At 52.6% G+C, this 56,677-nt stretch carries 46 protein-coding genes and 11 pseudogenes; 29 read left to right on the top strand and 28 right to left on the bottom strand.

The window, feature by feature from the left end; translation table 11 throughout:
* Positions 1-23 precede the first annotated feature (23 nt).
* The 7 genes and pseudogenes from O3W44_RS25140 to O3W44_RS25130 form a co-directional block, all read left to right on the top strand.
* A pseudogene (locus tag O3W44_RS25140) lies at positions 24-340 on the top strand (type IV secretion system DNA-binding domain-containing protein); the annotation flags it as partial.
* 1,377 nt (positions 341-1,717) lie between these two features.
* Positions 1,718-2,139, top strand: a pseudogene (locus O3W44_RS25135) (relaxase domain-containing protein); the annotation flags it as partial.
* A 33-nt stretch (positions 2,140-2,172) separates the two neighbouring features.
* Positions 2,173-2,832: a hypothetical protein gene (locus O3W44_RS21685; RefSeq protein ID WP_269294792.1), complete on the top strand. Its 660-nt coding sequence runs from the start codon at positions 2,173-2,175 to the stop codon at positions 2,830-2,832.
* Positions 2,833-3,490: 658 nt separating this feature from the next.
* Positions 3,491-3,613, top strand: coding sequence for a hypothetical protein (locus O3W44_RS21680; RefSeq protein WP_269294791.1), 123 nt, complete (start codon positions 3,491-3,493; stop codon positions 3,611-3,613).
* Between the two features lie 314 nt (positions 3,614-3,927).
* Entirely contained in the window at positions 3,928-4,158 is a 231-nt protein-coding gene (locus O3W44_RS21675) for a hypothetical protein (RefSeq protein WP_269294790.1), read from the top strand.
* A gap of 736 nt (positions 4,159-4,894) precedes the next feature.
* The gene (locus O3W44_RS21670) at positions 4,895-5,164 is read left to right on the top strand and encodes a hypothetical protein (protein ID WP_269294789.1); all 270 of its coding nucleotides are present in this window, start codon (positions 4,895-4,897) and stop codon (positions 5,162-5,164) included.
* Positions 5,165-7,363: 2,199 nt separating this feature from the next.
* Positions 7,364-7,671, top strand: a pseudogene (locus O3W44_RS25130) (DUF6404 family protein).
* A gap of 230 nt (positions 7,672-7,901) precedes the next feature.
* Here the strand turns inward: O3W44_RS25130 and O3W44_RS21660 are convergent.
* The 3 genes from O3W44_RS21660 to O3W44_RS21650 form a co-directional block, all read right to left on the bottom strand.
* Complete coding sequence (locus tag O3W44_RS21660) at positions 7,902-8,681, bottom strand: site-specific integrase (RefSeq protein WP_269294631.1); 780 nt, start codon at positions 8,679-8,681, stop codon at positions 7,902-7,904.
* Between the two features lie 20 nt (positions 8,682-8,701).
* Positions 8,702-9,481, bottom strand: a complete 780-nt coding sequence (locus tag O3W44_RS21655) for a hypothetical protein (protein WP_269294787.1) — start codon at positions 9,479-9,481, stop codon at positions 8,702-8,704.
* An 85-nt stretch (positions 9,482-9,566) separates the two neighbouring features.
* Positions 9,567-9,857 (bottom strand): hypothetical protein, encoded by a 291-nt coding sequence (locus O3W44_RS21650; RefSeq protein WP_269294629.1) that lies wholly within the window; start codon positions 9,855-9,857, stop codon positions 9,567-9,569.
* Positions 9,858-10,345: 488 nt separating this feature from the next.
* On the opposite strand from O3W44_RS21650, the gene O3W44_RS21645 reads away from it, so the two are divergent.
* Together O3W44_RS21645 and O3W44_RS21640 are read left to right on the top strand one after the other, a co-directional pair.
* Positions 10,346-11,326 carry a hypothetical protein gene (locus O3W44_RS21645; protein ID WP_269294786.1) on the top strand — a complete coding sequence of 327 codons (981 nt, stop codon included), beginning with the start codon at positions 10,346-10,348 and terminating at the stop codon, positions 11,324-11,326.
* Positions 11,327-11,600: 274 nt separating this feature from the next.
* Positions 11,601-12,464: a hypothetical protein gene (locus tag O3W44_RS21640; protein WP_269294785.1), complete on the top strand. Its 864-nt coding sequence runs from the start codon at positions 11,601-11,603 to the stop codon at positions 12,462-12,464.
* A 31-nt stretch (positions 12,465-12,495) separates the two neighbouring features.
* On the opposite strand, the gene O3W44_RS21635 is transcribed toward O3W44_RS21640, so the two are convergent.
* The 6 genes and pseudogenes from O3W44_RS21635 to O3W44_RS21610 all read right to left on the bottom strand — a co-directional run bounded on the left by O3W44_RS21635 (position 12,496) and on the right by O3W44_RS21610 (position 17,399).
* Complete coding sequence (locus tag O3W44_RS21635; RefSeq protein WP_269294784.1) at positions 12,496-12,879, bottom strand: hypothetical protein; 384 nt, start codon at positions 12,877-12,879, stop codon at positions 12,496-12,498.
* Between the two features lie 103 nt (positions 12,880-12,982).
* Positions 12,983-13,666 (bottom strand): AAA family ATPase, encoded by a 684-nt coding sequence (locus tag O3W44_RS21630; RefSeq protein ID WP_269294783.1) that lies wholly within the window; start codon positions 13,664-13,666, stop codon positions 12,983-12,985.
* Positions 13,667-13,680: 14 nt separating this feature from the next.
* On the bottom strand, positions 13,681-14,259 hold the full coding sequence (locus O3W44_RS21625; protein ID WP_269294782.1) for a hypothetical protein: 579 nt from the start codon (positions 14,257-14,259) through the stop codon (positions 13,681-13,683).
* Positions 14,225-14,782 carry a hypothetical protein gene (locus O3W44_RS21620; protein WP_269294781.1) on the bottom strand — a complete coding sequence of 186 codons (558 nt, stop codon included), beginning with the start codon at positions 14,780-14,782 and terminating at the stop codon, positions 14,225-14,227. Before O3W44_RS21620 ends, O3W44_RS21625 begins: the two co-directional genes overlap by 35 nt.
* A 649-nt stretch (positions 14,783-15,431) precedes the next feature.
* The gene (locus O3W44_RS21615; protein ID WP_269294780.1) at positions 15,432-16,181 is read right to left on the bottom strand and encodes a hypothetical protein; all 750 of its coding nucleotides are present in this window, start codon (positions 16,179-16,181) and stop codon (positions 15,432-15,434) included.
* Between the two features lie 329 nt (positions 16,182-16,510).
* A pseudogene (locus tag O3W44_RS21610) lies at positions 16,511-17,399 on the bottom strand (DMT family transporter).
* A 103-nt stretch (positions 17,400-17,502) separates the two neighbouring features.
* On the opposite strand from O3W44_RS21610, the gene O3W44_RS21605 reads away from it, so the two are divergent.
* The gene (locus tag O3W44_RS21605) at positions 17,503-18,837 is read left to right on the top strand and encodes an aminotransferase-like domain-containing protein (protein ID WP_269294779.1); all 1,335 of its coding nucleotides are present in this window, start codon (positions 17,503-17,505) and stop codon (positions 18,835-18,837) included.
* Between the two features lie 120 nt (positions 18,838-18,957).
* Here the strand turns inward: O3W44_RS21605 and O3W44_RS21600 are convergent, their stop codons facing one another.
* On the bottom strand, positions 18,958-19,773 hold the full coding sequence (locus tag O3W44_RS21600; protein WP_269294621.1) for a LysR family transcriptional regulator: 816 nt from the start codon (positions 19,771-19,773) through the stop codon (positions 18,958-18,960).
* A 5-nt stretch (positions 19,774-19,778) separates the two neighbouring features.
* Between O3W44_RS21600 and O3W44_RS21595 the strand changes: the two are divergent.
* Positions 19,779-20,138 (top strand): annotated as a pseudogene (locus O3W44_RS21595) (transposase); the annotation flags it as partial.
* 997 nt (positions 20,139-21,135) lie between these two features.
* On the top strand, positions 21,136-21,372 hold the full coding sequence (locus tag O3W44_RS21590; RefSeq protein WP_269294620.1) for a hypothetical protein: 237 nt from the start codon (positions 21,136-21,138) through the stop codon (positions 21,370-21,372).
* 678 nt (positions 21,373-22,050) lie between these two features.
* Here O3W44_RS21590 and O3W44_RS25125 read toward each other — a convergent pair.
* The 7 genes and pseudogenes from O3W44_RS25125 to O3W44_RS21550 form a co-directional block, all read right to left on the bottom strand.
* A pseudogene (locus tag O3W44_RS25125) lies at positions 22,051-24,405 on the bottom strand (putative bifunctional diguanylate cyclase/phosphodiesterase).
* A gap of 367 nt (positions 24,406-24,772) precedes the next feature.
* Positions 24,773-25,273, bottom strand: coding sequence for a hypothetical protein (locus O3W44_RS21575; RefSeq protein WP_269294778.1), 501 nt, complete (start codon positions 25,271-25,273; stop codon positions 24,773-24,775).
* A 78-nt stretch (positions 25,274-25,351) separates the two neighbouring features.
* Positions 25,352-25,561 (bottom strand): hypothetical protein, encoded by a 210-nt coding sequence (locus O3W44_RS21570; RefSeq protein WP_269294777.1) that lies wholly within the window; start codon positions 25,559-25,561, stop codon positions 25,352-25,354.
* Positions 25,562-25,602: 41 nt separating this feature from the next.
* On the bottom strand, positions 25,603-25,989 hold the full coding sequence (locus tag O3W44_RS21565; protein ID WP_269294776.1) for a hypothetical protein: 387 nt from the start codon (positions 25,987-25,989) through the stop codon (positions 25,603-25,605).
* Positions 25,990-26,582: 593 nt separating this feature from the next.
* Positions 26,583-28,178, bottom strand: coding sequence for a sensor domain-containing diguanylate cyclase (locus O3W44_RS21560; protein WP_331283452.1), 1,596 nt, complete (start codon positions 28,176-28,178; stop codon positions 26,583-26,585).
* A gap of 159 nt (positions 28,179-28,337) precedes the next feature.
* Complete coding sequence (locus O3W44_RS21555) at positions 28,338-29,882, bottom strand: methyl-accepting chemotaxis protein (protein WP_269294775.1); 1,545 nt, start codon at positions 29,880-29,882, stop codon at positions 28,338-28,340.
* Between the two features lie 756 nt (positions 29,883-30,638).
* Positions 30,639-31,340 (bottom strand): GNAT family N-acetyltransferase, encoded by a 702-nt coding sequence (locus O3W44_RS21550; protein ID WP_269294774.1) that lies wholly within the window; start codon positions 31,338-31,340, stop codon positions 30,639-30,641.
* 191 nt (positions 31,341-31,531) lie between these two features.
* Here O3W44_RS21550 and O3W44_RS21540 point away from each other — a divergent pair.
* Positions 31,532-32,850: pseudogene (locus O3W44_RS21540) on the top strand (aminotransferase-like domain-containing protein).
* A gap of 102 nt (positions 32,851-32,952) precedes the next feature.
* Here O3W44_RS21540 and O3W44_RS21535 read toward each other — a convergent pair.
* Positions 32,953-33,548: pseudogene (locus tag O3W44_RS21535) on the bottom strand (glutathione S-transferase family protein).
* A gap of 265 nt (positions 33,549-33,813) precedes the next feature.
* Between O3W44_RS21535 and O3W44_RS21530 the strand changes: the two are divergent.
* Together O3W44_RS21530 and arsH are read left to right on the top strand one after the other, a co-directional pair.
* Positions 33,814-34,149 carry an ArsR/SmtB family transcription factor gene (locus O3W44_RS21530; RefSeq protein ID WP_215844726.1) on the top strand — a complete coding sequence of 112 codons (336 nt, stop codon included), beginning with the start codon at positions 33,814-33,816 and terminating at the stop codon, positions 34,147-34,149.
* The gene (gene arsH / locus O3W44_RS21525) at positions 34,146-34,868 is read left to right on the top strand and encodes an arsenical resistance protein ArsH (protein ID WP_419762365.1); all 723 of its coding nucleotides are present in this window, start codon (positions 34,146-34,148) and stop codon (positions 34,866-34,868) included. The genes O3W44_RS21530 and arsH overlap by 4 nt, the downstream gene beginning before the upstream one ends.
* Positions 34,869-34,926: 58 nt before the next feature.
* Here the strand turns inward: arsH and arsC are convergent, their stop codons facing one another.
* The 3 genes from arsC to O3W44_RS21510 form a co-directional block, all read right to left on the bottom strand.
* Positions 34,927-35,355, bottom strand: a complete 429-nt coding sequence (arsC, locus tag O3W44_RS21520; RefSeq protein WP_069730056.1) for a glutaredoxin-dependent arsenate reductase — start codon at positions 35,353-35,355, stop codon at positions 34,927-34,929.
* Positions 35,356-35,404: 49 nt separating this feature from the next.
* On the bottom strand, positions 35,405-36,688 hold the full coding sequence (locus O3W44_RS21515; RefSeq protein ID WP_269294773.1) for an arsenic transporter: 1,284 nt from the start codon (positions 36,686-36,688) through the stop codon (positions 35,405-35,407).
* Between the two features lie 97 nt (positions 36,689-36,785).
* Positions 36,786-37,139 carry a metalloregulator ArsR/SmtB family transcription factor gene (locus O3W44_RS21510; RefSeq protein ID WP_269294772.1) on the bottom strand — a complete coding sequence of 118 codons (354 nt, stop codon included), beginning with the start codon at positions 37,137-37,139 and terminating at the stop codon, positions 36,786-36,788.
* Positions 37,140-37,220: 81 nt separating this feature from the next.
* Here O3W44_RS21510 and O3W44_RS21505 point away from each other — a divergent pair.
* The 3 genes and pseudogenes from O3W44_RS21505 to O3W44_RS21490 form a co-directional block, all read left to right on the top strand.
* Positions 37,221-37,654, top strand: a pseudogene (locus tag O3W44_RS21505) (heavy metal translocating P-type ATPase); the annotation flags it as partial.
* A 600-nt stretch (positions 37,655-38,254) separates the two neighbouring features.
* Positions 38,255-38,893 carry a LysE family translocator gene (locus O3W44_RS21495; RefSeq protein ID WP_269294770.1) on the top strand — a complete coding sequence of 213 codons (639 nt, stop codon included), beginning with the start codon at positions 38,255-38,257 and terminating at the stop codon, positions 38,891-38,893.
* Positions 38,894-39,586: 693 nt separating this feature from the next.
* Entirely contained in the window at positions 39,587-39,988 is a 402-nt protein-coding gene (locus O3W44_RS21490; RefSeq protein WP_269294769.1) for a VOC family protein, read from the top strand.
* 732 nt (positions 39,989-40,720) lie between these two features.
* On the opposite strand, the gene O3W44_RS21485 is transcribed toward O3W44_RS21490, so the two are convergent.
* From O3W44_RS21485 to O3W44_RS21475, 3 genes and pseudogenes are all read right to left on the bottom strand, one after another.
* Entirely contained in the window at positions 40,721-41,314 is a 594-nt protein-coding gene (locus tag O3W44_RS21485) for a MerR family transcriptional regulator (RefSeq protein ID WP_269294768.1), read from the bottom strand.
* 766 nt (positions 41,315-42,080) lie between these two features.
* Complete coding sequence (locus O3W44_RS21480; RefSeq protein WP_269294767.1) at positions 42,081-42,710, bottom strand: hypothetical protein; 630 nt, start codon at positions 42,708-42,710, stop codon at positions 42,081-42,083.
* A 635-nt stretch (positions 42,711-43,345) separates the two neighbouring features.
* Positions 43,346-43,856: pseudogene (locus tag O3W44_RS21475) on the bottom strand (GNAT family N-acetyltransferase).
* A 63-nt stretch (positions 43,857-43,919) separates the two neighbouring features.
* Here O3W44_RS21475 and O3W44_RS21470 point away from each other — a divergent pair.
* From O3W44_RS21470 to O3W44_RS21450, 7 genes are all read left to right on the top strand, one after another.
* Positions 43,920-44,498, top strand: a complete 579-nt coding sequence (locus tag O3W44_RS21470; RefSeq protein WP_269294766.1) for a helix-turn-helix domain-containing protein — start codon at positions 43,920-43,922, stop codon at positions 44,496-44,498.
* A gap of 286 nt (positions 44,499-44,784) precedes the next feature.
* Positions 44,785-44,997: a YciI family protein gene (locus O3W44_RS25120; RefSeq protein ID WP_442954683.1), complete on the top strand. Its 213-nt coding sequence runs from the start codon at positions 44,785-44,787 to the stop codon at positions 44,995-44,997.
* Between the two features lie 1,125 nt (positions 44,998-46,122).
* Complete coding sequence (locus O3W44_RS21465; protein ID WP_269294765.1) at positions 46,123-46,308, top strand: general stress protein; 186 nt, start codon at positions 46,123-46,125, stop codon at positions 46,306-46,308.
* A 413-nt stretch (positions 46,309-46,721) separates the two neighbouring features.
* Entirely contained in the window at positions 46,722-46,925 is a 204-nt protein-coding gene (locus O3W44_RS21460) for a hypothetical protein (RefSeq protein ID WP_269294764.1), read from the top strand.
* 17 nt (positions 46,926-46,942) lie between these two features.
* On the top strand, positions 46,943-47,185 hold the full coding sequence (locus tag O3W44_RS21455; protein ID WP_269294763.1) for a DUF2846 domain-containing protein: 243 nt from the start codon (positions 46,943-46,945) through the stop codon (positions 47,183-47,185).
* Between the two features lie 620 nt (positions 47,186-47,805).
* A complete protein-coding gene (locus O3W44_RS25115) occupies positions 47,806-48,522 on the top strand; it encodes an acyltransferase family protein (RefSeq protein WP_442954682.1) in 717 nt (238 codons plus the stop codon).
* 53 nt (positions 48,523-48,575) lie between these two features.
* Complete coding sequence (locus O3W44_RS21450) at positions 48,576-48,944, top strand: hypothetical protein (RefSeq protein WP_269294762.1); 369 nt, start codon at positions 48,576-48,578, stop codon at positions 48,942-48,944.
* 305 nt (positions 48,945-49,249) lie between these two features.
* On the opposite strand, the gene O3W44_RS21445 is transcribed toward O3W44_RS21450, so the two are convergent.
* Together O3W44_RS21445 and O3W44_RS21440 are read right to left on the bottom strand one after the other, a co-directional pair.
* Positions 49,250-49,525, bottom strand: a complete 276-nt coding sequence (locus tag O3W44_RS21445) for a putative quinol monooxygenase (protein WP_269294761.1) — start codon at positions 49,523-49,525, stop codon at positions 49,250-49,252.
* Between the two features lie 415 nt (positions 49,526-49,940).
* On the bottom strand, positions 49,941-50,891 hold the full coding sequence (locus O3W44_RS21440; RefSeq protein WP_269294760.1) for a GlxA family transcriptional regulator: 951 nt from the start codon (positions 50,889-50,891) through the stop codon (positions 49,941-49,943).
* A gap of 309 nt (positions 50,892-51,200) precedes the next feature.
* On the opposite strand from O3W44_RS21440, the gene O3W44_RS21435 reads away from it, so the two are divergent.
* The 4 genes and pseudogenes from O3W44_RS21435 (at position 51,201) to rclA (ending at position 55,445) form a co-directional block, all read left to right on the top strand.
* On the top strand, positions 51,201-52,010 hold the full coding sequence (locus O3W44_RS21435) for an SDR family NAD(P)-dependent oxidoreductase (RefSeq protein ID WP_269294759.1): 810 nt from the start codon (positions 51,201-51,203) through the stop codon (positions 52,008-52,010).
* A 20-nt stretch (positions 52,011-52,030) separates the two neighbouring features.
* Positions 52,031-52,573: a carboxymuconolactone decarboxylase family protein gene (locus tag O3W44_RS21430; RefSeq protein WP_269294758.1), complete on the top strand. Its 543-nt coding sequence runs from the start codon at positions 52,031-52,033 to the stop codon at positions 52,571-52,573.
* 134 nt (positions 52,574-52,707) lie between these two features.
* The gene (locus O3W44_RS21425; RefSeq protein ID WP_269294757.1) at positions 52,708-53,730 is read left to right on the top strand and encodes an alpha/beta hydrolase; all 1,023 of its coding nucleotides are present in this window, start codon (positions 52,708-52,710) and stop codon (positions 53,728-53,730) included.
* 390 nt (positions 53,731-54,120) lie between these two features.
* A pseudogene (rclA, locus tag O3W44_RS21420) lies at positions 54,121-55,445 on the top strand (reactive chlorine resistance oxidoreductase RclA).
* A 247-nt stretch (positions 55,446-55,692) separates the two neighbouring features.
* Here the strand turns inward: rclA and O3W44_RS21415 are convergent.
* Positions 55,693-56,109 (bottom strand): type II toxin-antitoxin system YafO family toxin, encoded by a 417-nt coding sequence (locus tag O3W44_RS21415; protein ID WP_269294756.1) that lies wholly within the window; start codon positions 56,107-56,109, stop codon positions 55,693-55,695.
* Positions 56,100-56,627 (bottom strand): hypothetical protein, encoded by a 528-nt coding sequence (locus O3W44_RS21410; RefSeq protein ID WP_269294755.1) that lies wholly within the window; start codon positions 56,625-56,627, stop codon positions 56,100-56,102. Before O3W44_RS21410 ends, O3W44_RS21415 begins: the two co-directional genes overlap by 10 nt.
* Positions 56,628-56,677: the final 50 nt, after the last annotated feature.

The following is a 56,677-nucleotide window of genomic DNA, read 5'->3' as shown; positions in this document are numbered from 1 at the left end:
GGCCTCCACGGCACCGTCGGGTCGTGGGCAAGAGTACCGCGCTGAACGACCTGTTACGCCAGCTGCGCGAGCGCGGCGATCGCGTCATCGTGTATGACAAGGCAATAATTTATCCCGGGACTTTTTACCGTCAGGATAAAGACCTCATCCTCAACCCCTTCGACGCGCGCTGACCCCGTGGGACCTGTGGGAAGAGTGCAAAACGGTAGGAGACTTTGAAAACTTTGCGACCTCGCTGCTTCCTGACAGCAGCGGCAACAGCGATCCGTTCTGGGTGTTGTCGGCGGGATCGCTGTTTGTAGTCACTGCGCGTGCCGCAAAAAACGACCCGCAGCGCATTGCGGAGCTAAGGAACAGTGCTGATGTCCATCAGCCCGGCGGACCTGCGCGCGTTTCTGGAGGGCATCGACGCGGCGAACCTGGTGGACGGCAGTATCGAGAAAACGGCGATGACCACCCGCAATCTCATTCATTCCTGACCACCTACGTCTGCTCGCTGCGCCACCCGCAGGGGCTCGATCAGGACGGCCGCCGTCCGTTCAATCCGCGACTGGCTGCACAATCGAAGACGCGAGCGGCGACAACCCGTGGATTTTCATCTCCAGCGACGGCCAGAACCACACAACGCGCTGAAGCCGCTGCTGAGCGCGTGGTCGGCGATACGTCCAGTATCCTGGCTCAGGGCCGACCGCAAACCGCCGCATCTGGATTTTTCTGGACGAGCTTGCCGTCCCTGCACAAGCTGCCCATTCTGCCGGAGTTCTGCGCCGAGGGCCGTAAGTTTGCGGCTGCACCGTCGCCGGCCCGCAGAACTCCCACAGCTGGAAGAAACCCACGGCACCAACGCGGCCAAATCCATCTGGGACTCCGCTGAACACCCGCGTCTTTACCGCGCGCCCAGCGGATCGATAGCGGACTGGGTGCAGAAGGAAATCGGCGAACAGCGACACAAGAAAATTTAAAGACCAGTACAGCTACGGCATCGACATCATCCGTGACGGCGGACAGTTCTCCAAAGACGAGGGTCAACGAGTTCCTGGGTCAGCTATTCCGACGTCCAGAGCCTCAACGACCTGGAGTGCTGCCATCACCCTGCCCGGCGAGTGGCTGGCGGTGCGCATGAAGCTGCCCCGAAGCCCTACCGCGAAATCGCCGGCGAGCGCATCCCGCACGACGGGGAAGACGTTTTTGACCCGGACATCGAGGCGACGCTTGCGGGCGAAACCGCCGACAACCAGGCCGGCCAGATTGTCGGGCGGCTGCCTGGTGACGCGACTGAAGCGGCAGCTCATGCAGAGGAACAGAACGCCGGTAATGTCGTGCCTGCTGCAGGTTCGCAGATGCGGCGCCCGCTGAAAACGCTACGGCACTTGCGGAAACGGCATCCTCCTCATCGGCGCATGGCAGCGGCTGCTGAAGCTGGCGGGCGCGTAACGGCGTTACCGCCGCCCGCAGCTCCGAAAGCCCGCCAGCAGCAGCCGCGCTGGCGCTCTCCTGCTCCAGCCCGCAGCAGAGAAAATCCTCCTGCGGCCGGTGGACGTTGTTAAACACCGCGACTTCGACCCTGACGATCGTTTTTGAGGTGACCGATGCTTTCGCAGTTTCCGCAGTTAAAACGCCGGGCAAGGCCGGCGCCTATTATGAACAATCGTAAGATAACTATTACTTTCTCGGCGAGCAGTCCACGGAGTGGTACGGGCACCGGCGCGGGACAAACGGCCTTGAGGGCCCGGTTAACGCGATACCTTCGTGGCGGTGCTGGAAGGCCAGCTGTCGGACGGCGTCATTACGCGCCGTATGGAGGCGGTCAACAAACACCGTCCGGGTTGGTGACCTGACTTTCTCCGCGCCTAAGAGTGCCTCGGTGCTCGCCCTCGTGACCGGGACACCCTTCCTGGTGGACGCACACAAGGAGGCGGTGTGCCGCACGCTGGACGAGGTGGAGAAACCGCCACCACGCGCACGATGACCGACGGCATCACCGAGATGGAGAAGACCGGCAACCTTGTGATCGCAACCTTTCATGCACGACACCAGCCGCAACCTGGACCCGGCGCGATGCACACGCATGCGGTTGTGGCCAACGCCACGCTCTCGCAAAACGGCTGGAAAACCTCTCCACTGATATTAACGCGCTAACAGGGTTTCACTGACGCCGCCTGGAACGAGCAGGTGAGCATCGGGGCGCTCTATCGCGGTCATTTCCGTTCCATCATCGAGCCCGCGGGCTACCAGACCGAGGACTCAGCCCAGCGGGAGTGGGGGATTACCGGCGTGTTCCTGCAGCTTCCTTTCTCTTGTCGGCAGGACATTCTCGATCCGTCGGCGACAACGCCACGGCAAAGCAGAAAAGCATGGCCGCGCTCGATCTCCCGGCAGGCCAAGCACTTTGAAGACTCGGAGACCCTGCACGAGCACTGGCAGACGGTCCCGAAAGATACCGGCTCTGACGCAGACGTTCGGGGAAGAACTGAGCAGAGCGCCGCCAGCAGCGTGAAACTAAAGCGCCGGCGAAGAGAAAAGGTGGCCACGCCATCTGTGCTGGACGGCGCGGTGCGGGAAGCCATTGATCGGCTGTCCTCGAAAAGCGTGCGTGTGACCTACGACGACGTGATGACCAGCGTGCTCAATCACGTGCCTGCCAGTGAAGGGAGTTACGGGCAGGCGCGCAAGGCCATTGATAACGCCATCGGGCGCGGCCAGCTGATCGCCGTAGACAAAAATCAGACGCTGTTCACCACCGCCGCCCACGTCCGCGACGAGGCGCGCCTGGCGCAGCTGGCCGCCGGGCTGGCGGAAAGCGCGCAGGCGGGGACGGGCGCCGGCGGGTGAACGGGGCGTGCTGGCAGGTGGCTGACGCCGACCGGGCCAGGTCGTTGATTGACGTGCGCGGCGGCACGCAGTTTATCAGCGACCTGGAACCGCAGCATCATGGCAATGGGCCAGCGAGAATAAGCGTCCGCGGATAGTGGTTGCCGCCGACGGCTGCGCGTAAGCGCCAGCTGGTGAGCTGGGGATAAGCCTGGCGTACATCTTATGACGGCGGAGGAGATGAGCTGCTGAGTTGCCGGCGCGCTCCGCTGGTGCTGGTCGCGGAGGCCGAGCGATTCAACACATCCGGGCTGCAATGACGTGCTGAAGACGGCGGCGCAGCACGACACGGCGCTACGCTGGTGACCGATACCTACGCACGGCGTACGGCAGGTTTTGCGTCGGAAGTGCTGAGCGCGGCGGGCGTAGCCAGTTTACCGCTTCACCGAAAACCGAAAACGCGCGTGACGATGGCAGAAGGACAGGTAGAGGACCGCTCAGCGTGGCGGCACGCTACTACGCGCAGGAAAAGGCGCAGAGGCGGGCGGTGTCGTTGCAGGCTGGCAATGCGCGCACGCGCGACCAGCTCACGACCCGACCCGGGAAATCCTTGCCGACGAGGGGCAGCTCGGTTCGCAGCTGGGCGAGGCCACGGTGCGGGGTGCCGAAAAAGTACTGGATGCAACCAGCTGAAACGACCGCAGCGTGTACCCGTGCGGGCATGGTGCTGGAGCATCACGAGGGTCAGGGTCAGAAAACGGTGTTTACCATCGCCGCGCGCGATGCTGGCATAACCCGCTGACCCTGAAAGACGAAAAGGGGCAGACGCAGGGCATGAGACGAGCAGCATCGACAGCCACACCGCTTTTACTGAGAAGAAGCTGGAGCTGCGGAAGGCGACAGCCAGCGCCACGGCCGATCTCTTCGGCAGCCGCGCCGTCAGCGGGGAGCGGCTGACCGTTACCGGCGTAAAGGCGGGGCGCTGGTTCTTATGACACCATCACGATGGAGAATGCAAAGGGCGATCGCATCAGCTCGACCGCAACGCGCCGCTCTACGCAGACTACGCCTACGCCGAGTCTTTGCGCCACGCGCCGCAATGAAGCGGGAAGCGTGGTGGCGGTGCTGGCGGCAGGGAGTGTGAACGACGCGACCGTCAACATGCTGCGCCGCAGCGGCTCGTACGTGATTGCATTCACCCCGCTGGACGAGGCGCCGCTCATCGGCCGCCGCCTGGAGGAAAACTGGCCTGGTGGAACAGCGTACGCAGGCATCAAATCACTCGCCGGACAAAGCGAGCTGACGGACGCCCTGCGCGAGCTGAGTCCCGGAAGATGTCGCAGCTGAGCGCGATGCGGCTGGCCATCGAGAAAGCCACCGGCACCGACGACGTTCACGGGCGTCCGGGCGCTGGCCGGGGTGATAAGCGCAGACTGCAGCATTACGCCGGCGCGCGCAGAGTAGGAGGAGCTCACTTTGGCTGGTGCAGCGCGGGGAGATTTTTGCACTCAGCGCGGAGCAGGGCGCGGCCGGGGAAGTACATCTCGCGCGAGAACTTTGAGAACGAGGTGTGTCCATCCTGCGCCACGTCGCTGAGCAAAAGCAGCGTGGAACCTCTCCTGCTGTCCGGTAGCGTCGAACGGGGAGAGTGCTGCGCTCATTGACGTACAGCGAGAGGCGGGCAACCTCATTCTGACCAATTATGATCGCTTTATGCCGCCATTCAGGGGCTATGCCGGCGTGGGAAAACCACGCAGTTCCGCACCGTGGCAGCCGCACTCGCCGCCGCAGACAACGCCCCGGACATTCGCGGGTTGGCGCCCACTACGGCGCCGTCAACGAACTGTCTGACGCGGGTATCCCGGCGCAGACCATTGCCAGCTTTCTGAGCGAAAGCAGCCAGTGGCAGGCCGCCGGACAGGCGCGCGACTTCCAACACCGTGTTCGTCTATCGATGAATCCTCCATGAACGGCAACGCCCAGCTGGCCTGCCTAATGAACGTGATCGCTGCGGAAGGCGGCGGACGCTGTGCCGAGCGGGGGGACCGGGACCAGCTGAAGTCGCTGGAGTCCGGCGCCCCGTTTGCATCTGGCTCCTGAGCGCAGCGCCGACGTCGCGGTGATGAAGGAAATCGTGCGTCAGATCCCTCTGCGCTCAGGCCTCGCCGTGGAGGCGGTTATTGCCGGCAACGCGTGGGAGGCGGTGCGCATCACAGCGGACACCAGCCCGCAGAGCGTGCTGCGCCAGCCGGGCGCATACGTTCCGGAGAGCAGCGCAATGGACGGGAGCAAGCTGGTACAGGCGGCAGGGCCTGCAGGCGGGGAGGCCGAAAACCGACCCGACTGGGAATGATTGCCGACGACTACGCCGGCCGGACGCCGGAGGCGCGCGAGAACACGCGCTTATCGTGGCGGAGCTCAACGCCGACCGCGCAGGTTACTTCAACGAGCGCCGTGCATAACCGGCCGCAGGCGCAGGGCGCGCTGGGTGATAGACGCTCACGGTGCCGCTGCTGGTACGCGTCAACAACAGCAATGCCGATCTGGGCCGGCAAAAGTTCTGGGAGGCGCAGGAGGGCAACGTGGTGCGTCGGGGCGAGCAGTATTACCGGGGTCGGAGAAACTGATACGGAGAGCGGTGGTACGCATGACGGTCTTGATGGCGCGCCGGACCGTTGATCAATCCCGCCGAGATGCGCAAGGAGGACGTGGCGGTGTTTGAGGAGGTCACGCGACATCAGCCCGGGCGAAAATCCGCCTGACCGCGACGGACCGCGACCGCAACGTGCGCGCCAGCGACATGGCCGGGTATCAGGCATTACGGAGGAGGGAAAATTCTCATCGATACCTGCGACCGGCAACGTGCTTTCGATCCGCCGCCGCACACTATGGCGAGCCGATCCTCATGGACCACGGTCTACGCTGTCAACACCCAAGAAGCTCGCAGGGCGCGTCCGTGAAGTACCTCAGTCGGTCTCTTGGCGAAGAGGGAGCTGAGGGCGGATGGCGGCGATGGACAGTACCGACGTAGAGCTTTTTGGAGGCCAGTGCGTGAAGCACGTTCAGACCTACTTGACAACCTGTCTGGCTGGGCGGTTGCGTGGAGAGTAAAGCGGACTGCGCTGACAGTGCATGACGTGCTGGATGCGGGCGGGAAGACGTGCGGGCTGACCGGGAGATACAGGCGCGGGGACAAAGCCTGTCGGTATCCGGGCACGCGCCTGGCAGACCGGGTCGATCAGGACCTCACGGCGACGCGCGCTTTATGGCCGGGAAAACGTCGGAAAATGCTCTGGCTGGTTATCAACGAGCACGGCTGTCAGCGCGGGAACTGGCACGTTCCGGGTGTCGCCCTCCAGCGGGAGGCGGATTTGCGACCGCCCACTGGCGAAGGGGCAGCGGACGGCAGCCGCATTGTGCTGCAGCGCGGGGAAAAGCACGGAAAGGCGAAGCCGCCGGATGTCGCGGAGACGCTCTGCGCGCGATGAAGGGACAACCCGGAAAGCCCTGTCGTGCTGCTGCTGACCACAGTGAACGGCACGCAAAGCGCTGCGCTGCGATAGCGGCAACCGCCGCTGCATCCGGAGGCGAAGAGCTGGACCACCCGAAGCCGGGACGCTCTGGAGAAAGCCGTTGGGCTGCGCTGGGTCAGGAGGAGAAGGTGCCGGAGCCGGCAGTACAGGATGACGGGCAGGGGAGGCACCGGCGGACAAAGACCGCGAACGCGAAGTCGCGCTGGCAGCGGCGCTGGAAGAGCTGCAGGAAGAGGAGACATTTGATTACCGCGACTACGACCCGTCGCCGGGAGCGTGAGGACCGGGCAATGATGAACGACGAAGTGAACGTGATGCGCCACAAGCCCAGCAAACCTGAGCCTGAGTTTGGCCATAAACCTCAAAGACCCCCGAGGGCCCGGCCCTATGACTTTTTGCTGATTGCGGCCACCGGGCAGTTTCCCTGATGATGCTGATACCTGGTGCCTGAGTTCCGGCTGAAGGCACGCTGCTTCGCCGCTGGAGTAAGGGCGGCGGTGGAGTCTTGCTGCAGTGAAACCGAAGCTGAATCAACGGGGGCGGTCTTGGAGAATTTCTCTTGCAGCGCATAGCCTGACGGACGCCGCAAACGGCGCGCATCCGGGAGATGCACACCGCCCGGGCATGATGCCGGTGACCCTGCTGCCGCATCCGCAGCTGGTCACGCGTGAAAAGGGACGCTTTGGGCGGGGCGCAATCCTGGCGTCCAGTGTTTGTGCACGGGCGTGAGCGCGCTTATCACGCCGCCGCTGGCCGGTATGGCCATGCATAACATGAGTCTGTGGCTGCCGCCCTTTCTGAATACGGCGGTATTTTTCGCCGGGCCTGCAGCTGCTGCGCTATGCGTATTCAGACCTAGGACTGATGAACGTACTTGTCACAGGAAAAGCTGATTGAATAAAGGGTTGCCGTTCCGGTGCTTGGTGCGGTATGGTTATAAGGTCTGGTATACAGTTTAAAGGGAGGTTTACTGAGTGAAAGATGCAGAATTTAGCAAAAGAAAAAAGGCCTATGCGCTGATGGCTGCAACCGGCCTGCGCAGAAGCCAGCGTATCCCTGCTACCTATCGGCTACTGTGGTGGCTGGGCATAAAGAAGCGGCCGGCACTTTTGCCAGTTTTTGGAGCAACCTTGATCCTGCTGGGTGGTTACTATGCGTGTTCTGGGGATGGATGATGTGGTTTATCACATGGCAATCACGGGGGTACAGCCCGCTGGCCAGCGTAATAACAGCGCTGGCTGCCGGCCTGTTATTTGGGCTCATCATGGCGAGTATTTTACGAAGGCGCCGAAAAGCCAAATGTCTGCCGGACTGGGAGCAGCTTTAACTCTCCTTTACCAAGCTTAAAACGGCCTGCCGCCCTGCGGTTGCCGGTCCGTCGCGTCCAGGATTGAAAATCCCAAACGCTCCCGCCCCTCAAATGAGACATTTAATATGGCTTGGATTAGGGAAGTTCTTATGCTTACTGCGTACTTAATCAGGTATATAAACTCCAGACGTGAAAGTAAATCCTGCATGCCCGAAACCATTAAATAGTTGCTGTTTTCTCACATACAGTCAGGTGCTGTTGTTCTTGAGCATAGCCACAGCATCAGTTCCCTCCATCTGAAACTGCACCCGGTGCCGGGCCGCCACGTCCAGCGCAAACACCCGCGTGTATATCTCGGTAGACTTGGCGCTCTTGTGTCCCAGCAGGCTCTGCAGCGCCTTGAGCGGTATGCCTGCGTATAACATGTGCATGGCGTAACTGTGCCGGAAGGTATGCAGCGTCACCGGGATTGAAAACGTTACGCCCTCTGACGCCGCCGCCTCAACCGCCTCATTCAGCCAGGTTCGGGCGGTGCGATCGGTTACCTCCCACAGCCGGACCTTTTCCGTCCGGCCTGTCTTCTCGCTGCGCCGCTCGAGCGGAATCCGCAGGGTGGCGATCATCATCTCCAGCTGCGTCACGTACTGAGCGTCGGAAAGGGGCACCAGGCGATGCGTCACGGTCCCCGCAGGCAGGCGTCCGGCACGGCGCTCCGCCTTTTCCTCACGTTGCTTCAGCGTGGCCAGTTGCACGAACGGATACTGCTGGCGCAGCAGAAAGTCCCCTCTGGTCAGCGCCAGCGCCTCGCTGATGCGCGCGCCGGTGTTCCATAGGGTGGTGAACAGCATCTTGCGGCGCAGGTCGGGCATGAAGTGGAGCAGGGCGCTGACCTCCGGTGCCAGCAGGTATTTTGGCAGGTCGTCAACGAGGGCGGCCATCTGACGCAGGGCCAGAGCCGCGGGATAATCGATGGCCACAGGTAGATGCGCAGGCGGCGTGGCGTAGCCGTATGAAACGAGTCCGGTCATGTTCGATCCCTTCTTCATTATCAGATGCCTGCGAGCTGCTTACTGCGACGGGTATGCTGAGTTCTGACATCATTTTGTAGTGGCTGCGTGCGTGGCGCAAATCGGTGTCGATAATCCGGGCTCGCACGATGGACAGCGTCCGCCATGCTGACCAGGGTGCACTGACAGTTCATCTTCCGGCATTGAGCAAAGACGTCTGAGTTCCCGCGAAAGACGTATTGCACGAAGCCCAAGCCTGCAGGACTGTTTATTAAGTTCATACAGACCGTCATCACCATCCCGGGGGAGTCGTTATTAAACGCGGCAGCTACCGACTTGCGCGCTTCTTCCTGTAAAACCGGGATCTGAATCAACCGATACATGAGATCCTGCGGCAGTGAGCGCCAGTCACCAGTAATGGATGAGTAGTCGATGTCTGGCAAATCGTGCGTCACCTGAATGTAGCCTGATTCATGATCGTAATAACCTGACTCATAAGCAGCCGGGGCGCATCGCTGGGAAAATCTTTCCAACATAAACACCAGCTCGGTGCCTATGAAGTAACGCTCTCTTATCTGCTTACCTTCGGCTGCCGCCTTTTCACGCTTAAGCGTAAACCGGTGCGTCAGCATTACGGCCGCAATCGCCGCGCCAGCGGTGATCAAACCGGTGGCCACGTTCCCCCATATTCCGGCCCCCTGATTAATCACCTGAACCGTGACCGGGTGAGTTACAGCTGCCGCCACACTGTCAGCGATCTGCTCGGTTCGCATCAGTTTTCCTTTGTTGAAGCGTAAGCTCGTTACAACCAAAACATGCATAACATGTCACCTGTTAAGTGAGTGTTCAGCTACATAACTGAGAATTCTAAGGGGCACTCACGAACTGATAGTTCTTGGTTAAGAGTCAGGACGGTTCTATTGTCATTCTCTGGAACATCCACTCTCCGGTCACGGCCTGACCCGTTGCTGCAATCGCACTTTTCTGTCTGAAGACAACGGTTAATGCTGCAGGCCAGATTTCCCAAGCTTTCTTCTCGTCAGACCACATTGCCAACGTACGGTTGTCGTCAGAGACGATGATGCGTGTGACTGGCAGATGACCGAACCGTTCTTCGTGATACCAGAGACCTGTGTGGCCCAACACACGAAGAATATCGATGACTTCTTCAAGCACCCATTTAGTTTCTTTGTTCATTATTGATTTCCTTATCATTAGATATAAATTAGTTATTAATATTTATTATTTCAGAAGAGACATTCCATTGCCCTTTGTAAAATATTCCACTGCTAACAGTCACTCACGAAATTATCTGACCGGTGTCAATGAAAGATCCGGTTTATTCCTTCATAGGGGATTTTGCGGAAACCATAAAGCATGAAAAAATGCAGTGATGAGCAGCAGGTGAGTTACGAATCAGGTATGTGAAAAAATCCTGTAACACACTGTATAGTATAGCACAAATTTTCATTTTGTTCCAAAAATAACCGATATCTTTTTAAGATCCGGTTCTTACAGAAACCGGATCCCGTAAAAGCAGCTGAACATAAAATATACTTATGGTGTAAATTGGTATTAATTTATCCCGGAATCGAATTTACCACCCATCTTGATTAATGTTATCCTAAAAACAATAAAGATACTGCTAGGTGTTATTAGTATAATAATCAGAGAAAAGGATGTATATGATTAAGAAAGGTAACGCTCAGCCTGATCCGGACATCCCAACTGGCGAACTGAGCACTTCGATGAACATAAAGAATATGCAGCCGGCTACGGTCCAGAATCTGGAAAGAATCTCTGCGGCAATGAGAATCGCGCGCTCCGCGATGGCGCGCACCATCATGGACGTCACGATGCAGGATCCGCTGCGCCTGTTCTGCATATCCAGCAGCCTGTGTGACGCGCTCGATCAGGAGGTAGCCCGCGCGGCGGGCGCCACCCTGAAGCAGGACTGGTTCGACGCTGACTGGCCCCGGACCACTAACGCGGCCTGGTGCAGCATTCTCGGGCTTGAGTCTGAAGATGACATGAACGAAGTGCTGCTGCGCGCGGCTCCGGCGCTTTCGCTGCGCGCCAGGCAGACGCTGCAGTATGCCGTATGGATCCCCCGGGGCATAGCCATGACGTTTGCGCTGTTTGTTGAAACGTCGCTGCGGGGGATCGATACCCTGATGCGCGCCTACCGCGAAATCCTTTCGCCTGCAGGTATCGGTCTTGCAACGGTGCTGCGCGACGCAAGTGAAATCCGCCAGGCCCTGCTGGCGCCGCCGCTGATGCTGAACGGCCCGGCCGGCGCGCTGGGTAAATACTGCCGGTGTGATATTTTCAGTCCGCCAGACTATCAGCACGGCGCATGGCGCGCGATCGTGACGTTGGATGCCCTGAAAACCCGTAATGTGCGGAACGCGGCCACGCGGCAGTTTGAACTGCCGGTTCTGGAGAGAAGGCTTATTACCCCCGATGGTCCGTACGGCCTAGCCGTACCTGATGGGGAAGGCTGGAAAATGGGGTTCTGTTTCCGGGAAGGGCGCGCAGAACTGCACCTTTATTCGAACGGAATAGCTGAGGGTGAAAATCCCGTGACGCTGCAGGAGGTCGCGGAGACCCTGTGCGCCGGGGTCGACAGTATCTTCAGCGGCCATGACGGCGATGCACACCCGTGACGGGCGGCCAGGGAAGGTTACGGAGCGCAGAAACGAGGAAGGCCCACCATAGGTGGGCCTTCAGTAACGCTTTGCCTGTGATGCAGCGCGACTAGAACCAGTTAAGGGGAAGTTAGCGCTGCAGGCGGATTCCGATTAATAATACAGGATGCGGTAAAATGCGTCAACCTGATATCACGCACCAGATTACCGGCTAAAGGAGCTGCAATGCCATTCAACACGCCGCTGAACGCCGTTCTGCCGCTGATTTCGAGTCCGCGGCTGGGGAGTTACATTGTCACATTTAAACCCGTTCACGACCACGAACTTTACGGGATTTACGTCTGGAGCCAGCTGGCAGCTGGCGCAATTTACCCCGCTGCAGAACCTGGAAATAACCCTGCGCAACGCCGTCGACACCGAGGCGACCCGACGGTTCGGGCAGAAGTGGTGGGACAATACCGCGCTTGGCTGCGCAAAGCCCATCGCCGGCACGGCCTTTTACGGTAAAATTGACAGAGCCATCCGTAATCTGGACGACGCATGGAAAAAGCAGCAGAAAAAGAACAAGCAGCGCCCTTATCCGCTGCCGCAGTGGAGCCATGATCAGATCGTGGCGGCGACCGACTTCAGCGCCTGGCACTTTATCCTCAACAATGACTTTGCCGCGCCTAACAGCGGAAAAAACCGGAGCTTTCTGTGGCCGATATCCACCGGGCGCGTGTTCCGGCTTTACAACAGCATTTCACCTGCTGAAAAAAACGCCCGGCAAAAAATCCAGGATCTGATCGTGGAACTCAGGGAGTACCGCAACCGGCTTTTTCATCATGAGCCCCTGTGGATCAAGGCACCAAACGTGACGGATGCCGCAACGGCCATCGACACCATCCGCACCAAAATACGCAAAGCGGAGTCGCTTATCCGCGTCATTGAGCCGGACAAACACGCCATTATGGAAAAAATGGGTCTTTTCAGCCACGCGCTGCGCATCTGCTCGGTTCAGGAGCTGGAAATTCACAGTTTCAGCAGGCAGTTCTGTCTTTTGACTCGCCGGCAGAAACGAAATCTGCGGGGCGTGGTGAACGCAGCCGGCTCATGCAATCAATCTCAGATATTTGAATACGACAGCAGGATTTACGCGCTGCATCCGGTCCGCTGAGGGAAAGGCCGCGGGCGTAACCCGCGGTAAGCTATGCCACGCGGCCACCGTAAATGACGCTCAGCGCACGGCGTGAGTAGGCGAGCAGCTCCCCGGGTTCGACGTTTTCAGCTCCGGCGGCCGCGTTCGTGTCGTGGTGAAACTTGCCGGCATAGCTGTTGATTTCATTGAGCTCGTCAACCAGCGTGGCGGCGTGGCAGAGCGGACTGTCAGAGCCTGCCCCGGCAATTTTTCTTACAATCTCACCAAAAAGCAGCCCCGGCGCTACGTGTCCAGGATAACGCCGGTGCAGATAACCTTCCAGCAGCGGTCGGATAGCGGTTGCTACTTCGCGTGCGACATAGTTCTCTCCGGCCAGGTAGCCACTGACCAGCCTGTGGTTGCTGTAATAGGCGGACTCACATTCGCGATCCACGTCCAGCGTTGCAAAATGACTGTGGTCTCCTGAGCATGCACAATGCGCATGCAGGCCACGTTCTGCGATTCCTTTTTCTTTTCAAACTCGTCGAGCAGGGATTTCAGAAAGTACATATCGTGCGCCATGACGATGAGCTGCCGGCTGCCATCATAAACTTTTTGAGCACGCTCAGGGTCTGGGTGCGGCGGTGTTTATCCAAGCTGCACATGGGGTCGTCAATCACTACGATTTTATTCTGCAGCCCGGGATCGCTTACCACCACCGCAATGAAAAAGGCAAAGGCAAGCGTGCGCTTGTCGCCTTCGCTCAGGGACGTTCTGAAAGAGGATGCCTCGCCGCTCAGGGCCAGTTTTTCACCGCGCAGCTCAATGGCATATTCTGATTTGGGCTCACCGCCGCCGCTGTAGTTGTAGCTGATTTCCCGGATACTGAATCGCGCGCCAAAGTTTATCAGCAGCTTGTTGATAGTCTGTTCATACTGCCCGAGCGTATTGCGCATGATGGCGCTCAGAGCCTCCCGTCGCGCTTCCTTTTCATCCAGCGCCAGCTTTTCCGCCGCCTTAGCCTGCTCACAGGATTCGATCAGTGCGATAACCTCAGTTGAAAACCGCTTCTGCCTTTCGTTGAGCTCATTCAGCCGCGCACGCAGCTGCGCAACAGGAAGCTGACCCAGCTGTTCACGAAATTCAGCAATACGCGCGTTGGCGATGGTCACGCTGACATTAAATCCGTCCAGCGGATCATTAATTGCATCCAGCAGCGCAGTGCAGCGATCAGCTAGCATTTTATCCAGGGCCGTCAGCGGGGAGATTTTTTCTGCACAACAAGCTGCGTGAGTAGCGCATCAAGCTCTTCATAACGTGCTTTAATCTGCTCCAGATTGGGCAACTCAACCTTTAAGTCGAGTTCACCGGCCCAGAGATCGGTTATCGCCTCTGCCTGCTCTATGCGGCTCTGAAGCAGCGGTAAGTTCAGCGTCCCCATGACGCGCCCTTTCAGGTCATCTAGGGTGGCAACCTGGCCAGTAAGCCTGCTGAATGCCTCATCAAAGCACTCGCGATAGTAGTCAATGAGGGCGATTCCATTCAGGCTTTGCGTACAGAAAGGGCATGTTTCATTTTTAATGAAGTTCAGCCCGTTGTGCGCCCAGCTTTTGAAATCCGCCGATTCGATATGATCCACATGGGCCCTGACGGCGTCTTCTGCCTGTGAGCTCAGCTCCTGATGGGTTGTGTTCAGAATTGCCAGCAGCCCGGCCAAATCGGGCCTGAAGCGGGCAAAGGAGTCATAGCCTTTACGAGTACGGATTGAGGCTAAGTTGTCCGCCTGACGAAGCTGTTGTTCAGTGGTGGCAATTTCTTCCAGCCGCTCCGGCAATCTTTTTCATACGCATGTACGCCGCAGGCGTTGCTTTGCCACGGTGTGGGGTCAGCTTGTCCTCGGCGGCTTTACGACTTCTTGTTTTCTCTGCGGCCGCATCCGTAGCGTCACTGAAGGCCTTCATCGCGCTGACGGCCTTCTCGCCCAGTGCAAAACTCAGCAGTCGCTTCCTGTGCGTCGCGTTAATCTCGCCGCCTGAATAAACGCTGCTTTCAACAAAATTAAGGTCGTAGACATGCGTGCCGTGATACTGCGCACTCCATTGCCCGGCAGTAAAGGCAGACCTGTTCCCCTGCGAAAACAGGAGCTCTGCGTACTGAGGCGTGGTTGATCCGATCGTGCGGCGGTTGAGCAGCAGCTGCGGCTGATTATCGCCGCAGGATTTGAGCAACGCCGCCAACGTTGATTTACCCCGACCGTTATCTGCGTATATCAGAGACAGCTTACGGAACGGAAAAGCAGAAGGCTTCGTATCGGCAAAGAGGCCGATGCTGGTTATTTTCTGAATTCTTTCTAACACGCAAATATCCTTATAAATCGTATTAAGCTGTTCTGACGGAGAGGCTGGACTAATTAACATTCTGGTTCGACAGCGTTCGTGTCTGCTCTTTTGCGCAAAGGCAGGGTCCTTACAGACAGGCTAATTACTTCTTAAACCTGCTTTGGGCAAAGACTCTGCATACGCTGTACCGGCATGAGCGGCTTCTATTACCGATTCGCTTATATTACTGAAATTACGCTCAGATCTAACGCTTCGGCTTACAGTATTACGAAGAGCATGGCGTCCCGACATTAGAGTCTAAAGTGTTGGCTCGTAGTCGTTCCCACCAGATACCGGTAACCATATTACAGCGGATGAATAATTGTGCCTATACATGGAGGTGTTGCCAGCTTTCATCGCAACCACAAGACCGGAGTGATCCAGAAGGAGCTGAGCGTTTATTCGAGAGGATGAGATTTAGAAGGGGACCGCGTGGTACCGTCGAATGACACTAACACTAAACGTCAGACTATTCACAAAGTAAAAGCGGCAATGGAAGACGCAGATGCTCGCTCGTGAACTGTTCTTTCAGTGAATGTCCGCTTTGTGCCAAATGCGGACGCTGATGGCATCTGAACTGGTCATATTCAGGAAGCAGGTCACTTCAGGCGGAATGAACAGATGGGACTTAAACGCTAGTTTTCAGATCTGACAATCTTTTTGTTATTTTACCACTCAATACTAAATCATCTTGCGTTGAAATGAGCCACAACTCCCTGATGTCATCTTCCCAAAGCGTTTCATTACGAAAGCGGTCCAGGATAGTAGAAAGTTCCTGCGTTTGATGCTGGTCGAGATGGTCTGTCAGGTTAAAATATCCAACAAGAAAGAACTTCGTTTGCTTAAGCCCAAGCAGTGACTGTATCTCCCCGAAGATGTGTCCCGCACCGTTTGCTTCCGGATATACTTTTAAATACAGTCTTCCCGTGTTAACCGGCCCAATGAAAATTCCGCCAAGCCTGTATTTCTTACAGGGAGGAGTATTTAAAAATGACTGAAGGGCTTTCGTGACATGCTCGGTGCAATCATCACTCAACCCGCTACTTATAGTTGCATGTAGCAGATTTTTCCGCTTATCCAGTAGATCCCAGGCTATCTTCCCGGAAAAAGATGCGTTGCGCAGTGCCTTTTCAAGCCCGATAAAAATAGCCGTCTCGCGCAGACGCTCATCGCTGACAGGCAACACAAGAGAATTGCGTTTAGTGGTATAAGTACCCATAAAGTAGTCTTCATCAATGGCTATAACATCAGGGTGTGACGGATTAACCAAAGGAAGGTGAGCGCGCCGGTAATTGGCATCCAGAGAAATTTCGTCTCCGTCTGAGAATGCCCGTTGAGCACTACCGTACCCCAGCATCTTATCGTCAGTAAAAATCATCCCAATAATCCTTTTCTGCGGACTAAAAGCTAAAAATTGCGATGGCTTACCCATTAACTGTTTAATGAAACAGTTAATCGAGCTTAAGCATCCCTGGAGGTCCACGCTAGCAGGCATTTGTTACAGTCAAATTAGGGAATTATCTGTTGGGGTGATGACCTGTTCCCCGCTCATTAACACAAACCGATGTTAATAATTACCTCATTTGTTGTGGGAACGATTGCGAACGTCCGATCCTCGCTCAAATCGGACCTTTAGGCACTTATGTCCGCTTTGTGCCAGAAGCGGACATTATAAGAATCTCAAAAGACAGGAGAAGTGGCTGTGGCTTAATGTGCAAATCTGCGCGAGCCGATTACACAAACGATTACGCCCAGCGTTATGATAATCATCACCGGGCTTACCGTTTCAGACAGCAGCGTTGCCGAAAGCCCGAGGCCGAAGAATGGCTGCAGCAACTGTAACTGCCCTACAGCGGCGATGCCTCCAGCGGCCAGCCCCTGTACCAGAAAATAAAACCGATCAGCATACTGAACAGAGATACATATCCCAGCGCAAGCCATACCGGCAGGCTTATATTACTTATGCCCTCCGGTATTGTCTCAATGGTGGCAACCAACATCACAGGCAGCGCAATGATCAGCGCCCAGCAGATAACCTGCCATCCCCCAGCTCACGCGAAAGCTTCGCGCCTTCGGCATAGCCGAGGCCACACACAACGACCGAGGCCAGCATCAGCAGATCGCCGGTTGCAGATATAGCCCCGCCCTGGAATAAGGCGAATCCCATCACCAGCAGGCTGCCGGTTACAGAAAATATCCAGAAAGCCAGCCTGGGCCTTTCACCTCCTCTGACAACGCCAAAAACAGCGGTTGCCATGGGCAGAAGCCCTAGAAACACAACGGAGTGTGCCGAGGAAACATGTCGCAGCGCCATTGCTGTCAGAAGAGGAAAACCGACTATTACGCCCAGGGCAACGATAATCAGGGAAATCAGCTGGCTCCGCTGCGGGCGTGTCTGTCTTAAAAAAGGGATCAGCATAATGGCCAGCACACCGGCAACTGAAGCACGCAAAAAAGTCAGAAAAAAGGGATCCATTTCCTGTACTGCTATGCGGGTTGCGGGCAAAGAACCACTGAAAATGACCACTCCCGCCAGCCCGCTTAACCAGCCTGACTTCAGAGCTGAATTGGTTTTACTTACCCTGTTTTTGGCCACACCAGACCTCGTTCAGTTCATATAACGTTTTTAATGAAGTTGACATCCTCTATGCTAAGTTCCAGCATTCATTACAATCAAATAATTGTCATAGATACAATTTATGAAAGCGAGATATAAAGTCATCGTGGATGAGTTTGCATCCGCTATCCGAGCCGGCATGCTCCTGCCGGGCACACGTCTGCCTACTCACAGAGCACTGTCGGCTGAAAAACACATGTCTCTTGCAACAGCTACCCGCGTTTACGCTGAGCTGGAAGCCATGGGTCTTGTGAGCGGAGAAACCGGAAGAGGGACTTTCGTCAGGGAGATTTCTCTGCCTGCGGGGCTGGGGTTAGATCAGCACGCAGTGGCGTCAGATGTGCTCGATCTGAACTTCAACTATCCTTCCCTGCCGGATCAGTCAGAACGGTTACGCGACGCAATGCGACAGCTGACCACATCAGGCGATCTGGCTTCCCTGATGCGATACCAGCCTCATGCGGGCAGACAAAGCGACAGAGAGACAATCGCGACATGGCTTAATTGCACCGGCCTGAATACTTCAGCCGATGATGTTTTAATCGTCAATGGCGCGCAGCACGGTCTTAGCATTGCCGTGATGGGGCTGCTGAAACCCGGCGATGTAGTTGCTGTTGACGCGCTGACCTATCCCGGCTTCAAAGCTTTGGCCAGCCTGTACCACCTTGAACTTGTGGCGATACCCGCCAGTGCCAGCGGATCGGACCTGACTGCACTCAGGCATATCTGCCAGCGCAGGCGCCTCCGTGCGGTTTATACGATGCCGACGCTGCATAACCCGCTTGGCTGGGTTATGAATAATGCCCAGCGCAGGGAGCTGGCCCTGATTGCCAGAACGTTCGATCTGCTCATCATCGAAGATGCGGCCTATGCTTTTCTTATCCGACGTCCCCCACCGCCGCTTGCCACTTATGCGCCCGAAAGAACGGTTTATGTAACCGGTTTTGCCAAAAGCATTGCCACGGGCTTGCGTGTAGGTGCCGTAGTATGCCCCGCTGGCATGCGTATCGCCCTGGAGCGAGCCATCAGGGCAACGACCTGGAATACCCCCTCTCTGATGGTTTCGATTGTCTGCGGCTGGATTAAAAATGGCACCATAAAACGCTTTGAGTCGCTGAAAAGACGCGACGCCCGCCAACGTCAGGCGCTGGCCCGCAAAATACTTATGAACAGTGAATGGGTAAGCCATGCAAACTCATACTTTATCTGGTTACTGTTGCCTCAGGAGGTAAGGGCTGACAGACTTGTCCACCGGTTGATGCAGCAAAGCATCTCCGTTTCCACAGCAGAACCGTTCAGCACTTCAGATAGCGTGCCGCATGCTATTCGCCTCGCTCTTGGCTCAGTCACAATGACCCAACTGAGCGAGGCACTCACTACGATTAAAGAGACTATTGAGTATGAAAAAGATTTCTGAACGAGTGTCCGCTTTTCGCTCATAGCGGACTTACCGCCCGCATAAGGCTGCTTTGTGTCAACAGCAGACATCGACAACATCACGATATGTTGATAACCAAACCTACTCCGGCCTCACGTTTCAGGAGGTACTGTCAGGCGGACATGCCTTTCCAACAACGCCAGCCAGAAATTCCATGACCATTACAGCTGAGGGATCGCGTCTGTACTCTGGATAGGCAACCAGCCACATACTTCTGCCTGGAGGGGGAGAGTTTACAGTCAGTTTTATCAGAGAGCTGTCATTGTCCCCCATAAAACAGGGTAACGTAACCACGCCAAGCCCACTCCTGGCGGCCTGCTGCTGTGCCATCAGGTCGCTTGCCCTGAAAATAATCCGCCTGCCGTTCAGCAGGGATTCCAGCCATTTCTGCTGCGTCACATAATCCAGCGACTTCTCGTAGCCAATGAATGACCAACTTTCGGGCGGCCGATCCTGCCAGGAAGGTGAAGCATACAGGCCGAAACGCATCGTCCCGATCCGGCGTACCAGCAAATCGGGATCATCCGGTCTTGTCAGACGGACCGCAATATCAGCCTCGCCTTTGTTCAGTTGAACATGATGGGATACGCCTGATAAGGAGAGCGGGATGTTCGGATGACTTTGCGTAAAGTCAGCCACGGCCGGTGCAATCAACAGCGCAGCGACAGCCGGGGATGCGCTAATCCTGACAGCAGCCGCTGGCGCAGCAGACAGCGACTTAGCCTGTATATAAACCCGGTCTGAAATCCTGTTCATTTCATCAGCCACAGAGGCAATGACTTTACCCTGTTCTGTAAGAGCGGTACGTCTGGGCAAACGTTCAGTGAGACGAAGACCGGGCGAAATTTCGAGGGCGGCGATGCGCCGGCTTACGGTGGCATGGTCGACGTGAAGCTCTTTTGCCGCAGCGGACATGGAACCCCTGCGTCGGAACACTGACAGCGAGTACTATTTCAACTGAGATTGGCGACGGGAAGCAGTACGCCAGCAGCCGTGACTTTGCGGCGGCAACAGGGCTGGTACCTCGACAGTACAGCACGGGAGGTCGGACGACATTGCTGGGAATTAGTAAGCGAGGCAACAAAAAGATCCGAACTTTGTTGGTTCAATGTGCCAGGGTATTCATACAAAAACTGGAACACCAGTCTGGTAAATTGGCCGATTGGGTCAGGGATTTACTGTGCAGGAAAAGCAACTTTGTCGTCACTTGTGCTCTGGCAAACAAGCTGGCCAGAATAGCCTGGGCACTGACGGCACGACAGCAAACTTATGAAGCATAACGGCAGAAATACACCGGTTTAACGAATCACTCATCTGGTTTTGCGAATACTGATATTGATGATATTAACGGCCCACCGGCCTGTTGAGGAACCTGTAAAACGGAAAGGCTCATTGAAGCCGTATATTTTCTGAAGGTTCATCAGGCGCGGAACTCATCGAGGCGCGGGAATAAAGTCCCATTCAGACGCCGGATAGATTCAAGCAAGCCAACTTATCGTCAAAATCGGTGTTGCAAAAACGGGAGTGACCATAGATTCCGTTCTCCAGGCGGCCTCTATAAGTAACGGCGGTTTAATCAGAAGACATGATTCTTCCTGTTCTGTCATTTCAAGCCGTTCGCAGCGTTCACAGCTGTCATAAAAAGTACGCTTCATCAGGCGGCAGAAAAACGCCACATCTCAGGCAACGGGCAGTCATTCGGGACACTTCTCTACTGACAGCCGTGTCCCGGACACAAGCAAAAACAACCCTCCGGAACCGTAATCCGTAACGCTTCCGGAGGGGATGCATAGCATCACCCGATACAGGTTGAGCCGTTAATTCTCCATAACGGCGCCAGTGGAATATTGATCTGGGACATTGTTTCCCTGCGAAATTACCCTGAAGGTGCCTGAAAATTTTTAACAGCACTGACTATGAACCCGAATTTCTGACTATGCGCTGTAAAGAAAATTTGTACCCGGCTTTCTGATGAAGCCGTGGCACAAAAAATATCTTATCGGTTATTTTTTGTGTGCTCTGAAAAACAATATGCACGACTGATACGACCGTTATTACAGAACCACATCAGGCGCATTATTTTTCGCTACAGTAATTTTCATATTTTAAACCACGTCAGCTCCAGCGCTATCACATAACTTCTGACATTCTTTTTCTGCCTGAAAGTTTATCTTTCCGGGCAGGGCAGTGATTTGCCATCAGAATATTTTAAGAATCAGCCGGATAGAAAGGCCAGCCGAAACAAAAGATACTGTTATCCGTATACGGGAGTAACGCATGAATCTACTGACAGATTATATTTCAACACAGGAAGGACGGCGGCAAGCCAGAGAACTCAGCTTCGAGCTGAACAACCGGTTACTGGGAAGGTTTACGGCCCTGTTTATGGCTGAGAACCGGATCTGTTTTTCCCGGGACGGAATGATTAATGAAATCCCCTGGACGACAGGCTTCGGGGCGGCCACGCCTGAACTTAACCCTGACGTCCTGAACATCAGGCTGGCCCGACGTTAACCGTCTTAAGAATATCGGAAAATTTTACCGGATTCACGGTGTGCATAAAAAGACAACAGGATACAGACCGGACGCTATGTCCCGATAACTGACCTGCTGCAGGCACAGCAGAGCGCATACAGGGACTGAGTATGGCGCGATCAGCAACAGGGAAGGAAATACAAAGAGATTAGCGATTATACGAATATAATAAATGGTGGGCTGGGGTAAAAAGTGACCCGGACACTTCATCAGTTCGTATGCGGACGTCTTCTGATGGGCACGGCCCGTGCAGTAACGGCTGATGCCCGCTCCGGCAGCCTTCCACCGGCACAGCTAATCTCGATGACCGGTCGGCGTATTATGTTTCTGCCCGGCGGTTTGCCCCGAAACCAGAACAGGAAACGGACTTTTCCCACCGGTGCGTTCATCCGTGAGAGCCAACGGCCCCGGTAAGCTACCCGCCAGGCCATGTATCGGCTGTTTTACAAACAGGGCTGACACGGGCCTGACGAAGATATCTGAAGCCCTGCAAGCCGGCACATGCGGTTATGCCGGAACAGTGCTGCCATCGTCCCGCTCTCCGGCTGTGGAGTAATGCAGGCAGCCGTCAGGCGCATTAATTCATTCCGGGGCGGCCCGGACAGCGTTCAGATGGACGCCACAGCCTGCAGCATGGAAAGTAACATCCGTGTAGCGTTATAAAACATCCTGCACACCCGGCAATTCCGGCATCACTTTCTTCAGCTGCTCAGGCGGCATAGGCCTGCCGATGTAATAGCCCTGGAGCACATCACATTTCATCTGACTGAGCAGATCCATCTGCCCCTTGCTTTCCACACCTTCAGCGGTAATGTCCAGCGAGCAGGCTTTACCCAGATTAATCAGGCTCGCCACAATATCACGCGCATCAGGGCAGGTCTCTATCGGCATAATAAACGACCTGTCAAGCTTGATGCCATCAAAGGGAAAGCGCCTCAGCTGCCCCAGTGAGGCATAACCGGTACCAAAATCATCAATGAGAAACTTAACACCCAGTACGCGGATCTCATTCATGATTTGTATCGTTTTTTCCGGGTTCAGCAGCATGGCGTTTTCAGTAACTTCTATTTCCATTCGGGTGCTTTCCAGTCCCGACAGCTTCAGTGCCCGCTGTACACGTCCGTAAAGCGCACCATCCTTAAACTCAACCGCTGAAATATTTACCGATACCGATAAGCCGGGAAACAAATCATGCACATCCCGGCAGGCAGTAAGCATTACCCAGTCGCTCAGTTCACTAATAAACCCGGCTTCTTCTGCAACAGGAATAAAGCGGTCTGGCATAATCTGACCCTGCCGGGGGTGTTCCCATCTGACCAGAGCCTCCAGAGACGTGACACGGGACGTTTTTATATCATAACGAGGCTGATAGACGAGACGTAGCTGCTCTTCATGAATAGCTTTACGCAGTTCATTTTCCATTTCCTGCCGCTGAGCAATTTTTTCGCCCATTTCGCGCTGATAGAACATCCAGCCGTTGCGGCCGGCGTTTTTCGTCGCGTAAAGGGCGATGTCTGCAAATCTCAGTAAACCTGCCATATCCTGCGCATCCTGTGGTGCCAGCGCAATCCCCATGCTGGCACCGATACGGACGGCGTTGCCGTTGATATAAAATGGCTGACTGACCTCCCGGATAATGGCGCTACAGAGGTTTTCGACAGACTCCTTTCCCCGGTTTCGGAAATGACAATGATAAATTCATCACCCCCGTGGCGCGTCACCAGGCCGGTTGACTTCAGGCAGTCGCTGAGCCGTGACGCTGTTTCATGCAATACCCTGTCGCCTGCCGTATGTCCGTATATATCGTTGACCGGCTTAAAGTTATCAAGATCAACCATCATCAGGGCCAGGGGATTTTCTGTATCAGGCGGGTTCTGTAACTGCTCGGTCAGGAATTCCTTCAGTCTGGCCCTGTTCGGAAGGCCGGTCAGGTCATCGTGATAGGATAAATAACGTATACGGACCTGCGTCTCCAGCTCAGACGTAACGTCTGTTGCTGTACCCCGCACACCGCTCCTGCCCGTGCTGATGGAATAGCGTTTAACCGTCATCCGGCAGAAACGCTGTTCGCCATGAACCGTGAGGTAGCGGCACGCTGAAAGCGTCAGATTTTCTTTCTTCCGCAGGCTCTGCTTCAGCAGAGAAAGCACATGGCTGTCATCCAGTAGAAACTCAGCCAGGCTGCGGCCCGCCCAGTCAGATACCTGATGCCCGGTTACTGCCGTAAAGCGCCCGGAGATCCAGGTCAGGCGCAGCTGGTCATCCGTTTCCCAGATCCAGTCGGTCGTGGTTTCTGCCACATCGCGAAAGCGTCGTTCGCTGGAGAGGAGCGCCAGCCGGCTCTGCTCCAGAAGAAACGTGTTTTCATCATTCATCCGGGCCCGACGTGCTGCACTTTGTATCAGTGAGACTGAAATAATCCCGGCCGCCAGCATGGACAGAAACAGCAGGGGTAGCATCCCCGTCAGGAGCGCACCACCGGGATCCTCGCCCGCCCACCGGAGCCTCACGCTGCCTCCGCTGCCGGAGACGACTAAAGTGGATCCATCCTCCGGGATAAATTCAGGGGTATTTCCTTCAAGACGGACCTGTTTTATACCGTATTCCTGTCCCATGTCGTTCAGCTCACCGGGCGTCAGCTGATCGGCAAATATCATCAGTGACGGACGCGAGTTGCCGGCAGAATTTGCCTTTCCCTCCTCAGGCGTTATCCATGCAGCTGACAGGATGGTCAGCTTCCCGGCGGTAACAACCAGCCCCGATATGGCTCTTCCCTCTGACAGGCTGAGCGAATGACGGAGCCCGGGCAGAGGATCGCTTCCCAGCCAGGCGGGGAGAGACGGTGGGGAATACCTTCCGTTGACCACGCTGTAAGCTGTCACACCGTCGCCGGTAACAACAAAAACGCCTTCGTACCCGAATACGCTGTACAGGGACGTTCCGAGATTCTGATTGTCCCATGCCCATTCTGTATTAACCCGGGGAGAAAGATTACTGTAAGCCTCGCCCCATACTGCATAATCCGTCAGGTGGTTTCTGATTTCTTTCTGACGGTTAAGCAGAGCTTTCTTCAGAATCAACCGGCTTTGCTGGCTGGCCTTCAGGTTCAGATCGTCAGCAATATAGAGCAGTACACCAAATGCCGCCGAGAAAAACACACCCAGCAGCACACACATCGTTACGAGAGGTGGCCGGACAACAGCGCGGGTGTACTCTTTGAGAGTGATTTTTTTAAATAAACAGGATGGTTCATTATGCAGCCTTCCGTAAGATATCTTTTATGGCTGTTACCGCGCCACAGGATGTATATCGGCAGGCTGGCGGAAAGATTGCTTCTGTTTACGGTTTTTTATGAGCCCGGACGGCGGCCGCCGACAAGTTATCCTCGTAAAATTTTCCTCATTTTCTCACTGGCAACCGGCAGGCAACAATGCTGCCGGCCCCCGTTGCCGAACGGACCAAATACAGGCCCGGCAGTGCCCGGGGCAGGGTTACTGAATATTATCCGCCTGTCGTGCCCCCTGAGCAGCGTGCGAACCAGCTCTTTCGGACGGACCGCATAAATAATATTGCTGTGCCCGGGATACCATGCCAGCCACCTGAAAGTTGCTTTTGCTTCAGGAACGGTGGCTGTAATGGCTGGAGCCCGGACGGAGCCATCAGGAACAATAAGTGAAATAAAAAGTGATTCACCATCAAGGCAGCTGAAGCGCAGTATGCTTTCTCCGTCCGTTGAGCGGGCAAAAAGATTCACGGCACTGCTCTCTCTCATTTCCATTCCGCTCCCGAAGGCGGCATCTGACAACAGCAGCCAGCCCAGGATGAAAAATAAACTTTGCCAGCGACACAGGCTCACCCTGGCCCTCAGCTTCTGGTACATTCTCATGTAATTTCTCCGGCTGCCGGCCTGACGGCAGAGGTGACAGGAAGTTGTCTGATTGTCCTGACTGAAACGGTATTATTCACGACGATGCCGGGCGAGACAGAGCAGGCAGGGACCCGCCCGGAAGTACCAGATGTTTGCCGCCTGAACGGCAAACCCCATATGCAGAAACGAGCCCAGAAAAATGCGCTCCCGGGCTTCAGGTAAATTAGGGCACCCCGCGTTGTGTACCAGCCGGGTCCCGCTGACAGACATTCTTTTTTCTGCGTAATAAAACAGACTCATTGATTCTTCCCGCCAGTCAGTTCATTACGTCCGTTTCAGGGCTAATGTATGGTTACATTTTCGCTGTTGTCCTTCTCACCGGGCGAAGCCGGCGTCACGGCACAAACCATCTTGCCGTCGACAAAAAGGCCAAAGCATTTTTTTCCATCCATTATTGCCGGTAAAAATTCAGTTTTACCCACCTCTTTTATTTTTTCCCGGAACTGCCTGTGCAGTCTGACCTCTCCGCCCGTCAGTGCAGTGAATACAAACATGACTTTATTGTTATTCAGGATCAGATGAAGGCGTGAGGAAGAATGGTCAACCGGCGTGACGGATTCGTTTTCGGCTGCCAGCTTATCCCTGATGCAGGCCGTCAGCTGCTCACAACTCATGCCGGTCTCAAAAAATTCGTTCAGTAAAACCGCATACGATCGGACATCAAACATAGCTCCTCCCGAAGTGACATTAACCCGCCCGGATAAACAGAGAACGACGGCCAGGACTTTGTTTAACCTTAAGCTGGCAGTACAGGTTACCTGGCGAACATATTTATGGTGCGCTTGCTGTCTTTTACGGTCATTCCTGGCTGAATGTATCTTTATGTAAAAATCCCGTCAAGCATATTACTCATTATTTTCTTATGTTTCTTTCAGGGTTTTTTATAACCACGATAAACAAAAACAGCATTTATGGTTAATTAAATTACTGTTTATTATTAATTCAGCTGCTGCTGAAAATTTCTGCTTTTCTAAAAAATTCGCTGATAAACAGGTGAAATCAACTGTCTTTTTTATCTGAAGAGTGACTGAGAGCGACAGAATAATTGCTCAGGGAAGGCAAATGATTAGAAATACTTATATTTAATATAATATTGCTTAACTTCTCTGATAAAGTTTTTTATTTGCTGCCAGCATTTCAGCAATGCATGCGCCGGAACGCTGAAGCGGCGTTAGTTACGCTTCAGGCGTCAAAAGTCTGGGGAAGGACTGCCGTGCGTGATGTGTGATGCGGCAGTAGAGGTGTTTACTGCCGCCTTTGATCATGGCTGCGAAAGGACGCGATACAAAGCCAGTTGTGCGTTTGTCCTGTCAGGTTTCTCCGTGAGCGCGGTTTCGCCCGCTGCGCTTGGCTTCATAAAGCGCCTTGTCCGCCCTTTCCTGAGCCGCTGCGCCTCTCCTGCCTGTCCGGTAGAAATCAGCGTGCAGTATCCAGCACTGATTGTTACCACTTCCGGGGTAAGCTCCGTCGCTTCATGCACAATGCCGCTCTCTGCTATCGTTCTGACTGCCCGCTCTGCCACTTTTCTGGCATCAGGCTCGCTGCTAAAGGGCAGGATGATAGCAAACTCTTCGCCGCCATAGCGGGCCACAAGGTCTGCACTACGGTGTGTGGTTCCCTTGAGCAGCCCGCCTACCTTTTTGAGACATATATCACCCGCCACGTGTCCGTAGGTATCGTTGTAGCGTTTGAAGAAGTCGATGTCTATCATAATCAGTGACAGGGGCTCCCCGGTCTTATGCGAGCGCTGCAGGCCCTGCTCCAGCAGAGCGTCAAACTGCCTGCGGTTGGCCAGTCCTGTCAGCCCGTCCAGTAGCGCCAGTGACTGCAGCGTATGGTTGATAGTGGTCAGCTCATCCCTAACCTGCGTCAGCTCCAGCTGATTTCTGACGCTGGCACCTACCTGCCGCAGCATAAACATCCCCATCACCATTATCACGACCAGCTGGATAAGGTTAAGGACGGCGACGGTGAGATTTGCTTCAAGCCACTCGGCTTTGACTCTGTCGCGGTCATAACCAGCGGTCACTATGAGCGGATACTGGTCCAGGCGTGCATAGCCGTATATACGCTCAATACCGTCCAGCGCGGAGCGCCACGTTGCGCTGCCGCTGTCGGATTGACGCAGCGCCGTTCTGAAAAGGGGGCTGGCCGACAAACTCCGGTTAATAAACGAATCCGGAAGCGGGCGGACGTACATGACAGAGGTATCGGCAAGGATCAGGCCCAGCACGTCCTTTTCACCCAGGCTGTAATGACCGTAAAACTGCCGGAAGTAGTCCACCTTTACGGTGGCCAGCGCGACGCCGGCAAAGTTTCCGGCCTGATCATTCAGCCGCATTGAAACCGGAATGACCAGGTCACCCGTCGAGCGGCTCCGGATGACCTGACTGATGTGTACGCCAGTGCCGGTATGGGTGCGGTGCCAGATAAAGTATTTGCGATCCGCATTGCTGGCCTTCGCCGGGATATAGTTGCCCGACGTGGCAATCCAGTTGCCCCGGCTGTCGTAGATGAACAGTCCGTGAAGCTGAGGAAGCTTTCCGTGCTGTTCCTTTATCTGTCTGGCAAAGGCGGGCGTTGCGGCATAATCCGCCCCGTTCAGCCTGAGCTGCCTCACAGCGTCGGTCAGTGTGATGTCAACCTGCAGAAAGGCATCTTCTGCCTGCCTGGCCAGGGAAACGGAAAGATTCCGGGCATCATTTTCTCTGTCGGTAAGCATGAGTTGCCAGGATTTCCATACTGACCACACGCTGACGGCTGTGACGGCCATCCCCGTCAGCAGCAGAAAAACAGCCATGCTTCTGCCCAGCGGAGTATGCATAAGCGAGGATGGTCCGCCCGATTTTTTGTCCATACCTGATATTCCTGAAGTCGGCTAACTGTTAAGATTACATAATAGATTAAACGGGGAGGGTGAGGCAGTGTAAGGGATGCAGTTAACGGCATCCCTGTAAACGTTCAGCCTGGTTAATCAGTTTCTGCTGACAGGCAGGCGCGCCGGTTTTTCATCAGTTCACACGCGGAACGTATCCACCATGCCCCTCAGCGCATGGACCTGCTCTGCAAGTGACTGCGATGCAGTAGTCGACTCCTCAACGAGCGCAGCGTTGCTCTGCGTGACGCCGTCCATCTGACTCACGGCCACGGTGATCTGTGCGATGCCGTGCATCTGCTCATTTGAAGCCAGGGCTATTTTATCCATCTCATCGGCCAGTTCACCGGCCATACCAACCACACCCATAATGCTGGCTGCGGTATTATCTGCGACGGTCACGCCATCTTTGACCAGCACCACGGCCTCTTCAATCAGCCCTTTGATATCCTTTGCCGCTGCGGCGCCACGCTGCGCCAGCGTTCGTACTTCACCCGCCACCACGGCGAACCCGCGTCCCTGTTCGCCGGCACGCGCGGCTTCAACCGCGGCGTTAAGCGCCAGAATGTTGGTCTGAAAGGCAATGCTTTCGATGGTGCCGGTGATTTCTCTGACCTTCGATGCGCTTGCTGATATTTCCGCCATGGTCTTCGTCATGGTCCGCACACTGTCTTCACCCTGACTGGCAAGCGTAGCCGCACTGCGTGCCGAACCTGCCGTGTGCGTGGCGCCAGCCGTGTTGCTTTTTACCGTGGCGGTTATCTGCTCCATGCTGGCGGCAGTTTCCTGAAGGGCTGCAGCCTGTTGCTCTGTACGGGCCGAGAGCTCGGTATTACCCCGGGCTATTTCATCGGAAGCAAGCGCAACCGATGCCGACGCATCCTTTATCTGCGTCATCATTCCCCGGAGGCGATCCTGCATTCCTGAAAGAGAGGCCAGCAGGCTGTTATTATCTCCCGGACGCAGCGTCATCTGTGAGGTCAGGTCGCCGCCGGCTATGGCAGCTGCCATAGTCTGCGCCAGTGCCGGCTCGCCACCCAGCTGTCGCATCAGCACCCGCACCGTCAGTGTGCCGGTCACCGCAGCCAGGAGCACCGATACAGTGACCAGTATCACCAGAAAAATAACTGCCCGGCCGGTGTTACTGCTGCTTTCTTCCACCGCACCACGGGCGTTCTGCTTCTCAAGGTCAGTCAGCGCATTTAGCGCATCGAGAAGGGCCCGCTGCGCCGGTCGGGTGACCGTCAGCAGATAGGTAGTGGTCTCCTGTTGCAGATTCTGAAGTCCGAGCTGTCCGGCCTTTTCGAAAGTGGAAAAGGCCGGCCCTTCACTTGCAGTAATTTTCTGAAAGGCCGCCTGTCCCGCAGGAACGGGTTCAGCCAGCATCAGGCGCTTCAGCTCCTCCCGGTTCTTGATGAACTGTTGCTTCTGTGTCTGCAGGCGCTCCCATTCAGGCTGCATTTCTTTCGGGTCCGTCAGGAGTGCAAGGTTACGTACCGCAATGGCCATGTCCCGTACGCTGCCGCGCATATCAAGGATGAGCTGGTACTTTTTCATTTTAATGTTAACGACATCGTTCATGCTGTGTCGGGCACTGTTCAGGCTGTATATAGCCACCCCCGTACAGACTACTAACAGTAGGATCAGCAGTCCGTAACCTGTGGCAAGGCGTGTTGAAACTTTCATGGAAATTTATCACCGTAATTAATCAGTAACATTAATATCGGCACCCGTCTGGAAAATTTCAGGCTTTCTTGCTCATGTCTGACACGAACATTTTCCGCCGCTGGCGGACAGGCTGTTCCCCTGTCAGGGTTATCACGTTATGCGACAGCCGCGCCGCGTCACTGCCGTGTTAAGGAGGTGTGTCGGTGGTGCCGGAAACCTGACTGGGGTAAAAAACAGGCGTACTGTGCAGCCCGCTTTTACGCTGCCGCCACGGCTGGTATGGAGAAACAGGATGACAGTTTGACTCGCTTCGTTACCCGCAGTGTCTGCCGCCCGAATCAGGGAACTGCGCTGACCAGCATCCTTACTTTTTTCTCCAGCCGCGAAGCTGGGTCAGCGTCAGTGATGCGGTAGCCGCTTTCTGTATTCTCCTGTACCGGTACGGGAGTTCTGGCGGGGGAGCTGTTGAAGATAACAGTGAGTGATTAAAGAAAAAGCAGCGGTTGCCGATAACTAAAATGCCTCACCAGGGTAATTTATCTGTCCCACATCAGAAAAACCCGGGCGGGGGCCGGTAAATGACTTTCTTTATCTGCCTTCTGCCCGAAGCCTGCATTATTCAGCTTTTTGTTTTAATTACGCTACAGGCGAATGCCATCAGAAAAGAACCGGCCATGACTGAAGCGAAATAATTCGCTTCAGTCAAATCCAGCAGCCCGCTGCGCAAAAACCTCTGGCTGAGGATTGCAGGCAGCAGTACGACGCGGACCTCCGTTAAGAACGGAAGTCAGCTATTTTTTGTATCTGCCTGCCTCGCTCGTCAAAGTTTTCTTTCCTCAGCCAGGCTTTTAGCACGGCTGAAACTTCAGGCCAGTCACTGGCTGTGATTGAAAAAACTGCCACATCCTCAGAGTAACCTTTTGTAATTTTCCGGTCCCGCAGAATGCCTTCTTTTCTGAAACCAATCCGCTCTGCGGCACTGATGGCGGGCGCGTTAAGGCAGTTTGTGCGCCACTCGCATCGCCTGTACTGCAGCGTGTCCATGAAGTAACTGATGACAAGAAACAGGGACTCTGTGCTGAGTCGGGTTCTTTTCATTACCGGACTCCAGTTGATTTCGGACAGAGCAAAAACACCGTTATCCGGTTCAACTTCATTAACACAAAACAAACCCTTTACACTGCCATCACTGGCGTCTTTTACGGAAAAGTATAACCTGTCTTTATCGGAGCAGAGATGACGGAGATACTGATAGCAGAGCTCTTTCGAACCGGGTTTTGAGTCCGAAAGGTAAGTCCAGTCTCGCTCATCATCAATGCTCAGCCAGTCATGATACAGGTCCTCTGCGTGATCTACTGATAACGGACAAACGATACAGTAATTTCCTTTTAAGGTGACTTTCTCGGGCAGGGAGCGTGTTACCCAACCCTCTGCCGGTTTGCCGAGGCTCTGACCGTACTCGTTTTGAAAAACCATGCTATGTCCTCACACAACTGTTACCTGCCAGTTCATCATTGTAAACCCGACATGATGTTGTGTCCTCTTCATCATCACTGAATGTTGCCTGCCGTGCCCGTGTATTCTGGTACCAGAAAATAAAACCGATCAGCATACTGAACAATGATACTTATCCCAGCGCAAGCCATACCGGCAGGCTTATCTCACCAATGCCCTCCGGCATTGTCTCCCAGGTAGCAACCAGCATCAGCGGCAGCGAAATGATCAGCGCCCAGCAGATAACCTGCCATCCCCCAGCTCACGCGACAGCTTTGCGCCTTCGGCATACCCGCGTTTACGCTGAGCTGGAAGCCATAAGGCTCGTGAGCGGAGAAACCGGAAGAGGGACTTTCGTCAGGGAGATTTCGCTGCCTGCGGGGCTGGGGTTGGATCAGCTCGCGGTGGCGTCAGACGTGATCGACCTGAACTTCAACTATCCTTCCCTGCCGGACCAGGCGGAACGGTTACGCGAAGCAATGCGACAGCTGACCACATCAGGCGATCTGGCTTCCTGATGCGCTACCAGCCTCATGCTGGCAGGCAAAGCGACAGGGAGACCATCGCGTTATGGCTTCATGCCACCGGTCTGAGTCCGTCAGCCGATGATGTCTTGATCGCCAATGGCGCGCAGCACGGACTTAGCGTTGCCGTGATGGGGCTGCTGAAACCCGGCGATGTGGTGGCTGTTGACGCGCTGACCTACCCCGGCTTCAAAGCCCTGGCCGGTCTGTACCACCTTGAACTTGTGGCGATACCTGCCAGTGCCAGCGTACTGGACCTGACTGCACTCAGACATATCTGCCAGCGCAGGTGCCTCCATGCGGTTTATACGATGCCGACACTACATAACCCGCTTGGCTGGGTTATGAATGATGCCCGGCGCAGGGAGCTGGCCCTGATTGCCAGAACGTTCGATCTGCTCATCATTGAAGATGCGGCCTATGCTTTTCTTGCCCGCCGTCCCCCACCGCCGCTTGCCACTTATGCGCCCGAAAGAACGGTCTACGTAACCGGTTTTGCCAAGAGTATTGCCACAGGCCTGCGTGTAGGTGCCGTAGTATGCCCCGCTGGCATGCGGAGCGCCCTGGAGCAGGCTATCAGGGCAACGACCTGGAACACACCCTCTCTCATGGTTTCGATTGTCTGCGGCTGGATTAAAGATGGCACCATAAAACGCTTTGAGTTGCTGAAAAAACGGGACGCCCGTCAGCGTCAGGCGCTGGCCCGAAAAATACTGGAGAACAGTGATTGGATAAGTAATTCAAGCTCTTACTTCATCTGGTTACTGCTTCCTCAGGAGATAAGGGCTGACAGACTTGTCCACCGGTTGATGCAGCAAAGCATTTCAGTTTCCACAGCAGAACCATTCAGCACCTCAGATAGCGTGCCGCACGCTATTCGCCTCGCTCTTGGCTCAGTCACAGTGAACCAGCTGAGCGAGGCACTCACTACGATTAAAGAGACTATTGAGTATGAAAGAGAGTTCTGAACTGATGTACGCTTTTCGCTCATAGCGGACGTTAGCCTGTCGTCAGTCTGCCTGGTGCCAGAAACGGACATCAATGCACCCTTAATAGATGACAAAACCTGATTAGCGATTATTTACTTCCTGAGCCTTTAAGAAAGCGGGGCGACTCGTTGCTCTGAATATGTAGCTATCAATCTCTTCGGTGATTTCCAATCCGCACAGCTTTGCCCATAACAACGTATGAGAAAGAAAAATATCGGCCAGTGTAAAGTTGTTACTCGCAATCCATGTTTGAGTTGGGTTAAAGCGAATCTGAGAGATAACTTTATCTGCTTCCTTACTGAGGTAATTCATCAAGTCCGGGGAACGTTGATTTTCGGGAGTGAAGACAATATGTTTGAGCAGACCCCAGACGGGGGTTTCCAGATCGGATAGCGTGAAGCTTAACCACGAATTAACGGAGGATTTTTCTTCAGCGGTTGCGGGATAAATAGAGATGTTTTTATGTTGTTCACACAGGTAAATACAGATCGCTAAGGTTTCACTGACTGACACGTCACCATCGGTCAAAAAGGAACTTTTCCCAATGGATGGGGTGATTTAACCTCAGAAGCAGGGTTCAAAAGATCGACGCTGATGGACTCGTAATTCACTCCCATTTCTTCAAGAGCCCAGAGTACTCTTAATGACCGGCTTTTGGGGTAGGTATAGATCTTCAATTCAATATCTCTTTGTTGTGAAAACAATTTTATAAGGTAAGTGGGTAGCTAATGTCAAAATGTCCACTTTTCGATGTGAGTTCAATGGGTCGATGCAACGCTATCCTTAATCAAGGGGACGTTGCCATGAAACGAAGAACGCGCATTAACTATTCAGAAGCAGATTAACCATTTTAAGTCATCAACAGAGTGCCAGGATGTTTAAATTGATGTTTGACGCTGACTATATTTCTATTATTCTGGAATTATAGTTAAAGGAGGCAGCATGGATTTACATACCGCAGCAAACGCACTTCGGGAGCTGGGCCACCCGACCCGTCTCAGCATATACCGGGAGCTTGTCAGGGCGGGTCATGACGGCCTGCCGGTTGGCGAACTACAGAAGCACCTTGATATTCCTGCCTCCACGCTCAGCCATCATCTTTCTGCACTGATGTCTGCTGGCCTCATAAGTCAGGAACGTCAGAGCCGAACCCTGTTCTGCAGGCCCTGTTATTCACAGCTTGAGCAGCTGATGGCTTTTCTGACTGAAGAGTGCTGCGCCGGCGGCAGCGACTGCAGCCTGACTGCCGCGATCCCCCTTAAAGAGACTCCATTGTGAATAACGTGAATGATGCCCTGAACAATATCGATCCGACGCTCCTGGATGCGCCCCTTACGGAAGAGAAGCTGAAGGCCGCAGAAGTGCCGCACCCGCCCCGCATCCTGATGCTCTACGGTTCGTTGCGGGAACGCTCTTACAGCCGGCTCACCACGGAAGAAGCTGCCCGGTTGCTGACGGCTATGGGCGCGGAGGTGAAAATATTTAATCCGTCCGGCCTGCCTCTGCCGGATGATGTACCTGAAACGCACCCGAAGGTTGCAGAGCTGCGCGAACTGGTACTCTGGTCAGAAGGGATGGTCTGGTGCTCTCCTGAGCGTCACGGTGCCATGACCGGCATCATGAAGACGCAAATTGACTGGATACCCCTGACGTCCGGGGCGGTCCGGCCATCGCAGGGGAAAACCCTTGCAGTCATGCAGGTCAGCGGCGGCTCACAGTCGTTCAACGCCGTAAACCAGATGCGCATTCTCGGGCGCTGGATGCGAATGATCACCATCCCGAACCAGTCATCCGTGGCAAAAGCCTGGGCCGAGTTTGATGAGGACGATCGCATGAAACCTTCACCATATTACGACCGCATCGTGGACGTCATGGAGGAACTGATGAAGTTCACCCTGCTGACGCGCGGGCGAAGCAACTACCTGACCGACCGCTACAGTGAAAGAAAAGAGAGTGCCGCTCAGCTCTCAGAGCGGGTCAATCAGCGCAGCATATAAAAAAGCCGGCAGATGCCGGCTTTTTTCACACTCGTTATGTCTGCAGCCTGGTGAAAAATCAGTGGCTGACGCGGTGACCGTGCTCATCAATGACCACTTCGCCATCCTCTTTGGTAAACGCTCCCTGCTGCGGATCTGGCAGAATGTCGAGAACCGCTTCGGACGGACGGCAGAGCTCCGTGCCGAGCGGCGTCACCACCACCGGGCGATTAATAAGGATCGGATGAGCCAGCATGGCATCGAGCAGTTCGTTATCGCTGAAGCGGTCTTCTGCCAGGCCGAGCTGCTCGTACGGTTCGGTATTCTTGCGCAGCAGGGCGCGTACGCTGATGCCCATGTCCGCAATCAGCTTCTTCAGCTCGTCGCGTGACGGCGGTGTTTCCAGATACAGAATAACCTTGGGTTCGGTGCCGCTGTTGCGGATAAGCGCCAGGGTGTTGCGGGACGTCCCGCACGCCGGGTTGTGATAAATGGTGATGTCAGTCATAAGCGGTACTCCGTAAAGGCGCTGCACAGTCGCAACACCGGGGTTAAGGTTAAACAGACAGGCGCAGGGCCAGCGCGGCCAGCGTCACAAAAAGTACCGGCAGGGTCATCACAATGCCCACGCGGAAGTAGTAGCTCCAGCTGACAGTAATGTTTTTTTGCGCCAGTACGTGCAGCCACAGCAGGGTAGCGAGGCTGCCGATGGGGGTGATTTTCGGGCCGAGGTCGCAGCCGATGATGTTGGCGTAAATCATCGCTTCCTTCACCACGCCCTGTGCGGTGCTGCCGTCAATCGAAAGCGCACCAACGAGCACGGTAGGCATGTTGTTCATGACAGAAGAGAGCGCCGCCGTCAGGAAACCGGTGCCGAGCGTTGCGCCCCAGACGCCGTGCTCTGCAAACCGGTTCAGGGCGGCAGAAAGGTAATCAGTCAGGCCGGCGTTACGAAGACCGTACACCACCAGATACATGCCCAGCGAGAAGATAACAATCTGCCAGGGCGCGCCTTTCAGCACCTTGCCGGTATCAATCACGTGTCCTTTGCGGGCAACCAGCCAGAGAATACACGCCGCCACCGCTGCCACCAGGCTTACCGGCACGCCGAGTGGTTCGAGAGCAAAGAAGCCGACCAGTAGCAGGATGAGAACAATCCAGCCGGTTCTAAAAGTGTGCGCATCGCGAATGGCCTCACGCGGCGCCTTCAGTTTCGTCAGGTCGTAGGTGGCCGGGATGTCCCTGCGGAAAAACAGGTGCAGCATCACCAGCGTGGCGGCCACGGAGGCGATATTTACCGGCACCATCACCGAGGCATACTCGCTGAAACCCAGCTTAAAGAAGTCCGCCGTGACAATGTTCACCAGGTTCGACACGATGAGCGGCAGGCTGGAGGTGTCGGCGATGAAACCTGCTGCCATCACAAACGCCAGCGTGGCGCCGGGGCTGAAGCCCAGCGCCAGAAGCATGGCGATAACGATTGGCGTCAGGATGAGCGCCGCGCCGTCATTGGCGAACAGCGCCGCCACCGCCGCGCCCAGCAGAACAATATACGTGAACAGCAGCCTCCCTCTGCCGCCACCCCAGCGGGAAACATGCAGTGCCGCCCACTCAAAAAAGCCGGACTCATCCAGCAGCAGACTGATGATAATGACCGCTATAAAAGTTGCCGTAGCGTTCCAGACAATCTGCCAGACCACCGGAATATCACCAAGGTGTACCACGCCGGTCAGCAGCGCCAGAGCGGCACCGATAGTGGCACTCCAGCCAATACTGAGCCCTTTCGGCTGCCAGATAACCAGTATCAGCGTCAGGACGAAAATCGCACCCGCCAGAAACATACATTCTCCTTTTTAAATATAACCATCCGTTAAAACGGGCTGAAAATTAGCCCATGCAAAACACATTCAAAAAAACGAATATGTAAGGACAAATTTTTTAAATGCAGACAGGCTTGCCGTTGGTGGTTGCGTTATCGCGTTCAGCCTGCTGGCTGAGCTTCAGGATGTCATCCCGCTGGCACAGGTAAGCCTGTTCAATCACTGTTGCTGCCCAGGCTGGCATGTGCGGAGACAAACGGTAATGGATCCACTTGCCGTCTCGTCGGTCGATAAGCAGGCCGCTTTCTCTCAGTAAAGCAAGGTGACGGGAAATTTTGGGTTGTGATTCCTTCAGCGTGGACGAAAGCTCGCAGACGCAGAGCTCACCTTTTTCGCGGAGTAACAGCACCAGGCTGAGCCGGGTTTCGTCAGACAGGTTTTTGAAAAGCTGCAGGGGCATAAATGGTGGCATGACATTCTCCTGAATTACAGAGTTCAGTGTCGTTTCCAGGACTGCGCATGTCAATTTTATATTTGATTAATCATATATGTTAAGGCGGTTATCATGGTCTGTGACAGTCATCATGTGCCCGGGCTGTTCGCGGTGGCAGATACGGTAACAGAAAGCAGTCGCGAGGCGAGCTGTCAGCTCGTCAGAACGCTCATGCTGTTCGCGGACAAGGTACATACGGCGCTGGTCCGCGCCGATATCGGCTTTGCCGTGGGCGCGATGGGCACGGATACCGCCATCGAAACTGCCGACGGGGCTCTGACGGAGGATGACTTACGTAAAATTCCGGCCTTTGTCCGGCTCTCCAGGAGACATACGGCGTGCTGGTCAGGAACATCATTATGGCAGTTGGCATCAAGGCAGCATTTCTGGCCCTGACCATTGCCGGAATGGGGACCATGTGGATGGCGGTGTTCGTGGATGTGGGTGCAACTCTGCTTGTAGTGGCAAACGGCCTGCGCCTGTTGCGTAAGTAGCCGGATCTGCTGCCCGTCAGGTGAGTACTGCAGACAATGTCCGCTTTTCGCGCGCACCAGAACCCTCGCCACCAGAACAGCTTACAGGGCACGTTCAGGCAGGCCGGGCTTTTGTTGCGCATTATCTGCTACAACTGCGTTTTTCCCGCGAAGGGCTAGGCAGGGCTGGCGACGCCAATTTACTGCTTTCCGGCGCATGAAGTAGCTGTCCCTTGCTTCGTACCGCAGATGACAGAAAAGTTATGCTGCCATATTTCTGCACTCCTGAGCACAATGATGGCATGCTTCTGCGCATTTTTTACAGTGTTCATGCTCATGTCGGGCGCACTCATCACCACATTTCTGGCAAATTTCTGCACAAACTCTGCAGAGTTCGGGAGCAAATTCGCTTTCAAGCGACATTAAATTTGCCGTTATCCGGCAGATGCTTGCGCACTGCATGTCCAGCCTTATGCATTCACGCATCATCTCCAGCTGAGGTATGGTAGCCCTATACCTTGCGTTAAAAAAATGTTACTCATTGCAGTCAGTTAGGACTGAATTCTTGTGCTGACTCATCCTGGGTATGAGTTAGCCCTAACCATTTACAGGATGTATTTAATGCAACAGGTATACCTTTATATTCTTATCGCAAGTCTGACCATTGCCAGTCCCGGACCTGGCATACTGTTGACCCTGACAAATACACTGAATTACAGCCTTCGTAGCGCCATAGCCGGTATTGTGGGAGTGACTACCGGCATGGGTGTAATTTCTGTAGTGGCTGCCAGCAGTGTAGGAATTATTATCACGACCTCTCAGCTGGCTCTGTTAACTGTCAAATTGGCAGGCTCGCTGTATCTGGCCTACCTGGGAGTTAAACTATTCCGTTCTGTCCCCCGTACTCTGGGGAAAGATACTGATTCTCAGGCCAGGATGATTATGCCGTCGGCCAGACGAAGGTTTCATCAGGGGCTGATCGTTACATTACTTAACCCCAAACCCATCGTTTTCTTTATGGCGTTATTTCCTCAGTTTATTAATGCAGAGAAAGCTTTTGTACCTCAGTTTGCCTTGCTGTCAGCTACTTTTTGCATTCTGGTATTTTTTATCCATTTTCTTTACGGACTTTTCGCGCATATGGTTAAAAACAAAATGACGTCCGGGCGCTTTTTCGGGGTGCTAAATAAAGCCGGCGGTACAGTGTTTTTATGTTTCGCATCAGGCTTAATGATCTCTTCCGTTTATTCTTATCTTTAGTTCAATTTCAGGAATCTGGGCGGGTCGTGACAGCACTGTTATGTTAAATCCGCCAGGCTGGCAGGGTCCGGCGCGAAAAGGGCGGCAGCTGGCTTCGCTTGTGCGGCGGAACATTCCTTACCAGACTCAAAGGGTGACGGTTCCTGCTGGTTCCGGTCACAGTGAGCAGTTCTGAATCTCTCCCTGATTCACCCCGCTTTAGATGGCGGGTTTTTTTTGCCTCTTGCAGAAACCTGGAGGGTAAATCTGGTCGTGTTTCATTCATGAGTGAACAAAAAGTGTTATTTTAGATGCAATAATTAATTTTATTACTGAATGTTCACTGCGCGAAGCCGATAAATATTGAGCCCTCACCAGGGGACCTTTGATCACTGAAAAGCAGATTCTTGTTTCTGACGGCGCTTAATGCGCCGTTTTTTTGTGCTTTCCAGACGCAGCTAAAAACGTGCATCCCGCTACTGGCGGGCTTTTTGCTGGCATGCGCAACAGGGATGTTATGTTCAACGGAATAACAATACTTAGTCGCCATGAGTGAAAAGTCCGTTGTTCGCTCTAAGCGAACCAAGATTACTTGATGACGGCTGGTGCCGGAAGCGGGGGTCAGTACTCTGAACCAATCCAGATGGCGGATGGGGACGTTTGTGTTAAAAAGATGTTTCTGGGCAGTTATGCCTGAAACCTGATGGAGCAGAAATGAGAACGCAGAAGCGATGCCTGGGATATGTGGCCATAGTGGTTGATGACTATGATCGGGCAATTGAGTATTACACGGAAAAGCTGGGGTTTACCCTCGTTGAGGATACACCGCAACAGGGGAAACGCTGGGTCGTAGTTACACCTAACCCGGAAAGCGATTGCAATCTTCTTCTTGCACGCGCTTCGAATGAAAGGCAGGAAGATTTTATCGGCAATCAATGCGGCGGCAGGGTATTCCTTTTTCTCCAGACTGATGACTTCTGGCGCGACTACAACTCCATGAAATCAAAAGGTGTTGAATTCTCCCAGGAGCCTCGTGAAGAGGAGTACGGCACAGTGGTTGTATTTGAAGACCTATACGGCAACCGCTGGGATCTTTACCAGAACAAGCAAAGCTAAAACTCTCTGCCGGCTACGTCGTCCAAATGTAGCCGGGTTCCAATGTCAGGTCCGCTTTTTGCTCATAGCGGACGTTAGCTGACTACTTACGAAACCACTGTCGTAAGACCATTCAAAATTTTCGCCAACAAATTTTTTGTTGACTTCCCTAACTGTTTTCCGCTTTTGCTGAAGTCTGCCTATGCCATTTGAGTATACCTAAATGTCATAGGGTAAATCGCGCCTGAAAAAGCCTAATGTCATCACCTATATGTCATGGGGGTAATTGTCATAACCTAAATGTCATGTGTTAGTTCATCCTTAGAGCGTTCTTATGCTGATTTGATGTCGCAGATGTTTACAGCATGACGGCATAACGTTTTGCAGGTGCGATCCGTCGATTAAATCAAGAACAGAACAAATAACGCGCTTAGCGTAGGATAATTTCCGTTTTCCAAGCGGACCCCTACCGCGTTTTCACTTAAGAAATCTTCATCCGGACCGAAAAAGCAGAGGTATTAATTCAGACCTTGTATTGAGAGATGTATCCTGATTTTGCCCACTCAGGAGTGGGCATTTTTTTATGCACAGGGACCGACCAGAAATTTCCGCCATCTCAGTAAATTCACAGTCACCGTGTCTCTTGTGTTAATCGATTGCTGCATTTGCTCTGTAAGCTATTGCTGCGCCTGCATAGCGGCGATTACCGCCCACCCTTAGCGGGCCGGGGCAACTTATTATCTTATAAAAGTTTCAGTGAACCAGACTGGTATTCCGGGACCGGTTAACAGAAGCCAGAGTGCCGCTGTTAACAGATGGCCGGTGGCAGGCCGCAGGCGAGGGAGAAGGCTTGAGCAGCTTCATTATCTTCAGCAGAGGTTTGATGTGCTCTGCGCTTTGCCGGGTTTTCAGTAATCGTTGCGTATGGCTGAGCAGACATTTTATACCGCGTGCCCGCAAGATGTGTTTGTCCTCCCCGCACAGCCAGCCGGCCAGCGGCCTGAGTAAATAAGTGATGACATCTTTCGGACTGTAGTTTGTGTAAAGCTCCCACAGACAGTGGGTGCGCGTTTCATCGGTACCGGAGACAAGCTGAAAAATAAGCTCCTGCCTGCGAAATTCCCAGCCGCTGGGCCGGTAATGCCATGAATCACTGAGAAGGGTACGGATTTCGCTGAGGGTGTCACCCGATGAGGTCAGGGCACGGATAACCCGGATTTGAGCCATCTGCGGTTCGCTGTAACCTTCTCCGGAAGGCGGCGTAATCAGGGACGCGGACTGCCAGGCGTTGAGAGTGGCGGGTAAGATATCAGTCATACGGCAGGCAACAAAAGCTGAAGTAAACAAAGCAGGCATCTCCATGGTTCAGAAAGTAAGCAGATAGTGTCCCGGTATCTGACTCTGAGGATTGATCAACATCAATAAGAGTCACGCCTGCAGCTTCACCGGAAAGGGATTAAGAAAATTCCTGGGGATAGCAGGGGCAGCGGAACCACTCAACAGCAGGAGACAGAAATTTTGGTTCATTTGAAAACGCATAAATGGAGGGCGAATCAGGCAATGGAAGATGAGGTTTACGGGCATGTTACATTTAATGCTGATATGAACCAGTTATATAGTTACATCATTCAATATCTCCTCTACTAACATCCAGCACTCCACCTGACCTTCAAAGCCCCTCCTGAACCCCCCATTTTACCCCCGCGCCCCTCTCCGGCAAGCCCCCGACGCCGGACCTGAAGCCCGGTTGCCCCCACTGAACAGCCTTGGCCGCCCGGCCCGCAGGGCCGGTTATGCTGTTGCTGGTTAATGGGTGATGTAACTAATGGGTCCGGTGTCGCTGTGAGGGGTGCCGCGGGTGCTTTCTTTTGTCTTCGACCGTCAGAGTTTGTGCGCCTGAAAGGCCGCTGCTTCAACGGCGTCTGGCAGGGAATGGGGGGTTCAGCGATATGTGGGGAAGAGGGCGGCTGCGCCGCGCTACCGGCGCAGTTCAGTTGTAGGGTGATATGTGGCACCGGCTGGCACCTTCATGCCGCAAGCGGCATGCTAAAGTGGGCTAGCTTCTGCTCAAAAGCAGCACTGCTTCTACGGTACCAGCGTCAGGTCGGTTAAATCACCCTTGACTTTCCAGCGCCATCATCTGACCGCTCAGTATTTCACCATGTTTTTCAAGCGAGCTGATTTTTTCCCGCAGTGAACGCGCTTCTGATTCATGCTTTGAAGCCTGCTCACAAACGTTAGAAAAGACATTTTTGTCTTCTTTCTCTTTTTCACATGATGTCCTTTCATAGCCGGCGCTGGCGCTGGTTTCGTGTAACAAACGATATTCCTGTTCAATTTGCTTACTGTTTAAGGCCATGGCGTCACTGAGCTCTTTAAGCCTAGACTCCTTCCGCTCTGCAGCCTGCTGACGCTCCCCGCTACTGAGAGCGTTAAGCGTATTTTTCAGATCCGCATTTTCCTGCAAAACATTTTCATAACGCGCAGAGAGGGCATTCATGCTCTCTTTATAACCGGCGGACAACTCAATGGCCTTTTTGCTGATAGCGTCGTCACGGGTAGCCTGCGCTGTATCGTATCGGCTCTGTGCGATTCTAAGATCTTCCGTCAGCCGCTGGTTCTGCCAAGTCAGGCCCTCGATCCGCCCCTTCATCTCGCCCAAGGTCGTAGCATTCAGTACCGCCCATGTCGTACCGACTGACAGGAAGATCAGCGTACAGCTGCTAATGAACCATGCTGCCACAGCATGATTTCTGATTTTTTCTGGGATCCATTGGGGTTGACTGAGCATGCAGGAGGCACCTTAATTGTTTGAGAAACATAATGTACCAGACGACAGTTGACTGGAGCATTTTCACTCCGCGCTGTTACCGACCCTGCCTAATCAATGATTTTTTTCATGGATGCGCTAGCCAACAGGCGCAACAACAAACGTTTGGCTAGTGTGGATGATATTTCCTTAAGGCTTCATCCCGGGCAAGAAGTACATACGTCTGCTGGTAACGGCGGAGACACAGGCAAGAACTGACCTGCCTGTGTCCGTGTGTTTACTGCCAGTAACCGAAAAGCCTCGCCAGCAGCACACGTGGCTCTGGCGGGCTGTCAGGGGCATACGGGCAGGGCGGTTACACCATGCTACCTGCACCGTTCAGCTGAAGCGTGATATTTGGCACCAACTTATGCCTGCATGCTGCAAACGCGGCATGCAGAAGCCAACTACTTATGTTTTTTGTCATATACAGTAAATTGCAAAGCATGGCTGAAGGTCCGCTTTGTGCCAGAAGCGGACATTACAAACACAATGGGGTGTTAATCAACAGAGAGTCGCTCACTGATTTCAGATTATGGCGTAGAAGGTAAGTGACCATCCGGTCCGTTTCAGGGTAATTCGCGCGCATCCAGACGCAGTTGCAAAAACGTCAGATCAAGCCAGCGGCCGAACTTAGTGCCAACCTCTGACATCCGGCCAGCTTCAAAGAATCCCAGTTTTTTGTGTAGTGCGATTGATGCCGCATTTTCAGATTCAATGCCTGCCACCATGACGTGCTTGCCCTGTACCGCAGCCAGTCTAATAAGTTCTTGCATTAACGCAGTACCTGCCCCATACCCCGCGCGCATCCTTATGAACGTAGACGGAGTGTTCAACTGTGTGCCGGTATCCGTCCCAGGGGCGCCAGTCGCCATAAGAAGCATATCCCAGCACTGCATCCGTTTTATCCACCGCCACGATGACAGGGAAGCCAGCATCATAACGATCTCTCATCCACTTTATGCGGTTAAGAAAATCGACCTTGTTTTCATTCCAGATAGCCGTCGTATTAAGCACGGCATCATTATAAATCTCCGTAATGGTTTCAGCATCGCGTTCTGTAGCAGTACGAATAAGCATGATAGACACCCCGACGTTTATTCACTAAAGTAGACAAATCGTACACCATCTTAGTTATCTAATATGTTAGATGAAATGTCCAGTAAAGAAGATGAGCTGAACACCCGTATCGGCCAGAAAGTCCGTCAGGAAAGAGAAAAGCGGGGCTGGTCACTGACAGAGCTGGCCGAAAATTCCGGTGTCTCGCGGGCAATGATCCATAAAATTGAACGTGGAGAAAGCAGCCCAACCGCCACGCTTCTGGCACGGCTTTCAGGCGCTTTTGATATGTCCATGTCACAGCTTCTTGCCCTGACAGAGATGCGCCCGGGCACGCTCGTGAGACATAAAAACCAGGCTGTCTGGCAGGATCCAGAAACCGGTTATATCCGTCGCCACGTTTCACCGGGGCAGATCCCTGTAGACCTGGTCAGCGTTGAACTTCCTGCTCATACCGCAGTGTCCATGCCGGTCATCTCTTATCTTTCCCGACGTCAGCTTATATGGGTAATTGAGGGCAGGCTGAGGTTTGAGGAAGGAACGCATACCTTTGATATGCTCGCTGGCGATTGCCTGGAGCTTGGCGATCCCGCTGATTGTGTCTTTAGAAATGACACTGATGAAGTGTGCCGATATGCCGTGGTTGTGCTCAAGCCTGCCTGAACAAAAATTGCCGATACCCATACCATGCCGGTCATTCATAGCTGATGAACATACTATGCGGGTATCCAATTTTGAGTAACCCATGTCGGCTATGAGTCAAAAGCGGAACTAATTTGTTAGCTTAACTACCACCTCAGCATTTATAAGTTAAAAAATGAGAAGGCATAATTCGTAAAGCTAAAACGTAAAATTCAAGGAAAGAGTAAGCCATGCTTTTTGCAATAAGATTCACCGATAACCCAGCGGCATTCCATGTCAGAAAGGAACACTTCCATGCCCATGTCGAGTGGTTAAAGCAACACAACAATGTCGTCAGGGCTGCCGGTTCATTACGCAAAAAGACAATGACCAGCCAGTTGGAGCGCTATGGATAGTTGTAGCTGCTAATGAAGATGAAGCCTCAAAGGTATTCGCGACTGACCCATTCTGGGTTTTTGGACTGAGAGCCTCAGTAGAAGTTTTATCCTGGAGCCTTGCTTTTGAGGACATGCTTACTTGACCTACTTCCCATTTATTGACGCTTAGGATTGTTCGGTAAATCTCCATCAGCTATAGGGACAATCGCGAACTTCCGCTGATCGCTCATAGTGGACACTAATCTGTGCGTCAGTCCGCTTTGTGCCAGAAGCGGACGTTTCCAGCATCTGCATGCACTAATCTGTGGAGAACAGATCTCGCTGCATAGTCATGCAGGCACGCCAAAATCATCAGGAATATTTTTTCACTGTATGAACATGAGAAGGTGCACTAAACGACCCGCACGCGCCAGAAACGCGCTGAGGGGCTCTCAAGGGGCGATCAAGCCCTGTTATATTAAATTCGCCACGAAGGTGGGATCAGCCGGAAAAACGGCGCCGTTTTAACGATGACGCTTGCCTTCCTTTTGTTTTTTCGCCAGGCTGGCGCTCCGGTGCTTGGCCGGGCCACAAGAATTATAAAAAACCTGAAATCCTCATGTTCCCGCCGTACGGCGGGATTTTTTTGCCGCAAGGCGAAACTGGTCAGCCTGTGTGTACCGGTTTGCTTGTGCAGCAGAGCATTTTTCTCCAGACTCAGAGAGTGCCGGTGCCTGCTGGTCCCGGTCACAGTGAGGAATTCTGAATCTTGTCTCTGGTTCACCCCGCTCTAGATGGCGGGGTTTTTTACTCTTTCGGCCTTCTAAGGCCCGGTGAGAAGCCGCTCCCCTGTTTCCTGACGTGTACAGCGCGACAACGTGAATTAAAAAATTACCCGTGCACTAAGGCATTCTGAAAATGGCCCGATAACTGTTTTGCCCGGCACCAGGGGAATCCTGATAAAACGAGACCTTTTTCTGTCAGCACCCTGACGAGGATGCTTTTTTTGCGATGCTGTTTGCCGGGCCTGCGTTTTTTCTGTGTGAGCTGTATGGCAGACAGAGCATCCGGGCCATAAAAAAGTAATTAACTGAAAATTCTCGGTTTCCCGCCATCATGGCGGGATTTTTTTGCACTCCCGCTGGTCACTCACCGGTCGCCGGGGTGGGGTAATCTTTTGCTGTCAGCGGTTTCGCTTGCATTGATTATTTCTGTATAAAACTAAATTTACGGATAAAAACGGCTACGCTTAATGGTGTGATAACGCACATTTTTTCCGTGGAGGGGCTATGGCAGCACATCGTGGTGGGGCAGGAAACTTTGCGGAGAACCCGGAACGGGCCGCTGAAGCAGGCAGAAAAGGCGGAAAGGCCAGCGGCGGAAACTTTAAAAACAGCCCTGAGCGTGCCAGTGAGGCCGGACGCAAAGGCGGCCTGGTCAGCCGGAGAAGTCGCTCTGACAGTTCCGCTTCCTGAGCTGTTTTTTCAAAGGCAGTAAAAAGCCCGTCTCTGGCGGGCTTTTTACTGCCTTACGCAACAGGGGTGTTATGTTAAGTGCGATATGCAGGTCGAGTGACTTAGAGAAAAATAAAATTTAAGGAGTAGTAGAATTAAAAACTACGCTAAGCGGTATAAAAAATCGAATCCGAGATTATACAATGTTAAAATGGCCGCAAAAAGACACTTGAAAGCATTTTTCAGGAAAAGCTCATCTTTTAAAAATGATACTTTATGCTGCTGTCAGCTTATCTTAGGTGTTTTACAAATCCCTTTCAAACAGCAGAATTTAGAAATCATTTCATTCTGATTAAATTTTATAAATTGCTTTCGCTATTTTTTTGATTACAATATCGCTCGATTTTATAAAAAATTTAAATGGAATTATTTGTATGAAAAAAGTACTTTTGATTGCAGCAGCATCTGTTCTTTTACTTAGCGGTTGTGCCACAGTTCCTCTGGCTGATCAAAACAGTAATCTTCAAGCCAAAACTTTCCCAGCGCCAGGCCAGGGAAAATCTGGTCTGTACATCTATCGCGATAGTTTTGCAGGTAAGGCATTAAAAAAGATATTTATCTTGATGGCACTTGTGTAGGTGAGACGTCAGATAAAGTGTATTTTTATAAACAAGTAGAAGGTGATAAGTTGCATAAACTTTCTACCGAATCTGAGTTTTCGCCTAACAATTTAGAGATTTACACATCGGCAGGTAAAAATTATTACGTTCGACAATTAATAAAGATGGGTGTTTTTGTCGGAGGTGCAAAAATTGAAAATGTTCCAGAAGAAGAAGGTAGGCGTGTTGTTATGAAGAGCGAGGTTAAGCTTGCTAAGCAAGGAAATTGTGATGATTGACTCTTAATTTATTTAAAATAAATATAAGCAGGGTGGCGAAAGAAATGCAGTTAAAGAACACATCGCTTTAAGGATGTTATGTTTGATGTAAAAGTAACTTCATTCATTATGAGCGAAACGTCCGCTTTTCGCTCATAATGAATGTGACCTGCGCAACTTTCCGCTTTATGCCAGAAGCGGACATTACAATTACCCGACTGTGTTAATGAACAGTGTGCAGGTCATTTTTTCACTCATGCCAATAAACAGATGAGTACTACAATATATCACGTTTATCCGTAACCATCGCACACATTGAGATGGTTTACGCATATGTTCAACATCTTTGACCGATGAAAAATTATATGTATGCGCCTAACTGTAGCTAAATATTAATATTGCATATTATCTTATAATCTGTGCAATAAACATGTCAATATGATGACATTTTTCCAACATGTTTTGATATGAAACAGTCGAACCTTAAAGCCGCTCGCCGAGGAATAGTTTTAAGTAGCGTCCATACATTAGCGCACTTTATAAATTTCTCATTTTTCTACAAAAGAGCCTTTTTGTCGCCCGTATTTCCTCGCACTTCTAATCATTTAAAAAAATCGCAACCAAGACTTTAGTAGAGTGTCATGTTGTTAATTAAGAAAATAGCTAATTGCATGCACTATATTTTGGATATTATAATCATTTCATATATCCTACTCACACGCTTATTCACGAACATGAATAATAGACTAACTGGGCTAGATCTTCTTCGCTCAATCATCATGATTTTCGGCCCCACATTTCATGCTTCTATGCTCTACAGTGGCGCATGGGGATTTGATTACTCATTAAACCAGAATGAATGGGTCGTAGATGTTCTAAATTTAACACACCCTTTCAGGATGGAGCTGTTTTTTATCATTTCCGGTTTTTTTTCAGCGATTTTGATAAAGCGAAAGGGTGCCAGCCACTTTATCTCAAGCCGAAAAAAAAGGTTAATACGGCCTACATTGCTGGCTTTAGTCATAACCTTACCTTTGATAGCCTTGGAAATGTATTTCCTTTTCGATGATAAAGAATTACGTGATTATCTTAGTTATAAACACCTCTGGTTTCTCATTGTCCTTTCTCAGATAAGCATGCTCTTGATGCTTGCGCCGGAAAAGATAAACAGGTTTGCATCTTATATTGCAGAAAAGCTCGATAGGTTAAGGTGGTCGTTTGTTTTTTTCTTGCTGTTTTTAGTCGTATGTTTATCTGTTGCTGTCAGTAAAGTCGTTAATATTCTGCTACCAGAATCTGTATTAAGTGTAAGTCAAATAATTCCAACCATACAATACACCCCTTTTTTTTCTTCATAGGAATGTTGCTGTTTTTTATTAAAAAGGATATTAATAAAAACGAGGCGATGGTTTTGTCAGCGATTTATCTTTTGTGGTACTCTGTTAGCGTTATGTTTAAAGGTGAGTACAAAATCACCATGAGCTTATGTCAGGTATTTGCTGTGATCGCCCTATGCCTGGCATTATTTTATACCTTTAAGAATCTAAATATAAAAGAAAATAAAACCATTACAGCTTTATCAAAGCTCGCCCTGCCCTTTTATTTAACGCATTTACCTATTTTAATCTTCCTTGGATGGATATGGAGTAAATCGGGAATCTCAAGAGATCCTCTTTTATTCTTAACTTATGTAATCGTACTAAACATCATTTTTAGCTTTGCAGCGTCTATTCTCATCAGGAAAAGCCAAAAGATGTCAATTTTCTTGGGGTTAGCATAACTTTATGAAATCTGACTGACCGCAGCTAAATCTTCTTCAAGCTCTTCCAAGCATACATAATATAGATTGATTGTGGGCACTCAGATACTCGTAAATAAGTGCTCTTTTTTAGGTCCGACGTCTGCTTTTCGCTCATAGCGGACATAAGCCTCTATGCAGGTCCGCTTTGTGCCAGAAGCGGACGGTTTCACCTCACGCAAATTCGATGGGTGTGCTTTAGAACTCATGTTAAATACGACTTTTTATGCAGATGTGAAAAAGCCGCCAAGTGGCGGCTTTTTTGTACGTATCCTAAAGCAGTAAGGTTATTCAACCTCTGAGATTTCATACTCTCTAGCGATCGCGCTGGTTTCTTTTCCCCAGACTGAAGCCCTGGTTCTTTTCTGATGAGCGTCAAAGGTAGCCTGATTTGTAAAAAGCTCTTCAACTTTCCAGATCAGAGGATTCGTCGTTTCCGTAACCTTAAATGACACGCATCCGGTCTCTTCCCTTGTCAGTTCCTTGTGTTCAGGAAGGTACTGGCGGACAAGCTCCGCCTCTTCCGCACTTTTACACACCAAACGGCCAGTCAGCTTAATCATTATCATCCCTTTTTTTCATGAAGTTTTATCGGTTTTTCCAATGATGAACCTACACCAAATAGTCGGACTAAAGAAACCGCTAAGTATCGGCAACGCTACATAACCGCTTCCTGCTCGTTACCTCTGGGGCGCGGTAGGGATGTTATGTTCAGCAGGGTGAAGAAACTCGGTCGTCATCAGTTAAACGTCCGCTCCTCGCTCAAAGCGGACCTTACGCCCGGCCCCGTCCGCTCTGTGCCAGAAGCGGACGCATAGTATGTTTATAGGGTACAGATATGGGAGGTAGAAGCGCGTAGAACCCCATTCATGAGAATGTCATTTTTACCTGGCATATTGAGTGCTTAGTCCTCCACTGGTTTCGTAGCTTTTTTGAATGACGTTGTGCGGATATTGCTTCAGCTAAAGATAAAGGGCGTCAGGATACAGTCGTGTTCTTTCCTGTACGTAATGACTGAGGGGGAATACCATACCCTCGCATAAAAACATCACGCATATGGCGGCGATCCCTGAAACCTGACTCCCTTGCAATCACGTCCAGCGAAAGTCGGCTCTGTTCAATCATCAGTCGCGCGCCTTCAAGCCGCAACCGCTCAATTACCCGGGCCGGAGATTTCCCCATCTCATTCAGAAACAGTCGATTAAGCTGACGGGTACTTACATGTACCGCATCAGCAAGATGTTCAACTGACAACGTTTTGTTGAGATTTTGCCGCACATATTCCAGCGCTATCTGTAAGCGGTCGCTTTTAGGCGACAATGCAAGCAATTCAGAATGCTGGCGCTGGCCACCCGAACGGCGCTGATTCATCACCATACGATGCGCGATATTACGGGCAAGTTCTGTCCCATGGTCCTTTTCAACCATGGCCAGCACCATATCTAACCCGGCCGTCATGCCGGCTGAGGTCCAGATTCGATCATCAATGATGTATATCAAATCGTCTTCAGTCCTGATTGCCGGGTGCAGAACCTTCATGCTGTGCGCATGTGCCCAGTGAGTAGTAGCACGTCTTTCACTCAGCAATCCCGCCTGTGCAAGCACAAAAGCTCCGGTACAGATACCTGCAACACGCCGTGCGTGACTGGTCTGGTTTTGTAAAAAGTTTATTATGCCATCTGTGGCAGGCAGTTTCGTTGGCATAAGCACACCACCAACAAGCCACGTATCAGCTGCCGCTTCGTCAGTGAGCCTCCTAGTGATGATGCTGAATCCATAAGAGGAATTGACCTCTCCGCCGGCCTCTGAATATACCGTGCAACTGTAAAAAGTTTCGCCCAACACCAGATTGGCAAATTCAAAAATCGTTAGTGTCGATAACGCAAGGGACTGGAATTGCTCGGCGATGATAAGCCCTACCCGGTGCATTCAACTTCCTTCTTTTTAATCAAGATTAAGTGATTCTGACTCAGTTTCGCAGCACCTCAACAAACTGGATGCTTTCACCCTGTCAGGAATAACCAATAATCCATCAAAGACAATAAGTGAACAATCAGAATTCAGGATGTCCCGGCCTGATATCCGAATATTAAGCGTAATGACGAGGCCGGGTTGCTGAAGACATTGATACCTCATGCAGCAGAAAAATGTCTGAAATTGTACCCTTCTGCGTCCGTTTTTTTGCCGCTCCTTCCCGTAATCTCAACTCATCCGACACATAATATCGAGGTGAGTAAAATGAACAAATCTTCAAAAGGAACGGCCGTTGTAACGGGTGCGTCAACCGGTATGGGCGCTATTTATGCAGCCCGTCTGGCCAGAATGGGTTATGACCTGATGATTGTTGCCCGCAATCATAACCGGCTTAATCAGATGGCCAGTCACATTACTGCTGACACCGAGCGTAATGTAGAAGTCGTGGCTGCGGATCTGAACGATTCACAACAACTGGCTGCCCTCGAAGAAAAACTACGTAATGACGCCAGCATAACGTTGCTGGTCAATAACGCAGGCGTTGGCACCCACACTTCTCTTATAGACAGTAATGTTGAGCAGATGACCACGATGATCAATCTCAACGTAACCGCCCTCACCCGGCTGACTTATGCCGTCGTTCCTGGTTTTATAAACCGCGGAAAAGGGGCAATTATCAACATTGCCTCTATTGTCGGAATAGCACCTGAAATCTTAAACGGCGTTTACGGCGGCAGTAAAGCTTATGTGCTGGCGTTTACCCAGTCATTACATCGCGAATTAGCTGATAAAGGCATTCAGGTTCAGGCAGTGCTGCCCAGTGCTACTGCAACACCATTCTGGGAAAACGGCGGTCTGCCGTTAAGCCAGCTTGACCCGGGTATTGTTATGCAGGCAGAGGATATGGTTGATGCGGCTCTTGCCGGTTTCCAGCTTGGTGAGCTGATTACCATTCCTTCCCTGCATGACGAAAGCCGTCTGCAAAGCTGGGAACAGGCGCGTCAGGCAATTATTGAAGACTTTTCCCACAACGTGCCCGCAACTCGTTATCAGTCTTCCTCTTCAAAAATTTAAGGCGAGCGAAAGAGGCCAAAATGAATCGTTTATATTCAGCCCCGGAAAGCGAGGCAAGTGGCAAAGCTGCGGCGCTTTTCAAAAGCATCAGACAGGCAGTGGGCAAGGTTCCGAACGCGTATCTTACCATCGGCAGCAATGCGCCCGATCTTCTTGAACAGAATTTACAGCTAAATGCGGTTCTGGGAAAAAGCAGCCTTACCGCGCGCGAACGTGAAGCCATTAACCTCGCTGTCAGTGAAGAAAGCGGCTGTGATTACTGCCTTGCCGCGCATACCCCACTCGCAGTAAAAGCGGGTTACAGTGAAGCCCAGACGCTGGAATTAAGGCAGGGGTTCCTGGTTGACGATGCACGTATTGATGCACTGGTTAAATTTGTACAACTGCTGGTCTCAGCACGTGGAACGTTATCAGCTCAACATGTCAGTGCATTTAAAGATGCCGGATTTACGGATTCGCAGATTGTTGAAACCATCGGGGTGGTTACCGCGATTTTATTTACCAACATGATTAATCGCGTGAATGACACTGAAATAGATTTCGCTCCCGTCAAAGCCATTTGATTTATACCGCCCTGAACACACGTTGTTCTGTTCAGGGTTTGAAATCTAGCTTATGTGTTCTCTGAATAAGCGCCCGTTTCATTTTAAATTCTGCAACGGGCTATAACCCTTATTGTTTATCCAGGAAAAAGATAATGAAAACCAGATTGAGTGTCAGTGCATTGCTGTTAGCGACCCAGGTTACCGCTGCATGGGCCGGTCCTGCTGAAAATAAACCGGAACCCACTGCCGGGGTAGCATCATTTCTCAAGGTGCTGAACAGCAGCGGCGGGAAGCCGATGGAACAGCTGACACCGGAAGAAGCACGTAATGTACTGGTCTCTGCTCAAAAAGGCGTGGAGCTTCCTCCGGCGCATGTATCGGAGAAAACCATTACTGTTCTGGGCAAGCCTCTGAAACTGACCATCGTAAAACCTGAAAATGCACAAGACCCTATGCTGCCTGTTTTCATGTTTTTCCATGGGGGCGGCTGGGTGCTGGGCGATTATCCGACACATGAGCGTCTGGTGCGGGATATTGTTAACGCATCGGGCGCTGCGGCTGTTTTCGTGAATTACGATCCGTCTCCAGAATCCCATTATCCCGTTGCGATTACACAGGCTTATGAGGCCACAAAATGGGTTGCTGAGCACGGCTCAGAAATCGGCGTAGACGGGAAGCGCCTGGCGCTGGTGGGAAACAGCGTCGGAGGAAACATGGTAGCTGCCGTAGCGCTCCAGGCAAAACAGTTTAAAACACCCGCTATTCGTTACGATATAATGCTGTGGCCGGTAACGGACGCACATTTTGATACAGCCTCATATCATGAATTCGCCGACGGCTATTTTCTTACCCGGAATATGATGAAATGGTTCTGGGATAATTACACCACCTCCGAAAAGGATCGAAATAATATTCTCGCTTCTCCTTTGCGGGCAAGCGCTGAGCAGCTTAAGGGATTGCCACCAACCCTTATCCAGACGGCTGAACTGGATGTGCTGCGCGATGAAGGCGAAGCTTTTGGACGCAAGCTTGATCACGCTGGTGTACCGGTTACCGTTACGCGTTATAACGGTTTGATTCATGACTATGGCCTGCTAAATGCCCTGAGCAAAGAGCCTGCGGTAATAACAGCCATTAACCAGGCGGCAGCCCAGCTCAGAACACATTTACAGTAACCGAGCCGGCCAGTCAGGAAGACTGGCCCCTGTTCAGAGCAGCCATGTTGGCTCCCCGATAAAGGTGGAACAAAACCATCTTGTGGGAAGCAGTACTAGCTTTCCCCGGGGTGGAGCACACAGCTTCAGACCTTCTGTCAGGCTCCGGGCATTAAGGTTCCGGTCAGATTAGAACGGCGGTACATTCCACATGTTTAAATGTCCTTGAGTTACTCAGTATCAGCGAAACAGACTCAACCCCCCTCAACGTATTCTCATGATTAATCGCGCTGAGTCATATAAGCGACGGGTAAGAGCGCCAGTAAATTAGAGACTGGCACATTTAAAGTTTCAGTTAGCTGGTAAGTAAAGGCAGCGACGGTTTTATAGCCTTTTACAGCGGAGAGCATTATGAACCATTATCAGGCAGCGATTATCGGATTTGGTAAAGCAGGTAAAACGCTGGCCGCCGCCCTGGGGCGTGCCGGCTGGCGCGTGGCGATCATTGAGAAATCAAAAAGATGTACGGCGGCACCTGTATTAATGTTGGCTGTATTCCCACCAAGGCGCTGGTGCACGATGCGCAAACCTCTGTCGATTTCAGTGAGGCGATGCAGCGCAAAGCCTCTGTAGTAGAGTTTTTGCGTGAAAAAAATTATCTGAATCTGGCTAATATCGCACAGGTCGAGGTGATTGATGGTCATGCGGAGTTCATTGACCCTCAGACGCTGAAAATCACGACTGAGCAGGGCAGCAGTCAGCTCAGTGCCGATCGCATTTTCATTAATACCGGCGCCGAAGCTGTTTTCCCGCAGATTGAAGGTTTGATACACGGGCCACGCATTGTCGACAGTACCGGCATTCTGAATTTATCCAGCCTGCCAAAACGCCTGGCCATTCTTGGTGGAGGCTATATTGGCGTCGAGTTCGCATCTGTGTTTGCCAGCTTCGGCAGTGAGGTCACCTTATTTGAGACGTCATCGCAATTTCTGGCACGTGAGGATGCTGATATCAGCGCGGCCATAAAAACTGTTCTCCAGGATCAGGGCGTAAAAATTGAGCTGAACACCACGGTGCAGTCGGTTACCAGCGGCAATAACAGCGTTACGCTCCACACTGGTCACGGCGATCGTCAGGCAGATGTCTTGCTGGTGGCAACCGGGCGCCGCCCGGCGACGCGAGCACTGAAGCTGGAAAATGCTGATGTAACAACGGATACGCGCGGTGCAATCACGGTTGATAAGTATCTGAAAACGTCAGTGGATCACATATGGGCGCTGGGTGATGTCACCGGCGGCCCGCAGTTTACCTACATTTCGCTGGACGATTTCCGCATTGTGCACGATCAGCTGCTGGGTAAAGGAATGCGAACCACAGACGATCGCGTGAATATACCTTATTCCGTATTTATGACGCCTACGCTGTCGCGTATCGGACTCACGGAAGCGCAGGCGCGTGAACAGGGCAGGAATTTTCAGGTGGTATCGTTGCCGGTGGCGGCAATTCCACGTGCACGCGTCATAAACGATACGCGAGGCACCCTCAAGGCGCTGGTAGACAATGACAGCAAGAAAATTCTTGGCATGGCGCTGCTGGCAGCAGACTCTCATGAGGTGATCAATATTGTGAAAACCGTCATGGATGCGGGCTTGCCGTACACAGTACTGCGGGATCAAATCTTCACTCACCCGACCATAGGTGAATCGTTAAACGATCTGTTTGCTTTAATAAAATAAGCGTGAACAAAACGCCCGGGCAGGCCGCCTGACATATGTAATCTTTTCAGAACGCGCCTGCCCGGGCGTTTTAGTGCCTGGTTCATTACAGGCAGCCGGACGGCGACCGTTATTCGACTCTATAGCTATTACTCCCAGGGTTCGATGACATAATGTCTGCTTTTCGCTCAGAGCGGACCTTGCCCCATGCGCATGTCCGCTTTGTGCCAGAAGCAGACATGTTCTGATTCAAAATATTTAAGCTTGTTTAAGAGGCGTGAAAGTCTTCTGCAACATCTGAAAAGTACCTGAGCAACCGGGTGTCTCTGGCAGGCATACGTGCATGAGCGGGTGTAATCAGGCCCATAAGTAAAAAGCGACCGCTATCCCACATGTGCTCGGTATAAACGAGATAGTGATCAGAGGTTCGGTTATAGTTTTGCTGTCTGGCGTTCCAGGTCAGCTGAAAGTGCAGATTGACGTGAATATGCTGAACGTTCGCCTCAACCGCGAACGGTGGAAAGTCAAAGGGTGCATCCCGACCAAGCAGGTCTGAAGGCGCGCCAGTTGATTTATAAGTAATGAATTCTGCTTTGAGCTGGTTTTCGAGGTCAGGGTAAACGGCAAACGTGGGCTCAAAAAATTCATCCCACGTAACCTGGCTGTAGTCAGCCGTTAATGCCATTTAGCAGCGGCCTTATTGCCCGTGTCCAGCAGATGGTTCATGCCAGAAAAGCTGACGTCTGAATCACGCACATCGGTAGTGCGGATAAGCTGGTCTATAAGGCTGAGGTAATTTTTGGTCGCAATGCTGACCATTTTGATGGCCCTGACGAACGCAAACTCAACAGTATGTTTGTCGTAAGACATGATAATGTCTTTTTCGGGCAACATCAGGACGAAAGATTCAGCAATGCCGGCGACATGAACAGTCTGGCTCTGGATTTCTTTAGCTGTTTTAACTGCGCCTTCAAAATCATTATCAGCATAACGGGAAAGTTCGACGCGGCTGTCGCGCAGGTCCCCGGCCAGGGCATTAAGCGCTGCGGTTAGATCTTCAATGTCGGTTTTGTTGACTCTGGCACCCATCTCAAAAACCCGCTCTACAATCGTAGGCTGGCACGCAACCGCTTTTGGTTGCGGCTGGATACTGGCAAGTACCAGCGCCACTGCTGCCTGCAAATGCTGGATTTTAAATTTCACGACAGACTCCATTATCGTCAGTTCACGACGAGGCGCGGTATTCTACTACT

It is taken from the genome of Pantoea sp. LMR881, from assembly GCF_027157825.1.
GTDB lineage: Bacteria > Pseudomonadota > Gammaproteobacteria > Enterobacterales > Enterobacteriaceae > Pantoea > Pantoea haifensis.
Note: the sequence above shows the minus strand (reverse complement) of the source record. Positions and strands in the feature narration are given on the sequence as shown.

What these genes read in the sequence shown, in the direction of transcription:
- O3W44_RS21555 (WP_269294775.1), bottom strand. Translation starts at nt 29,882, where the DNA reads ATGAAAGTTTCAACACGCCTTGCCACAGGTTACGGACTGCTGATCCTA.
- O3W44_RS21445 (WP_269294761.1), bottom strand. Translation starts at nt 49,525, where the DNA reads ATGATTAAGCTGACTGGCCGTTTGGTGTGTAAAAGTGCGGAAGAGGCG.
- O3W44_RS21570 (WP_269294777.1), bottom strand. Translation starts at nt 25,561, where the DNA reads ATGAGTCTGTTTTATTACGCAGAAAAAAGAATGTCTGTCAGCGGGACC.
- O3W44_RS21510 (WP_269294772.1), bottom strand. Translation starts at nt 37,139, where the DNA reads ATGCCACCATTTATGCCCCTGCAGCTTTTCAAAAACCTGTCTGACGAA.
- O3W44_RS21435 (WP_269294759.1), top strand. Translation starts at nt 51,201, where the DNA reads ATGAACAAATCTTCAAAAGGAACGGCCGTTGTAACGGGTGCGTCAACC.
- O3W44_RS21650 (WP_269294629.1), bottom strand. Translation starts at nt 9,857, where the DNA reads ATGAACAAAGAAACTAAATGGGTGCTTGAAGAAGTCATCGATATTCTT.
- O3W44_RS21470 (WP_269294766.1), top strand. Translation starts at nt 43,920, where the DNA reads ATGTTAGATGAAATGTCCAGTAAAGAAGATGAGCTGAACACCCGTATC.
- O3W44_RS21515 (WP_269294773.1), bottom strand. Translation starts at nt 36,688, where the DNA reads ATGTTTCTGGCGGGTGCGATTTTCGTCCTGACGCTGATACTGGTTATC.
- O3W44_RS21425 (WP_269294757.1), top strand. Translation starts at nt 52,708, where the DNA reads ATGAAAACCAGATTGAGTGTCAGTGCATTGCTGTTAGCGACCCAGGTT.
- O3W44_RS21605 (WP_269294779.1), top strand. Translation starts at nt 17,503, where the DNA reads ATGAAAGCGAGATATAAAGTCATCGTGGATGAGTTTGCATCCGCTATC.
- O3W44_RS21460 (WP_269294764.1), top strand. Translation starts at nt 46,722, where the DNA reads ATGAAAAAAGTACTTTTGATTGCAGCAGCATCTGTTCTTTTACTTAGC.
- O3W44_RS21560 (WP_331283452.1), bottom strand. Translation starts at nt 28,178, where the DNA reads ATGGACAAAAAATCGGGCGGACCATCCTCGCTTATGCATACTCCGCTG.
- O3W44_RS21615 (WP_269294780.1), bottom strand. Translation starts at nt 16,181, where the DNA reads ATGATTTTTACTGACGATAAGATGCTGGGGTACGGTAGTGCTCAACGG.
- O3W44_RS21490 (WP_269294769.1), top strand. Translation starts at nt 39,587, where the DNA reads ATGAGAACGCAGAAGCGATGCCTGGGATATGTGGCCATAGTGGTTGAT.
- O3W44_RS21655 (WP_269294787.1), bottom strand. Translation starts at nt 9,481, where the DNA reads ATGCATGTTTTGGTTGTAACGAGCTTACGCTTCAACAAAGGAAAACTG.
- arsC (WP_069730056.1), bottom strand. Translation starts at nt 35,355, where the DNA reads ATGACTGACATCACCATTTATCACAACCCGGCGTGCGGGACGTCCCGC.
- O3W44_RS21660 (WP_269294631.1), bottom strand. Translation starts at nt 8,681, where the DNA reads ATGACCGGACTCGTTTCATACGGCTACGCCACGCCGCCTGCGCATCTA.
- O3W44_RS21530 (WP_215844726.1), top strand. Translation starts at nt 33,814, where the DNA reads ATGGATTTACATACCGCAGCAAACGCACTTCGGGAGCTGGGCCACCCG.
- O3W44_RS21440 (WP_269294760.1), bottom strand. Translation starts at nt 50,891, where the DNA reads ATGCACCGGGTAGGGCTTATCATCGCCGAGCAATTCCAGTCCCTTGCG.
- O3W44_RS21495 (WP_269294770.1), top strand. Translation starts at nt 38,255, where the DNA reads ATGCAACAGGTATACCTTTATATTCTTATCGCAAGTCTGACCATTGCC.
- O3W44_RS21575 (WP_269294778.1), bottom strand. Translation starts at nt 25,273, where the DNA reads ATGTACCAGAAGCTGAGGGCCAGGGTGAGCCTGTGTCGCTGGCAAAGT.
- O3W44_RS21430 (WP_269294758.1), top strand. Translation starts at nt 52,031, where the DNA reads ATGAATCGTTTATATTCAGCCCCGGAAAGCGAGGCAAGTGGCAAAGCT.
- O3W44_RS21630 (WP_269294783.1), bottom strand. Translation starts at nt 13,666, where the DNA reads ATGCTAGCTGATCGCTGCACTGCGCTGCTGGATGCAATTAATGATCCG.
- O3W44_RS21465 (WP_269294765.1), top strand. Translation starts at nt 46,123, where the DNA reads ATGGCAGCACATCGTGGTGGGGCAGGAAACTTTGCGGAGAACCCGGAA.
- O3W44_RS25115 (WP_442954682.1), top strand. Translation starts at nt 47,806, where the DNA reads ATGTTGTTAATTAAGAAAATAGCTAATTGCATGCACTATATTTTGGAT.
- O3W44_RS21600 (WP_269294621.1), bottom strand. Translation starts at nt 19,773, where the DNA reads ATGTCCGCTGCGGCAAAAGAGCTTCACGTCGACCATGCCACCGTAAGC.
- O3W44_RS21645 (WP_269294786.1), top strand. Translation starts at nt 10,346, where the DNA reads ATGATTAAGAAAGGTAACGCTCAGCCTGATCCGGACATCCCAACTGGC.
- O3W44_RS21415 (WP_269294756.1), bottom strand. Translation starts at nt 56,109, where the DNA reads ATGGCATTAACGGCTGACTACAGCCAGGTTACGTGGGATGAATTTTTT.
- O3W44_RS21680 (WP_269294791.1), top strand. Translation starts at nt 3,491, where the DNA reads ATGCAACCAGCTGAAACGACCGCAGCGTGTACCCGTGCGGGCATGGTG.
- O3W44_RS21590 (WP_269294620.1), top strand. Translation starts at nt 21,136, where the DNA reads ATGAATCTACTGACAGATTATATTTCAACACAGGAAGGACGGCGGCAA.
- O3W44_RS21550 (WP_269294774.1), bottom strand. Translation starts at nt 31,340, where the DNA reads ATGGTTTTTCAAAACGAGTACGGTCAGAGCCTCGGCAAACCGGCAGAG.
- O3W44_RS21565 (WP_269294776.1), bottom strand. Translation starts at nt 25,989, where the DNA reads ATGTTTGATGTCCGATCGTATGCGGTTTTACTGAACGAATTTTTTGAG.